The sequence below is a fragment of the Pseudovibrio axinellae genome, from assembly GCF_900110875.1.
GTDB lineage: Bacteria > Pseudomonadota > Alphaproteobacteria > Rhizobiales > Stappiaceae > Pseudovibrio > Pseudovibrio axinellae.
In genome coordinates this window covers 1-57,671 of sequence record NZ_FOFM01000015.1, presented here as the reverse complement: position 1 = coordinate 57,671, position 57,671 = coordinate 1, and the positions used below count along the sequence as shown (strand labels likewise).

At 48.7% G+C, this 57,671-nt stretch carries 44 protein-coding genes and 1 pseudogene (1 of these 45 running past the window's edge); 29 read left to right on the top strand and 16 right to left on the bottom strand.

The features are described from left to right. The 6 genes in view from BMZ51_RS20670 to BMZ51_RS20645 are tightly spaced (at most 54 nt apart) and all read left to right on the top strand, a layout consistent with a single transcriptional unit that may run on beyond the window. Positions 1-1,455, top strand: partial view of a phytoene desaturase family protein gene (locus BMZ51_RS20670; protein ID WP_068011058.1) — the 3' portion only. The gene continues 81 nt to the left of window position 1, outside the view; the window shows 1,455 of its 1,536 coding nt (coding positions 82-1,536); its start codon lies off the left edge, out of view; the stop codon is at positions 1,453-1,455. Between the two features lie 45 nt (positions 1,456-1,500). After that, on the top strand, positions 1,501-3,033 hold the full coding sequence (locus tag BMZ51_RS20665; RefSeq protein ID WP_068011055.1) for an ABC transporter substrate-binding protein: 1,533 nt from the start codon (positions 1,501-1,503) through the stop codon (positions 3,031-3,033). 54 nt (positions 3,034-3,087) lie between these two features. After that, the gene (locus tag BMZ51_RS20660; RefSeq protein WP_068011053.1) at positions 3,088-4,095 is read left to right on the top strand and encodes an ABC transporter permease; all 1,008 of its coding nucleotides are present in this window, start codon (positions 3,088-3,090) and stop codon (positions 4,093-4,095) included. Continuing rightward, on the top strand, positions 4,088-4,957 hold the full coding sequence (locus BMZ51_RS20655) for an ABC transporter permease (RefSeq protein ID WP_068011051.1): 870 nt from the start codon (positions 4,088-4,090) through the stop codon (positions 4,955-4,957). The genes BMZ51_RS20660 and BMZ51_RS20655 overlap by 8 nt, the downstream gene beginning before the upstream one ends. Further along, on the top strand, positions 4,954-5,823 hold the full coding sequence (locus BMZ51_RS20650; protein ID WP_068011049.1) for an ABC transporter ATP-binding protein: 870 nt from the start codon (positions 4,954-4,956) through the stop codon (positions 5,821-5,823). The genes BMZ51_RS20655 and BMZ51_RS20650 overlap by 4 nt, the downstream gene beginning before the upstream one ends. Beyond that, positions 5,820-6,680 (top strand): ABC transporter ATP-binding protein, encoded by an 861-nt coding sequence (locus BMZ51_RS20645; RefSeq protein WP_068011046.1) that lies wholly within the window; start codon positions 5,820-5,822, stop codon positions 6,678-6,680. The genes BMZ51_RS20650 and BMZ51_RS20645 overlap by 4 nt, the downstream gene beginning before the upstream one ends. 85 nt (positions 6,681-6,765) lie before the next feature. Here the strand turns inward: BMZ51_RS20645 and BMZ51_RS20640 are convergent, their stop codons facing one another. Both BMZ51_RS20640 and BMZ51_RS20635 read right to left on the bottom strand, forming a co-directional pair. Further along, positions 6,766-7,224, bottom strand: a complete 459-nt coding sequence (locus tag BMZ51_RS20640) for a MarR family winged helix-turn-helix transcriptional regulator (protein WP_068011044.1) — start codon at positions 7,222-7,224, stop codon at positions 6,766-6,768. 147 nt (positions 7,225-7,371) lie between these two features. Next, positions 7,372-9,321 (bottom strand): NHL repeat-containing protein, encoded by a 1,950-nt coding sequence (locus tag BMZ51_RS20635; RefSeq protein WP_068011042.1) that lies wholly within the window; start codon positions 9,319-9,321, stop codon positions 7,372-7,374. Positions 9,322-9,623: 302 nt separating this feature from the next. Between BMZ51_RS20635 and BMZ51_RS20630 the strand changes: the two genes are divergently transcribed. Further along, positions 9,624-10,241, top strand: coding sequence for a chloramphenicol phosphotransferase CPT family protein (locus tag BMZ51_RS20630; RefSeq protein ID WP_068011040.1), 618 nt, complete (start codon positions 9,624-9,626; stop codon positions 10,239-10,241). Here BMZ51_RS20630 and BMZ51_RS20625 read toward each other — a convergent pair. The 5 genes from BMZ51_RS20625 to tssM all read right to left on the bottom strand — a co-directional run bounded on the left by BMZ51_RS20625 (position 10,238) and on the right by tssM (position 18,672). After that, complete coding sequence (locus BMZ51_RS20625; RefSeq protein ID WP_244271432.1) at positions 10,238-10,852, bottom strand: DapH/DapD/GlmU-related protein; 615 nt, start codon at positions 10,850-10,852, stop codon at positions 10,238-10,240. The two genes, BMZ51_RS20630 and BMZ51_RS20625, sit on opposite strands and share 4 nt — an antisense overlap. Positions 10,853-10,923: 71 nt before the next feature. Further along, a complete protein-coding gene (locus BMZ51_RS20620; RefSeq protein ID WP_068011036.1) occupies positions 10,924-12,324 on the bottom strand; it encodes a DUF1266 domain-containing protein in 1,401 nt (466 codons plus the stop codon). Positions 12,325-12,789: 465 nt separating this feature from the next. Continuing rightward, positions 12,790-13,503 carry a sulfite exporter TauE/SafE family protein gene (locus BMZ51_RS20615; protein WP_161941260.1) on the bottom strand — a complete coding sequence of 238 codons (714 nt, stop codon included), beginning with the start codon at positions 13,501-13,503 and terminating at the stop codon, positions 12,790-12,792. 190 nt (positions 13,504-13,693) lie between these two features. Beyond that, the gene (locus tag BMZ51_RS20610; protein ID WP_068011106.1) at positions 13,694-15,118 is read right to left on the bottom strand and encodes a TssA family type VI secretion system protein; all 1,425 of its coding nucleotides are present in this window, start codon (positions 15,116-15,118) and stop codon (positions 13,694-13,696) included. A 5-nt stretch (positions 15,119-15,123) separates the two neighbouring features. Continuing rightward, positions 15,124-18,672, bottom strand: a complete 3,549-nt coding sequence (tssM, locus tag BMZ51_RS20605; RefSeq protein WP_074882282.1) for a type VI secretion system membrane subunit TssM — start codon at positions 18,670-18,672, stop codon at positions 15,124-15,126. 308 nt (positions 18,673-18,980) lie between these two features. On the opposite strand from tssM, the gene tssB reads away from it, so the two are divergent. From tssB to BMZ51_RS20540, 13 genes are all read left to right on the top strand, one after another. After that, entirely contained in the window at positions 18,981-19,490 is a 510-nt protein-coding gene (tssB, locus tag BMZ51_RS20600; protein ID WP_068011033.1) for a type VI secretion system contractile sheath small subunit, read from the top strand. A 106-nt stretch (positions 19,491-19,596) separates the two neighbouring features. Then, complete coding sequence (gene tssC / locus BMZ51_RS20595) at positions 19,597-21,087, top strand: type VI secretion system contractile sheath large subunit (protein WP_068011031.1); 1,491 nt, start codon at positions 19,597-19,599, stop codon at positions 21,085-21,087. A gap of 3 nt (positions 21,088-21,090) precedes the next feature. After that, complete coding sequence (tssE, locus tag BMZ51_RS20590; RefSeq protein WP_068011029.1) at positions 21,091-21,549, top strand: type VI secretion system baseplate subunit TssE; 459 nt, start codon at positions 21,091-21,093, stop codon at positions 21,547-21,549. A gap of 18 nt (positions 21,550-21,567) precedes the next feature. Further along, positions 21,568-23,355: a type VI secretion system baseplate subunit TssF gene (gene tssF, locus BMZ51_RS20585; RefSeq protein WP_068011025.1), complete on the top strand. Its 1,788-nt coding sequence runs from the start codon at positions 21,568-21,570 to the stop codon at positions 23,353-23,355. Continuing rightward, positions 23,319-24,353: a type VI secretion system baseplate subunit TssG gene (gene tssG / locus BMZ51_RS20580; RefSeq protein WP_208979607.1), complete on the top strand. Its 1,035-nt coding sequence runs from the start codon at positions 23,319-23,321 to the stop codon at positions 24,351-24,353. The genes tssF and tssG overlap by 37 nt, the downstream gene beginning before the upstream one ends. Before the next feature lie 8 nt (positions 24,354-24,361). Next, positions 24,362-25,861, top strand: coding sequence for a type VI secretion system-associated FHA domain protein TagH (gene tagH / locus BMZ51_RS20575; protein WP_068011023.1), 1,500 nt, complete (start codon positions 24,362-24,364; stop codon positions 25,859-25,861). A 91-nt stretch (positions 25,862-25,952) separates the two neighbouring features. Then, complete coding sequence (gene tssJ, locus BMZ51_RS20570; RefSeq protein ID WP_068011020.1) at positions 25,953-26,513, top strand: type VI secretion system lipoprotein TssJ; 561 nt, start codon at positions 25,953-25,955, stop codon at positions 26,511-26,513. A 36-nt stretch (positions 26,514-26,549) separates the two neighbouring features. Beyond that, on the top strand, positions 26,550-27,899 hold the full coding sequence (tssK, locus tag BMZ51_RS20565) for a type VI secretion system baseplate subunit TssK (protein WP_074882280.1): 1,350 nt from the start codon (positions 26,550-26,552) through the stop codon (positions 27,897-27,899). Next, positions 27,899-28,708 (top strand): type IVB secretion system protein IcmH/DotU, encoded by an 810-nt coding sequence (gene icmH, locus BMZ51_RS20560; RefSeq protein ID WP_208979606.1) that lies wholly within the window; start codon positions 27,899-27,901, stop codon positions 28,706-28,708. Before tssK ends, icmH begins: the two co-directional genes overlap by 1 nt. A 16-nt stretch (positions 28,709-28,724) precedes the next feature. Then, positions 28,725-31,418, top strand: coding sequence for a type VI secretion system ATPase TssH (gene tssH, locus BMZ51_RS20555; protein ID WP_068011016.1), 2,694 nt, complete (start codon positions 28,725-28,727; stop codon positions 31,416-31,418). Positions 31,419-31,512: 94 nt separating this feature from the next. Further along, positions 31,513-33,036 (top strand): sigma 54-interacting transcriptional regulator, encoded by a 1,524-nt coding sequence (locus BMZ51_RS20550; protein ID WP_208979605.1) that lies wholly within the window; start codon positions 31,513-31,515, stop codon positions 33,034-33,036. Beyond that, positions 33,026-33,901 carry a type VI secretion system-associated protein TagO gene (locus BMZ51_RS20545; RefSeq protein WP_082825760.1) on the top strand — a complete coding sequence of 292 codons (876 nt, stop codon included), beginning with the start codon at positions 33,026-33,028 and terminating at the stop codon, positions 33,899-33,901. Before BMZ51_RS20550 ends, BMZ51_RS20545 begins: the two co-directional genes overlap by 11 nt. 31 nt (positions 33,902-33,932) lie before the next feature. Then, entirely contained in the window at positions 33,933-34,832 is a 900-nt protein-coding gene (locus tag BMZ51_RS20540) for a pentapeptide repeat-containing protein (RefSeq protein WP_068011013.1), read from the top strand. 149 nt (positions 34,833-34,981) lie between these two features. On the opposite strand, the gene BMZ51_RS20535 is transcribed toward BMZ51_RS20540, so the two are convergent. The 3 genes from BMZ51_RS20535 to BMZ51_RS20525 all read right to left on the bottom strand — a co-directional run bounded on the left by BMZ51_RS20535 (position 34,982) and on the right by BMZ51_RS20525 (position 37,449). Continuing rightward, entirely contained in the window at positions 34,982-36,136 is a 1,155-nt protein-coding gene (locus tag BMZ51_RS20535) for a low temperature requirement protein A (protein WP_068011011.1), read from the bottom strand. Between the two features lie 2 nt (positions 36,137-36,138). Beyond that, positions 36,139-36,471 carry a putative quinol monooxygenase gene (locus tag BMZ51_RS20530; protein WP_161941259.1) on the bottom strand — a complete coding sequence of 111 codons (333 nt, stop codon included), beginning with the start codon at positions 36,469-36,471 and terminating at the stop codon, positions 36,139-36,141. 105 nt (positions 36,472-36,576) lie between these two features. Next, positions 36,577-37,449, bottom strand: a complete 873-nt coding sequence (locus tag BMZ51_RS20525; RefSeq protein ID WP_203416278.1) for a LysR family transcriptional regulator — start codon at positions 37,447-37,449, stop codon at positions 36,577-36,579. 124 nt (positions 37,450-37,573) lie between these two features. Here BMZ51_RS20525 and BMZ51_RS20520 point away from each other — a divergent pair, with 124 nt between their 5' ends. Together BMZ51_RS20520 and BMZ51_RS20515 are read left to right on the top strand one after the other, a co-directional pair. Continuing rightward, the gene (locus BMZ51_RS20520) at positions 37,574-38,275 is read left to right on the top strand and encodes a pirin family protein (protein ID WP_068011005.1); all 702 of its coding nucleotides are present in this window, start codon (positions 37,574-37,576) and stop codon (positions 38,273-38,275) included. A 92-nt stretch (positions 38,276-38,367) separates the two neighbouring features. Beyond that, positions 38,368-39,045 carry a hydrolase gene (locus tag BMZ51_RS20515; RefSeq protein WP_068011003.1) on the top strand — a complete coding sequence of 226 codons (678 nt, stop codon included), beginning with the start codon at positions 38,368-38,370 and terminating at the stop codon, positions 39,043-39,045. A 780-nt stretch (positions 39,046-39,825) separates the two neighbouring features. Here BMZ51_RS20515 and BMZ51_RS20510 read toward each other — a convergent pair. Continuing rightward, positions 39,826-41,319: a BCCT family transporter gene (locus BMZ51_RS20510; RefSeq protein WP_275078230.1), complete on the bottom strand. Its 1,494-nt coding sequence runs from the start codon at positions 41,317-41,319 to the stop codon at positions 39,826-39,828. Between the two features lie 522 nt (positions 41,320-41,841). On the opposite strand from BMZ51_RS20510, the gene BMZ51_RS20505 reads away from it, so the two are divergent. Next, positions 41,842-42,939, top strand: coding sequence for a DUF1217 domain-containing protein (locus tag BMZ51_RS20505; RefSeq protein ID WP_068011095.1), 1,098 nt, complete (start codon positions 41,842-41,844; stop codon positions 42,937-42,939). 109 nt (positions 42,940-43,048) lie between these two features. On the opposite strand, the gene BMZ51_RS20500 is transcribed toward BMZ51_RS20505, so the two are convergent. Next, complete coding sequence (locus BMZ51_RS20500) at positions 43,049-44,185, bottom strand: glycosyltransferase family 2 protein (RefSeq protein WP_208979603.1); 1,137 nt, start codon at positions 44,183-44,185, stop codon at positions 43,049-43,051. Positions 44,186-44,648: 463 nt separating this feature from the next. Between BMZ51_RS20500 and BMZ51_RS20495 the strand changes: the two genes are divergently transcribed. Beyond that, positions 44,649-45,482: a cyclase family protein gene (locus BMZ51_RS20495; RefSeq protein WP_074882278.1), complete on the top strand. Its 834-nt coding sequence runs from the start codon at positions 44,649-44,651 to the stop codon at positions 45,480-45,482. Between the two features lie 105 nt (positions 45,483-45,587). Here the strand turns inward: BMZ51_RS20495 and BMZ51_RS20490 are convergent, their stop codons facing one another. After that, positions 45,588-50,189 (bottom strand): ExeM/NucH family extracellular endonuclease, encoded by a 4,602-nt coding sequence (locus BMZ51_RS20490; RefSeq protein ID WP_068010998.1) that lies wholly within the window; start codon positions 50,187-50,189, stop codon positions 45,588-45,590. Positions 50,190-50,786: 597 nt separating this feature from the next. On the opposite strand from BMZ51_RS20490, the gene BMZ51_RS20485 reads away from it, so the two are divergent. The 3 genes from BMZ51_RS20485 to BMZ51_RS20475 all read left to right on the top strand — a co-directional run bounded on the left by BMZ51_RS20485 (position 50,787) and on the right by BMZ51_RS20475 (position 54,076). After that, complete coding sequence (locus BMZ51_RS20485) at positions 50,787-52,451, top strand: aminotransferase class V-fold PLP-dependent enzyme (protein ID WP_068010996.1); 1,665 nt, start codon at positions 50,787-50,789, stop codon at positions 52,449-52,451. Positions 52,452-52,777: 326 nt separating this feature from the next. Further along, positions 52,778-53,470, top strand: coding sequence for a hypothetical protein (locus BMZ51_RS20480; protein WP_208979602.1), 693 nt, complete (start codon positions 52,778-52,780; stop codon positions 53,468-53,470). Between the two features lie 123 nt (positions 53,471-53,593). Beyond that, the gene (locus BMZ51_RS20475) at positions 53,594-54,076 is read left to right on the top strand and encodes a GNAT family N-acetyltransferase (protein ID WP_068010995.1); all 483 of its coding nucleotides are present in this window, start codon (positions 53,594-53,596) and stop codon (positions 54,074-54,076) included. 154 nt (positions 54,077-54,230) lie between these two features. Here the strand turns inward: BMZ51_RS20475 and BMZ51_RS20470 are convergent, their stop codons facing one another. Further along, entirely contained in the window at positions 54,231-54,656 is a 426-nt protein-coding gene (locus BMZ51_RS20470) for a GNAT family N-acetyltransferase (protein WP_068010992.1), read from the bottom strand. A gap of 378 nt (positions 54,657-55,034) precedes the next feature. On the opposite strand from BMZ51_RS20470, the gene BMZ51_RS20465 reads away from it, so the two are divergent. Both BMZ51_RS20465 and BMZ51_RS20460 read left to right on the top strand, forming a co-directional pair. After that, entirely contained in the window at positions 55,035-55,820 is a 786-nt protein-coding gene (locus tag BMZ51_RS20465) for an enoyl-CoA hydratase-related protein (protein WP_068010990.1), read from the top strand. Positions 55,821-55,876: 56 nt separating this feature from the next. Further along, positions 55,877-56,241, top strand: a pseudogene (locus BMZ51_RS20460) (VOC family protein). A gap of 61 nt (positions 56,242-56,302) precedes the next feature. Here BMZ51_RS20460 and BMZ51_RS20455 read toward each other — a convergent pair. Beyond that, on the bottom strand, positions 56,303-57,208 hold the full coding sequence (locus tag BMZ51_RS20455; protein WP_139201441.1) for a hypothetical protein: 906 nt from the start codon (positions 57,206-57,208) through the stop codon (positions 56,303-56,305). Between the two features lie 10 nt (positions 57,209-57,218). Further along, positions 57,219-57,506, bottom strand: coding sequence for a S41 family peptidase (locus tag BMZ51_RS20450; protein ID WP_139201440.1), 288 nt, complete (start codon positions 57,504-57,506; stop codon positions 57,219-57,221). Positions 57,507-57,671: the final 165 nt, after the last annotated feature.

Here is a 57,671-nt window from a genome sequence, read left to right as displayed (position 1 = left end):
ATTGTGCTGGAGCAACTGGACCGACCCGGCGGCGCAGTGAGAACAGAAGAGCTGACGCTCGCAGGTTTCAAACATGATGTTGCGGCTATGAACCTGTCCCTGTTTGCGGGCTCCGGTTTTATGGCAGCACACGGGGATAAACTTGAGCGGTACGGGTTTGAGCTGGTGCCGGTATCGCACCCATTTACGCAGGCAACTTCACCCCAGGATGGACTGGGGATTTCGACGGACCGCGAGGCGATGCTTGCTCAGTTTAGCGAACATGACCGCAAAGCATGGCAAGCCTTGGAAGTGCAGTTTGGCTCCCACATGGACTTACTCGTCGGCTTGTTGAATGGCCCGATGGGTTTGCGTCCGCTGGCTTCTTGGATGTGGCGTGCCTGGCGATCTCTTGGGACTAATGGTCTGGTTCAACTGATCCGCTTGCTGCTTTCCAGCCCACGTACGTTCTTAAACGAGACGTTTGAAGATGAGAAGTTAAAGACCGCTCTTGCCAGCTGGGGTATGCATCTGGACTTTGCGCCGGATATCGCAGGCGGGGCAATCTTCCCCTATCTGGAAGGCATGGTGGGTTCTGCCCTTGGTATGGTTATTGGCAAGGGAGGTGCCGGTAACCTGACAAAGGCTCTGGTTGGGCTCATTGAAGAGAACGGCGGCCAAATCTTGTGTAACCGACCAGTGAGCGCCATTCGCCATAGCAGTGGACGGGTTACTGGTGTCGTGAGCGGTGAACTAATTGCAACCGACAATGTTCTTGCCGGTCTTGCCCCCAAACATTTGCTCAGGTTGTTAGGCAGTTCGGGGAAAGCAGACTTTGACTCTAAAATGGCCAACTTTGAGCACGCGCCTGGGACAATGATGATCCACCTTGCGCTGGACGGACCAGCGCCGTGGCTGAAAGAGAGCTTCAAGCAATACGCCTACGTTCATATCGGCGAATCCATGGACGACATGGCAATGGTCTATGCGCAAGCAAAAGGGGGATGCTTGCCGTCTCGTCCGGTTTTGGTGGTCGGTCAGCCAACATTGTTCGATCCGTCCCGTGCTCCAGATGGCAAGCACATTTTGTGGGTGCAGGTTCGTATGCTTCCTGCTGAAATTAAGCGTGACGCTGCAAACCAGATCACTGAGCGCGATTGGGGCAGCGTGAAGGATATTTATGCTGAGCGTGTTCTGGACATGTTGGAAGAGTATGCCCCGGGCTTGCGCGAGCTTACGATCGGAAGACATGTGGTCTCGCCGTTAGATTTGGAAGCGGAGAACCCGAACCTGGTGGGTGGGGACCAGATTTGCGGCTCGCATGCACTTTCACAAAACTTCCTATTCAGACCCGCTGGCGGTTATCCAGACGGACGCACGCCAATCGCTGGACTACGATTGATTGGCGCTGCCACATGGCCTGGAGCTGGCACAGGTGCTGCCTCAGGATACAGATCTGCACTTTCATTAAAATAATAAAAACAAACACTTCTAGACAATTCTTGTGAGGGGAAAGAATTAATGAGTATTTCTAGACGTAATTTTCTTGGTGCTTCAGCCGCCTTTGCCAGCTTGGCGACGCTTCCAGGTGGGCACGTGCTTGCACAAGGGGCGAGGGGCATCACAATTGCCTACAATATTCCAGTTCTTTCATGGGATCCAACAACAGGTCCCGCGGCTGTCAATCCTGTGCTTCAGGCGATTTACCTTGCGGTGTTTGACCGGTATGTGGACCAGAAGCCAGACTTGAGTTTTGGGCCCGGTATTTTGACTGATTGGGGGTTCTCAGAGGATAAATCCAAGATCCACATGACAGTGCGTGAAGGCGTAAAATGGCATGATGGTTCAGACCTGACTCCAGAGGATGTGGTTTGGTCACTTGAGCGGGCAGCGAACCCTGAAACGGGTAACCCAATTCAGTTTGTTTGGTCCAAGATCGGGAACATCGTCGTTGCTGGCCAGAATATCACGGCAGATGTATTGGAGTTTGAACCTGCCATTTTCAAATGGATGGCATTCCTTACTGGCTTTGTCATGCCGAAAGCTCACTACGAGAAAGTAGGCGCTGCAGGGTTTGAAAAGGCTCCAGTTGGTTCTGGCCCATATATGATTGACCAGTTCGAGCCAGGTGCATTTGTTCGTTTGAAGGCAAATCCGAACTACTGGGGCCGTGCACCGGAGTTTGAAACGGTTACCATCAAATTTGTTACGGACGCTGCAAGCCGTGTTGCAGAAGTTGTTTCCGGTAGCTCTGATGTCACGCTGAATATCCCTTATGAGGACTATAACCGTCTCATTAAGACCGAACACTTGAGCGGTACTGCGGTGCCAATCAGTGATATTGGTATGATTTTTCTGAACGATATTGACGTGATGAAGGACAAAAATGTTCGTCTTGCCGCGCACCATGCAATCCATAAAGAGTTAATTATTGACCGGCTTTTGAAAGGTTATGGTGTACCTCTTTCAACGCTAGATGCGCCTGGGTATGCAGCCTTTGATCCATCCCTAAAGTTTGAATACGATCCAGAGAAAGCGATGGAGCTGCTTGCTGCTTCCGGGTACTCGCCTAGTAACCCAGCAAAGTTCAAAATCCAGACAACGCGTGGGTTTAAGCCAAAAGATTTTGAGATGATTCAAGCCATCGTTGGCATGTGGCGCAAAGTTGGCATTGAAGCAGAAATCGAAGTCTACGAAATCGCAAAGCACTACGAATTGCGCGCTGCGGATCAGCTGGCCCCTGCCGCTTTCTACAACTGGGGGAACTCTACCGGAGATCCGTCCACGTCGACCGGCTTTGCAATGTTTGGCCCATCTCCTCACTCTGTTTGGGACACGCCTGATCTTATCGAAAAGATTGGTCCGCTGTTTTCCGAGCCCGATGAGGAAAAGCGGATACAGGGTTACAAAGACGTCTCCAAATATATCATGGAGGAAGCCTATGTGATCCCGCTGTTGCAGTATGCAATGCCAGTTGTCTATTCCTCGTCGCTTGAAATTACGCCTTACTCTTCAGGCGATCTCCTGCCACAGGCAATTCGTTCGGCATCATGATTTTGCGGGGAGGCACCTCGCGGTGCCTCATCCGTTCATTGGGAGATCCAATAAATGATAATAAGGTCTTTCCTTGCTCGGTTTTTCTCCACCCTTGTTACGCTGTTTGGTGTTGCCGTGGTTGTTTTTGTGTTGGTGCGAATAGCGCCGGGCAATCCCATTGCAATGATGTTGCCTCCGGGTGCAACTGAGGAAGATGTGGCTCGGCTACGAGCGCTATATGGTTTCGATAAAACTCTGATCGAACAATTCTTTGTCTGGCTGGGGAATGTGATTTACGGAGACTTTGGTACGTCGATCACAATGCGCCTGCCAGTGTCTGAGCTTGTTTTACAACGATTGCCTGCAACTTTGGAGCTCTCCATCATGGCGCTTGTGATTGCGCTGGTGTTGGGCGGCTCTCTAGCGGTTTTCGGAGCGCGCTTCAGGGGCCGTGCGCAAGAGGTTGGCGTGGATATTTCTACGGGAGCAGCGCTGTCCGTGCCGGACTTCTTATGGGGGCTGCTGCTCATTCTCGCCTTCGGTGTTGCATGGCCTGTCCTACATATTTCAGGCCGGGTTGATCCTCACATGGACGTCGACCTGACGACCAACTTTTATTTCTTTGAAGGGCTTTTGCTGGGAGATTTTGCGCTTGTTTCAAGTGTGCTGTCCCACATGCTGATGCCAGCCCTGGCGCTTGGCTTGCCCCTTGCAGCCATGATTGCGCAATTGTTGAAGCAAAGCCTGAAAGAGCAACTGGATCAGGACTATGTGAATCTGGCGCGTGTGCGGGGGCATGGGGAAACCCATGTAATTTTGAGCGAGGCACTGCGCAACGCAGCTCTGCCGACCCTGACGCTGATTGGCGTCCAGTTCGCCTTTCTCATTGGCGGGACTGTGATCGTGGAGCGCCTCTTCGCCTATGAAGGCCTTGGTAACATGGCAATTGATGCAGTGATCAATCGCGACTTACCGCTGATACAAGGCATCGTATTGCTATTTGCGGTTTTGTTTATCGCCATCAACCTGACGGTTGATCTGACCTATAGCCTGTTGAACCCGAAGTTACGCCATGACTGAAACTCAGAATATAATAAGTGCGCCTCGGCAACGACATAGGGCTGTTAACTATCGCCTTTGGCTCCCGCTGACGTGGCTTTCGCTCGTGTTTGGTGCCGCGATTTTTGCACCATGGATTGCGCCGCTAGACCCTTTGGCGCAGGACCTGCTTTATGAACGCCTGCCACCTGCCTGGGAACAAGGGGCTGAACCGGGGTATTGGCTTGGAACTGATGGATTGGGCCGCGATGTCCTTTCTCGCATTATCTACGGTGCCCGCATTGCGATTGTCGTCAGCCTCATTGCGGCGACGGCTGCGGCTATTTTCGGCTCTGTTTTGGGTCTACTCGCAGGATTTATGGGCGGCTGGTGGGATCGGGTGATCTCCCGCATTATTGATATCTGGATGGCCTTTCCTCCGGTTCTGTTTTCGGTGTTGTTAGTCGCGGTGATGGGCACAGGCCTTGCGTCGGTTATCGTTGCCATTGCAGTCATCGACTGGACACGCTTTGCCCGTGTGGTGCGCGCAGAAACGCTTGTTCAATCGCAGATGGATTACGTGGATAGTGCTCTCATCGGCGGGGCAGGGCGCTTTAAAACTCTGCTGCAGGAAGTGTTGCCAAACGTACTTCCCGCAATTGTTGCTCTGTTTGCTCTGGAAATGGGCATTGCGGTGATTGTGGAAGCGATCTTGAGTTTTGTGAACCTTTCCCTTTCGTCAGACGCGCCGACATGGGGCGGAATGATTGCAGAAGGCCGGGCAACTGTTCACTATGCCTGGTGGGTTCTTGTCTTTCCTCTGGCGGTTCTTTTTTTAACTGTGCTTAGCTTTAGCCAGCTGGGTGAGGGGTTGAAACGTCAATTTGATCCGGTGCTGCAATGACCCAGAATGTATTTACCCTTGAAATTAGCGGCCTGAATGTGTCCTCTCATAGTGGTACTCGCGTGCTAGATAACATTTCTTTGCAGGTAGAGCCGGGAGAGGTGAGGGCACTTGTTGGTGAAAGCGGTGCCGGGAAGTCAATGATTGGTCGCGCTGTATTGGGAACATTGCCCCCGATACTCGACAAGTCCAGCGGGCACATTATCCTCAATGGAAAGGATTTATCGCTCCTGTCTGAGCGAAAGCGACGCGAGTGGGTCGCCCATAATGCCGCTCTCATTCCTCAAGACCCACTGTCAGCGCTCAATCCCGTGCGAAGGGTTGGGGCGCAAATCATCACACCCCTGGTGAGGATACACAGTTGGTCTAAGCGAGAAGCGGAGGACCGGTGTCTGAGTTTGTTGGACCAGGTTAAGATACGTGATCCCAAACGCGTCCTTAAAAGCTACCCGCACGAGCTTTCTGGGGGGATGCGCCAGAGAATTCTGATCGCGGCGGCCTTTGCCAATCGTCCACCACTGATTGTTGCAGATGAGCCAACAACAGCGCTTGATGTAACCGTGCAAAAAGAGATCCTTAAGATCGTCCGCCTTTTGCAGGAAGATACAGGAACCGCTGTTCTCTTCGTCACCCATGATATGGGTGTGGTAGCACAGGTTAGCCAAACTCTGACAGTTCTGTTTGGTGGGAGGGTCTTGGAGGATTCCAAAACTCACGATGTATTCACACGCGACGCATCACATCCGTACACACAGGCACTGATCCGTTCCACGCCCGACTATCACAGTGCTGGCGGAAAGTTTGTGCCTGTGCCAGACAATGTCATTGCAACGCTGCATGCCCAAATGAGGGAGAGGCTTTCATGAGTGATTTGACACTAGAGCGTTCTTCCCAAACTGGGGACCTTAGCAATGCAGCTTTGTTTTCCATCAGAAAGCTGAGTGTATCGTATCCAGACTATGCTCATAAACCACTTCTAAGGGTAGCTCCGCGTATCGAGATTTTGAAGGGTGTAAGTTTTGATTTAAAGGCAGGGTGCATAACCGGGCTTGTGGGGGAAAGCGGATCTGGTAAAACGACTCTGGGTCGCGCACTGGTCCGTTTGCTAAAACCCGATTCAGGGGAAATCCTCTATAATAGCGTGAATATTGCGCAGATGGATCAGCGAGATCTGCGCCCTATTCGCCGAGATCTGCAAATGATCTTTCAGGACCCGATGTCATCGTTGAACCCACGTCATCCTGTGTGGAAGATCATAGCACTTCCCATGCGCCGCTATGGATTGGGGGGCACACGTAAAGACGCCTTGGAGGCGCTGGAACATGTGAAGTTGGGCGCCGCCTTTGCTGACCGGTACCCACACGAGCTTTCTGGTGGACAGCGACAACGCGTCGGAATTGCCCGTGCGATCGCAGTAAAGCCCAAGTTCATACTGGCTGACGAAATTGTCTCTGGCCTGGATGTTTCAAGTCAGGCAAAAGTACTCATGCTGTTGCAGGAGCTGAAGCGGGAAATGAACCTGACAGTTGCCTTTATCAGCCATGATCTGAGCGTGATCCGCCATCTTTGTGACGACCTTGTTGTGCTCAATCATGGGGAGATTGTTGATATGGGACCGGTACATAATGTTTTCGACCAACCAAGTTCGCAGGTAACGAAGCGGCTTATCAAAGCCATCCCGCTGCCGAGGATTGATGAAAGCTGGTTTGACGAAATAGTGTAAGGGTCGCAGATCTGTCAGAATGTATTGAGAAACGGCCTGCCTGGCGGCGGGCCGTTTTTATAGTAACGCAAAACTGCTTGAATTATTAACCGCGCGGGGCGTGGCGAATATCCAGCATGATCGAAATCGCGCGTGCAACGTCGGGCTCAGAAACTTCATTGAGCAATTCGTCGACCCAGGCGCGATGCGCGGTGGTTGCTTCTTCCATCAACTTACGCCCCTTATCCGTGGTCTTAACCAGATGGGCGCGACGGTCATTTTCCATGCTTTGACGCTCTACCAGACCGTCTTCAACGAGTTTTTCGACGATGCCTGTGACGTTGCCGCTAGACACCACGAGCTGCTCTGACAATTCAGTCATGCGAAGCCCTTCTGGCACTGCATAAAGCGTCGCCATCACATCAAAGCGCGGGAGTGTCATCTCAAAATGCTTACGCAACCGCTCGCGCAAGGCACTTTCTACAGTGCGGACGGCTTTAAGCATGTGCAACCACAGGCGCACGCGCTGAGTGGCAAGAGTTTGGTTCGTAACTTTATGTGACATAGTTTTCTTAGGAGAAATATTTGTTATCTGTTGCGTTGTTTTAGATCTAAAGCAACTCACTAAGCAACAGTTTATTGACGAGATCGCAACAAAGTTAGGTTGCGATCTGAAAGTTTATCCGATCACTCTGTTTTTTTGCCGCTTTTGTTAGCGCTCAAGCGGGCGTGCTGGCCCTATCTTTGGAGTCGCGACTGGTGAAGCAATGCCGTAAAACACTGTAATGCCTGATCCGCCTCCTTTAGTTGAGTCACGGCGAACAGGGTCACGTTCAACCACGGCGCTTCCTATGTTCCAGTTGTTTGCGACCCATACATTTCCTGCGGAGTCTATCGCTGCATCTGTTACCTTCTGCACGGTGCCAGATTGATAGTTATGGATGAGGTCCCCGCGTGAGTATCCTTCTGGGCACTGGCCCGTGGCGCCGCAAAAATATAGCAAGCTTTCGCCTAGGAAATTACCAACCCAAACATTGTCATTTCCATCAAGCGAGATACCCCAGGGTGCGTTGATTTGATTTTGTGCACCTTTAAAGCTGAACGTGTTGCCCTCAGCTGTGATCAGTGAGATATGGCCGGTTGGAACCAAATTGCTGTTAATGAGAAAATTTGTATAGGCAATCTCAAACTCTTTCATGATTGTGCTTGGGCCCGATGGAAACCTTGGAGGCGGAAAACTAGCGCTCATGTTGGAGGCAACCCATACGTTGCCGCGCGAGTCGATATCCACTCCTCTCAAGCCAGCGCCAAGAATAATCCGTTCAGCTTTTTCTGGCTGCTCAGCTGGAAATTTGGTAACCCATGAACCTTGGGAGTTGGTGACCCAGACAATGTTATCGTTGTCGACTATGACACCGAAGGGCGCTGCGAGCTGGTCGACGTTAACGATACGGCCATCTGCAGGGTCTCCGTGTGGAAACAAAACCAACTGGTCTTTTGTGGCATCAGCAACCCAGACATCCCCGTTGGGTGCAATTGCTATGCCCTGTCCCTCACCAATCGTATTCCCAAGTGTGATGCCTTCTTGAGGCCCTAGCGGAATGCCATCCAGATCAAAAACGCCTATTACGCTATTGAAGGATGAGACCCAGACCTTCTCGTTATCGACCGCAGTTCCCCAGCCCACGCCATCCACTGACATGCCGGTGTATCCGGTAATTGGTGGTGAAATCGCCGCACCATTTGAGCTGAGCTTTGCGAGGCCTCCTCCAATTCCGTTGACGGAGCCTGCCTGAGTTCCCGGCATCCAGTTTTGGCCTGACCACATGTTGCCGGTGGCGTCAAACTGAAGACGGCCAGCACTGAATACACCTCCACCAGAAAAACGGAGAGATAACGAAAAATCATCAGGGGCATACATGAGATATGGAAGATATGTAACACCAGCCCGCCGCGCTTGAGGATTTGTAGATTCTGGCACAGTGAAGGCTTGGGTAAACACTTTAAAAAGTGCCTCTGCTTTCCTCCAGGGCGCCTTCGCGATTGCGGTTATAGCCTCCAGTGTGTTGGCCGTTTCTCCTGCGTATTTGAGAAACTGATCACAATGTTCCTCCTTGCCCGGGATCGCACAAAGCGAAACAAGATTACCCAGCGTGTTTATTCGGCTGAGCGTTTCAGATTCTGTGCTGTTATTTGGGTCTAACAAGACTTCGCCCCACCCACCTGTGCTGAGGTTAACGAAGTTGGGTACATTTCCAGATGCGATTGCAAGCGCCACCGTGGGGCCACTAATCGTCGAGCCTGAGATAAACTGTGCGTGCGTAAAAACAGACGCAATTGTGGTGAGTTCATTCACCCGGTATGACACAGAGAGCGTGTTTCCCAGTGCGGTAAGTAGGCTGAGTTTTCCAGACTGTGCGGTCGCAAAAAAGTAACTGTCCTGCCCAGAGATATCTGCATAAAACTTGCCGTCGCTGTCAGTTGTCCCGCTAGCTGCTTTTTGGGGAGCGCCACCAGCTGATACCCTCCATATGGTGACGGTTGCATCAGCAACTGGCTCGCTTGCGGCTTCGACGGTAAAGTCGATTGTCTTAGCAACAGCGCTGGTTGCGATTAGGAGGCCCAGCAGACTGGCAAGTGATGAATTGAGCAGGACATGCATGATGGCGATCTCAATATTTTGTTGAAATGATCAGCTGCGGCTAGCACAATGTTTGCGACGCAGCGCTTTAACCCGCTGGGAAGTCCGCGCCGAATTCTACATCTTGAAAGGCTAAGGGAGCTTGCTGTCTTTCTAGAACCGCGGTCTTTTTTCTACTGAGCTTAGCGACCAGTTAATGTCAGACAGCACATTCGGCAGCACATCGTGCGTTCAAAACTTTGCACCAGCGAGCCATCGCAGGTCTTTATACAATGTCTATGTGCTGGTTGGCGATGTGTGGAAACCGTGAGAAAGGTTGTTAAATGCAGACTGGCCGAGTGGTCTTGCTCAATGGGGCCCCAAGAGCAGGCAAGAGTAGTGTGGCGTGCGCCCTTCAGGCGCAAGCAGATAGCCCATGGATGAACCTTGGTATCGACGCAATCCTTCGACATGTAACCCCTGCAAAAATGCAGCCCGGTATAGGATTGCGCCCGGGAGGAGAGCGAAAGGACTTGGAAGATTTTGTAGGGCGTTCCTATCTGGCGCTTTACAAGAGCATCGCTGCCCATGCAAACCTTGGTTTTAACGTTATCGCAGACGTTGGGCATCATGACAGCTATGTTAATTTAAACGGCAATTGGGCACTTTGCTTGCGCGAGCTACAAGACATTGAAGTTATGATTGTTGGCGTTTTCTGTCCGCTAGACGATATCTTGGAACGGCGGTTACATAGCGAAGGCCCTTATCTCACTCAATGTGCTGATGGCGAGATACCCAAACCCATTCTTCTTTGGCAGGAAGAGGTTCACAAGCCGGGTATTTATGATTTGGAGATAGATACCGCTCGTAAAAGCCCTGACGAATGCGCAAAATTGATTTTATCAGAGCTTTTAAAAAACAGGAATTTTGGTGCGAGAAAGATGATTATCGCTGCCTACTAGCTTAGGTGATCTACCTGCTGATCTACTGAAGACAGGCGCGGTATGATGGTGCCGGGCGGCAGCAGGGTCCCTGGGGCAAGTACAGAGTTTGCGCCAATTTTACAGTCGTCTCCGATGAGTGCCCCAAACTTGCTCACTCCGGTTGAGATTGCCCGTCCATCTCGTACAAGTTTGATTTCTTTGTCTTTCCATTCGTTGCGATGGTTTGCAACCGCCACGCCAGCTTCCAGATTGATGCCTTCGCCCAAGATCGTATCTCCGATAAAACCCAGGTGAGCTAACTTTGATCCGTTCAACATGAAACTGGATTTAACTTCGCAAAACGGCCCAACTGCGCAACCTTTGCCTAAGAAAACTCCGCCTCGCAAATAACAACGAGAAGAAACGAAGGCATTGGGCCCAATGATGACAGGCCCTTTCAAAACTGCCCCGTCTTCAATCGTTGCGGTTTCATGAATAGCCTGTCCGTTTTCTTTTTTGTACGGACCATCTATACGCTTGATCAAACGATGGACCATCTGCTCAGCGTTGGATGTCAGGACCCACGGAGCAACGTCAAAACTGGCGAACTCCTGTTTATCCCAGTTCGCAATGTACTCATGTACCTGCATCAAGAGCCCCCGGTATGGCGATGGATCTGGCTGAATATTGCCAGATCCACCGTTTCATTGCGATTAGATGTTTAGTGGAGTGTAGCACCTGCACCTGCTGAAATATCAGGTATTGGTTGCTGGGCCAGACTAGGTTCAAGCGTTTCTGGTCGGAAGAACGGATTTGCACCATCTTGCGCGATGAGGCCGTCAATCATGGCGCGGCTCTCTTGTGTCGACTCCGGCCAATCAACCTGATTACTGATTGGGAACTGCTGTTTCAGAGCACCGAGCACGCTTTGCGCAGTCTGCTGGGCTGCATTGGTACTCTCGTCGGCGCTTGAATGACCCGAATACCATGCATAATAACCTAGCACCTCGCTGCAAAAGAAGCTTTCCCAACTGTCGAAAACTTCCGCTGCAATCATCCGGAAGTTATGCAGCTGTTCCCAAGCGTCTTCTTTTGTCAGATACCCGGCCATATAAGCAGAGCGTGTTACGAAGACCCCTCTTGAAATATCGTAGGCCCAACCCAGCGGGATGATGCCATGCCGACCCTGTGGTTTGAAAATGTATTCAATAGCCTCTGCTGGCATATTGTAGATATGCTTGAGGTCGCTTTTGAATATTTCTCTGCCGAGCTGTCGAGCATAGGTCAAGATCTTGGACTTTAAGTCCATTCCCATCACGAGCACAGGTTGCGTATTTCCAAAATCTTGAAGCATTTCTGTGATATACGTTTGCAGTTCCTTTTCGCTGATCTTTAGCGTTGAGAAGACCTTTCTCTCAGCTGCGAGCGATGCAACGCCAAACTCTTGTTCGTCATCAAAGATCACGCGATGCAGTTCAGCTGGGTCCATCTCGCTTTCTTGCGTCATGAACTTGTAAATTCTGTCAAGTCCGTCTTGATCGATATTGTTGATGATAGCAGTGCGATGCTGGCGACCAAGGCACAGCTTTTCCAGCATATCTAAAGTGCTTTTGCGGCCTGAGAGGCCCCAATCGTTTTTGAGCATTTTTGCGCGACTATCGGAAAAGTAGAATTTTAGAAATTTGAACTCAATATCGTTAACTGGATCTTTCGCAAGCTGGGCGTTGTTACAAAACGGTCCAGCCTCAAGGGTGTGGTACCACCCCATGTCTCTGTAAATGAACCGGGCACACAAGTTGACTGCCTGTATTTCTTCCTTTGAAAGCGGCTCATTACCTCTTACCTTGTGATATTTGGCCAGCTCGGTTGCAGGTTCCCTGCGGTGTGCAGCCGTCAGCGCAAGCCATAAAACCAGAGCCATAAACAGTAGGGAACGAAAAAGCAGGCCATCACCTGCCGCCCAAAAGGCCAGACCAGCTGGAGCAAAAATGATCATGTAGATTACCCATTGAGCCGGGTCGCGGAACCTGAACAGATTTTTCCAAAATGGAAGCTTGCGAACGGGAACTTCTCTGGTGTCATCCATGTTTTGGATGATGTCCTCTAAATAAGCTTTGGTCATTAAAGTCGAGCGATCTTTCATACTGCCGGGGGCGCTCAAATGGCTTCCCCGTGTCTTGCCGCTCCCTCCTACAATTAGGTTGTGGAGGGCACGTATTGACACTGTGAGACGGATACATCGTTCAATCGATATCCTGCGTGGCTTTTCTGAAGGTGTTGGAGGTTTACGAGCATTGCAGAAATTCAGTAACTGTATCGCAGCACAGGCAATAGTCGTTTGCCGGCCTCTTGCCAAACCTGCTCACGCCTTGTTTGCAAAAACGAAGCCTAGGCCTTTCAAACGCTCAAAAAGCGCACAATTACACCATTTATTCGATGAAATATGAGATGCTTGCGACCGGGCCTGTTTAAATTAGTTCTAAAAACTACGCGATTTGTCGCAGGTGTCATTCACAAGAATTTTGATCGGGCATATAGCTTGTATTTTCTTGTTTGCTTGTCGCCAGAAGGTTACCCAGCGATTGCTTTAAGAGATCACCATAGAAAGCCCAGATCCAGCCAGCACAAAGTCTATCATGCGGTCGTGGTGCCTGGTGTTCAGCCTGTTCAAAATGAATTTAGCTGCAAAAGTACCCACACTAATAAACGAACCCACGAGTAACCCGCCAAGGAGTGTTTCGTAACTCATAACATTTAGATAGCTAAAGGTTGCCGCTTTGGAGCCAAAGACGAACAAGGAAGCTGCAGCCTCTGTTGCGATCAACGCACTCTTCACTAACCCAAAGGATGAAAAGACCGCTAGGCTGAGTGGGCCGGAGGAGGCGACCAGCCCTGTAATAAAGCCGATGAGGGCACCGCCAGAAAGCAAGTGAATTGGTTTGGAGCCAATGTTCCTAGAACGTAAGACATAGCGTATCGGGATAAGGGCCAGAAAGAAAACACCCAAAATGGTGCTGCTGACAGACTCTGGTATTGCGATGAGTAAGTTCGCGCCCACTGCCGCCATTGGAATGCTTGGTAATGCGTAAAAGAAGACAGCGCGCCAATCGATCTCATTCCACCAGATATATACGCGGCCACAATTGGCTATCAAAGCAGCAATAGCCATTATGGGTATCGCAGCCTTGGTGCCAAATACCATTACGAGGATTGGAAGCAGGATAATCGAAGATCCAGTGCCTACGATGCCTGACAATATTCCGGCAAACATGCTTGAAAAAGCGATGATTAAAATGCTCAAGAAGCCTCTCTGACCTGAAAAAGCAGAGTTTACGAAAATGTTGTTGCTCTTACAAGTTGAGCACATCCCCTTTTCGCAGTTGTTTGTTAACGCCGATTTTAAAGGCTGAGCAGGACTAACTGGTAGCTTATTGGTTCCCTACCAAGTGTACACAGAGCTGGGTGCCGGTATTGGGAGTCTCATAAAGATGTCAACGCTTACCCCTGCGGGTCAAAGTGTTTGATCGTTTGAAGAATTCTGGATCCCAATCCGTGATGGACATCGATTCAACTGTGCTTTGGAGGCGGATGACCTGATCTGATACGAGGGCGGAGAAGCCTGTGCTCGCTAATTCTTCCAGCATGCCCAATTCCATAAAGGCCTTTTGCCTTGGTGATTTGTAGGACTTGTATTCTCCGTTCCATTTGCTCGCAAGGTTTGGGTTTTCAGCAAAGTCTATGAGCGTTTTACTCTCAGGCTTATCTTGTGTTTGCTGTGGTGTGTTTTGCTCTGCTGGCTTGGAGTTTAGCCATTCAATTGTCGCACCTTCTATAAAGGGTGTCCCATCTTCAAAGCAGAGTTCCCGAAGTTCAGGTATGCGAGTGATAAAGTGCTGAGTGCTCTCCAAAATAGCGTTTGATGCTTGGATATGGTCAGCCTTTAGAGCAAGTTGAGCAGCAAGAAACTGGCCTTCGAGCCAAAACGGCATCGAAAACAAGGTGGTCTCGAGCTGATGAATGATATTGATATCGACTGTTTTGCTTTCAGCTGCTTGGCGATATTTGTCGCAGGTATCCACTGAAACTGCTGGGATTATCGTTCTATCTTCTTTTTTGATTTGTGGAGCTGCATTCAAATCTTGCCAACACGCGTGCCGACGCAACTGATAAATGTAAGGAAGTGAAGGGTCTTGTTGAAAAATAGACGTGCAAATTTCTGCTGTTACACGCTTGAATGAACGTGTATCCATCGACTTCGCATTGCTCAATACTTCCGTCGCGGGGCCCAATCCTGCCCCCAATGATGGGTCTGGTTTTTGATCCTTGGTTTGCTCTTCTAGTTTTTTCTCCAGCTGCGAACGTTCAAGTAGCAGCCGGAAACCTTTGGTTAGACCTTTGTCGATGAGCAACTGGTTCAAGGTCAAGCGCTTTAGGCTTTCCTCTAGCCCATCGGCTTCACTACCTCGTTTCCCTGGCAGCGATTCCATATCAAATATTTTGCACGATCGGCGCAGAATGAGCTCAAAACGGCGGTCTTCTTCAGGGTAGAGGTCGGCCAAAGGGAGCGACAAGTAAGCATCAAACCCGCGAACGCAACTTGCTAGAGCACCGCGAGTTTTACGTGTCATACGCGAAAGGAGGAGCGCCTCAAGAACAGCGCAGCTCTTTTGGGTCTCCTTCAACATCGCAAGTGCGCTGCTCTCTACAAGGTTCCAGTCGATTGAACCATGTGAAAGCGTACCGCGTTTCATTAACTCATCGCTCACCTCATCAAAATCTGGGTGATCTTCGATATCCTCTTGGAAAGGGGCCTCAATCGGCGCGAGGATGGCCTTGGCAAGGTCGTCGTAAGAGGTGACGAAGATTTCAGATATAGGCTGTGTTACTACCTCGTTGAGGCTATCCTTATTCTCCATTTGCATCACATTTTCGCCGGCAGAATAAGATCGGTGAGGGGTTGTTTGCGGGTTAAGGTCGTTTGCCCTTTGTGGAGCAGCGAATAAGTTACCTTTTGACCTGCAAAGCTGAACTCCACGAGCGTTGCATTCCCGTCAAAGCCTTTGATGGTAGCGTGATCGAGTAGACGGAACCCAGACCAAGGCCCTTTAAATGTCACCGTATGCGGCCTGCTCTTCCCTGATGGGAAGACTGTCAGCTCGCTCTCAGCTTCCTTGGTCAGAACATTTGGCCAGATAACGCGGATTGGGCGGCGAGGACCATGGGAGTAAGATATGATTTGCCCTTCAATATTCATCACTGCACGGCGCAACTTGCCAGAAAGAGACACAGGTTGAATATTGTATTCCACACCGATCAGACCATCCGGATTGAAGTATTGTTTCCGTAGGTCAAGGATCGCCTTCAACTTGTCTTGAAACTCTTTTTCTATTGCGAGATGACGCCCATCGATTTGGCGAGGTTCGCCGGTGGCCTCATCAACAAAGACGATTAAGTTCTTCTTGTAAAATGACTCAATCTTCCCGCCTGGGCCAAAGAAGGCTTCAAACTCTTCAAGGGGAATCTCCTGTTCAGCGTGTTTGTTAAAGGGATAAAGCGGCGCATAGTTGAGGTTGTAGTCAGCATAAACCTCTTCATTCCACGAGCGTTGCAGGTCACTTTTTGCTTCCAGGAGCAACACCTTCCAACTCTGATCTGCCAGCTTTGCGAAGAAACGATTTAGAGGAGCAGGGAGGTCCACCCCAAGCCTCTTGATCGTATAGATTGGATCGTCACCTTGTAGATTAATGCGTGCTTTCGCTCGCTCCAATGCCATTTCACCAGAGCGGTCGCCAGCCTGACGAACTTCCTTCAAATATTCATAGAGGTTGACGAGCGCCGTTTCCAAGTCTTCCAGATAGGCCTTTTCGCCCTCTTTAGCTTCTACAAGGCTGTTAAGTTGGGAAAAGGCGCGCCTTACTCGTAAACCTTGCTCTTTATTGAGGTCAAATGGGAGGGCAGCATTAACTGCTTGCTCTGCATTTAACTCGATTAGCTTGCCTTCATAGATCTCGGTCTCTTTCTTAACGCGATTGATGAGGCGTCGGAGAGGTTCATCAGGGCCGGTGAGGATTTCTAAAACATCCACTGCCTGATTCAAATTCCGGAAATCAGTGACTTCTAATTGATTGAGCGCGTTGTTCCATGATGCGATATAATTAGTTGCGTAACGGGCGACGACTTTTCGGCGAAATTCCTCAAGATCTGCATCCGAGTACTCTACTGTTTCGCGTTCATTCGCGACCCAAGCATCCTCAACAGCAACAACAGATAGGCTCTTGCTCATTTTAATGAAGAACGTCAGGAAGGCATCCTTGGTGAAAAATTCTTTTACCGCTATAGGCCCGTCATCTGCCTGGGCGGCTTGCGTGCCATTAAAGACGATATTGTAAGCCGGGCCAATGTCATTACGGAAATTGACAGGAGATACGAGCTGACGGTCACTCACTTGCTCGATATTGCGATAGAGCCGCAGGTCTCGTGGCACTTCACGAAGGTCATGTTGGGAGGCCTTCACCAATTTATCATCTAACTCTGTCTCTAAAAGAGCTGTTTCTATCGCGAAAGTGAGGTGGTTTTCGAGCGCTTGCTGCAATTCGAGATCACCCTCGAATTGTTCCTGCCACTTTTGCTTCATCCAAGAGCGGACGAGTGCCGGGTTTCGCCGTGCGGCATCACCAAGCATGAGGTAAATACGAAGTGCCTCTAATCGCTCGTTATTGTCGCGGCTCTTGTCACTTTTGCCTAATTTGGAAATTTCGGAGCGGATATATCCTGCAACTTCAGGAAGGAAATAGTTGCCCAACATCTCCATATAGGTAGCCTCTATCTCTGGCCCGATCTTTGGGCCTTGATAAAGCAGAAGGTTTGATCCCAGCCAAGAACGATCTCTATAATCGCCAAAAATCGAATTCGCTGATGTCAGCGCAGCCAGTGGTTCGATATAACTTTGCCCGGAAGCATTTAGATTGCTCGAGGGGCCTTCCTGCAAAAGTCCTTCAAATGTCTTTGCAATCTCCAGAACCTCTTGGGATTTGGCTTGATTGTCATCATATGCGAGCCAGTACAGACTCACAAATCCAAGATAGACAAGCGATGCAGCTAGCCCTGAGCCGACCAGGGCAAAGCGCTTTGCACGCTCGATCTTGATGTTATCTCCAGCAAGCCCGGCTTCTTTGAAGATGACCTTCTTGAACAGTTCGGAGGAAAAATACTGCTTTGTAGGGCCGCTATGCAACCTAAGAACAGGAGGTGAGATTTCATATTTCTGCGAGGTTGCCAATAAGACCGGGTTGCACGGTATCGCTTCCTGCCTGCAAGAGGAAAAGAAGACACCGCGAACGTGGGGAGCGGTTGAGAACTTATCCTGATGAAGCGCAGTTTCAAGAAAGTCACTCAGAATCGTGTTCAAGCCAGCGAGTTGCCGCGTAAACAGATACAGGTTTCTGCGTTCTTGAGATGAATGCATTTCTGGTATTCTGTCGACGGTCTGCGCATTCAATTTTTCTAGGAACGCGCTATAGCCTGAATTAAATTCATCCAGCCACTTACTTTGGTCCCAGTCCGTTTGTAAATCAAAAGCAAACCCAAATGGTTTTGCACGTTCTGCTGCGGGAAGGCCCGCGATAAATTCGTGAAATCCGTCGATTAGATCGAGCTTTGTCAGGATAACATGGACCGTATACCGGGTGCCAAGAACCTCGGTCATTTCGCTTAGGCGCGCGTGGATCAGTGATGCCTTTTCCGCACGTTCGTTGCTATCAAGCCCAATCAACTCAGAAACATCCAGACACAACACAACGCCGTTGATCGGTCTCCGTGGCCGAGTTTCGCGCAATAGTTTGAGTAGCTTGGCCCAAAGGTCTTTATGAAGTGTGTCCTTACCATCTGTATTTTTGCCATTTACGTGCTCGATAAACTGGCCAGCAACGTCGAACAAAACGGCTTCATCCGTTACCCAATAATCGACATCTTGCGTTGCCTGTATGCGCTTCGCATTTTCCTGCGCGAAGAGATGAGCGAGCGGAAACTTCAGCTGCGATTCAACAATAAAAGAGGTTTTGCCAGAATTGGGAGAGCCCAGCATCACATACCAGGGCAAAGAGTAGAGGCTATTTTTGCGACGCTTGTTGTCGAGACCGCTCCAGTTCTCGCTAATCGTCTTCATAGCTTGGATAAAACCATGCTCAAAATTATTTAATCTAATCGTATTTGGTTCAATTTTTACTTGTTCTACTTCCTTAAGTTTACTTGTCTTTTTCGATTTCTTATTAAAAAATATGTAAACGAGGTTGTTGATACCCCAAAAAAGCGTGAGAATAATTACGCCAATGAGACGCATGTTTACAGATTCAAATGGCTTATAAGTATAAATTTTTATGTAATTACCATATATCAATATAAGTAATGCAATAACAATGAATATCAAGGAACTCAAAAATAGATAAGATTTTATTGTCTTAATGAATTTCATAAATAAAGATTTTAGCTTAGATATAATTACTGAAATCATTTTCACAATCTTTCGGTGAATGTTTGATTTTTTCGTATAGTTACGATCAAATTTTATTATCTTTTCTTTATCTGTTCTTTAATTTTCAATTAGACTAAAGTATCTGTTTGCCATTTCTTAAAATGGTTGTCGCTGCTATTTAATTCAATTAGGCATAATATAGAATTTGATTCTGATAATATAAAAATATTTGAATTGTTGTATTTAAGTAAAAATGATAACAATTTAAATAAATGCATAATTTCTGCTTGTGTTTATGAGGGATAGTAATGGCTGGAAAAGAAGGCTCTGTTGCACCTAAAGAGCGGATAAATATCCGTTATGTTCCTGCTACCGGAGATCAGCAGGAAGAGGTAGAATTACCTCTCCGCCTTGTTATGCTAGGAGACTATCTTGGTAAAGAAGATGATACTCCTTTAGAAGACCGAGAGTTGCTTTCGGTAGACAAGAACACCTTTGCTTCTGTTATGAGTGAAGCCGGTCTTGAGCGCGATTTAACAGTCCAAAATACTTTGGTCGATGATGAAGATGCGCAACTTGCAGTGAAGTTAAACTTCGGCGGCTTAAAGGATTTTGAACCCGATTCGATTGTTAAACAGGTTCCTGAGCTTAAGAAGCTAATTGACCTGCGAGAAGCTCTGGTCGCTCTAAAGGGTCCTCTCGGAAACATTCCCGCTTTCCGCACGCGTCTAGAGCAGCTTTTGCAGGATGACGCTCAGCGTGAGAAACTTCTTTCGGAGCTGGATGCTGTTGTTTCTGAGAGTGAAGAGCAGAGCTAGTACTCTCTAGTAAAGCCTCAGTAACTTGGTGCGGTTCCTCAGTGCGTTTATTTTACTGTGCAGCCACATCTTTCTGAAAATACATAATATATATGGATTTGATCAAATGGTAGATGTATCAGCATCCGCTCCGCAGACTGATGCGGTCAGTGCCGGTGCCTCGATTTCTCTTCTCGACCAGATTATGGAAGAGACAAGAATTCGACCAGAAGACGAAGAAAGCTATTCAATAGCGCGTCGCGGTGTAGAAGCTTTTATTGCCGACCTCATTTCTAGTAAGCAAATCGATCAGAGAATTAATCGCGTACTCGTTGATCGCATGATTGCAGAGCTCGACATTAAGGTCTCCAAGCAACTTGATGCCATATTGCATGACGAGAAATTCCAAGAGCTAGAGTCTGCTTGGCGTGGCTTGAAGTTGCTCGTTGATCGGACAGATTTCCGCGAAAACATCAAGATTGATATTCTCTCGATCTCAAAAGATAAGCTCCTAGAAGATTTCGAGACCAGCCCTGAAGTGGTGCAGTCCGGTCTCTACAAACATGTCTACTCGTCAGGGTATGGTCAGTTTGGTGGCGAGCCTGTAGGTGCGATGATCGCTAACTATGATTTCGGCCCTAGCTCTCGAGATGTTAAACTATTGCAGTTTGTGGCATCTATTGGGGCGATGGCTCATGCGCCGTTTATCGCCGCTGCTGACCCTAAAATGTTTGATGTCGATGATTATGTTGATCTGCCTGCGCAAAAAGACCTCTTTTCGATTTATGAAGGTCCTCGCTTCCGGAAGTGGATGGGTTTCAGGCAAAGTGAAGATTCACGTTATGTCGGTCTAACTTGCCCACGTTTCTTGCTGCGGATGCCATATGATGCAGAAGAAAATCCCGTAAATTCATTTGTTTACAATGAAAATGTTACTCAGGAACATGAGACATACCTCTGGGGCAACACCTCTTTCCTAATGGCAACGCGTCTTACTGAAAGTTTTGCGAAGTATAGATGGTGCCCGAATATCATCGGTCCACAATCTGGCGGCGCAGTAAATGACTTGCCTGTGCACGTATATGAAGCGTTCGGTCAATTGGAAGAAAAGATTCCGACCGAAATCTTGGTTACAGACCGCCGTGAATATGAGCTTGCAGAAGAAGGTTTTATCTCTCTTACAATGCGTAAGGGCTCAGATAACGCAGCATTCTTCTCTGCTAACTCTGCTCAGAAGCCTAAGATCTTCCAGAACACAAAAGAAGGTAAGGAAGCCGAGACCAACTATAAGCTTGGAACTCAGCTGCCTTACATGATGATTGTGAACCGTTTGGCACACTACATTAAAGTGCTGCAACGTGAGCAAATCGGTGCCTGGAAAGAACGCGAAGACCTAGAGCGCGAGCTTAATACTTGGCTGAAGCAGTATGTCGCTGATCAGGAAAATCCACCGCAAGATGTACGCTCCCGTCGTCCATTGCGCGCGGCAGAAGTTATCGTTTCAAATGTCGAGGGTGATCCAGGCTGGTACCAAGTGTCGTTGAAAGTGCGTCCGCATTTCAAATACATGGGTGCTAACTTTGAGCTGTCCTTGGTTGGCAAGCTCGATAAGGACTAAGACATGCGGAAGAGCGCCGATACTATTGTTTGGGATAGTAAACTACGCACTGCCCGAGGTAGCTTATTTGAGCGCTTAGTTGCAGATGAGGAGGAGCTTGCTCCTCCTCATGGAGCAGACCTGGTCGAATCTAAGGTCAACTCAATCAAAAGACATTTGGTGAAGTTGCTAAACACCCGTGCTGGGGCGTCAGCCGCCACGCCTGACTTGGGATTGGTAGATTTCAACATTTCAAACGTTGAGACAAATGATCTGACGCAACATATCGCTGCATCTATTCGACAATGCATTGAGGAATACGAGCCCAGAGTGCGCGTTAAGGCTGTTCAGTTTATGCCTGAGCCTGATCGGCCATTGAATCTATTATTTAAAATCATTTTGATCATGCCCGCCCGCGATAGAGGCGAACAGGTGCAGATCGACATTCTTATGAAAGACGGGCGCGTTGCCCAAATTGTTTGATCAGCAGGTAGGTAGTACGTGAGAGCTTCATACTTTCAAGACGAGTTGACATATTTGCGCGAGAGCGGTCGGTATTTCGCCGAGCGTAATCCGCGTTTGTCAAAGTATTTGTCTGAGGCGTCTACTGACCCAGATGTAGAGCGGTTGTTGGAAGGCTTTGCATTTCTAACATCAAAAGTCCGAGAAAAACTGGACGATGAACTGCCAGAGCTAACTCACTCTATCGTGAACCTGCTGTTGCCAAACTTTCTGCGCGCTTTTCCCTCAACGACACTGATGCAACTTATTCCGGTCGAAAAAGCGATCACAGAGCGCCAGATTGTTCCCTTGGGGACAGAGGTTTTATCGAAGCCAGTGGATGGTATCGTATGTCCTTTTCGAACCACGTCTGATGTCGCGATTTATCCGCTCGATATTATTGATCAAAATATTCAAAGAAGCCGCGAACACTCTGTCTTAACTCTACGGTTTCAGACCCTCTCAGGCCTACCGCTTTCACGCATGAGCTTTGCAGACCTGCGCATCTGGATGACAGGCGATGAGGTCGCAGCCCAGATGTTATATTTGTGGTTGGGTCGTTATCTGAAAGAGATAAAGGTGCATTTGCATCCTGTCGAGGAGAGTGACGAAGCTGATACTGAGTTCAGCCTCCCAGCTTCCGCATTGCATCCCGGAGCTTTAGGTGGTGACGAAGCGTTGCTACCCAATGAAAATACAGCCTATGAAGGATATCGCTTACTCCAAGAGTTTTTCGTCTTCCCGGAAAAGTTCCTTTGCTACGATATTGACGGATTAGACGTATTTCTTAATAGCCGCGAAGAAACCGAATTTTCTCTAAGCTTCACGTTTGAAAGACCTCTTCCCGCGAATGTAAAAGTGCGCCCAGGGAGTTTCAAGCTTTACTGCACCCCTGTGGTCAATCTGTTTCCTTATGATGCAGAACCAATGAAGATCGATCATAGCCAGGTTCGCTATCCTATCCGCCCATCTTCAAACGGGCGTAAAGCGATCGATATCTTCTCAATTGACCGGATTATGAGTTGGCGTGCAGCAGAAGACCCCACAAGTGGGTCTCACCTGCGCGAGTATCCGTCGTTTGAATCTTTTCACCATGAGGTGGAAAGGGCCGACGGCTTAACGCAAATTTACTATCGCTTGCGGCTGCGTGAAGCGCTGCATAGGCGTGGAATGGAGCATCTGGTTTCATTCGTACGCCATGACAACGAAAGGGCTCTCCCGCAGCACGAGGTCCTTTCTGCAGATTTAAAGTGCTTCCACCCCGAACACGCAAAAGAGCTTGGCGTAGGTGACATAACAGAGCCTACCGGCGAAACACCTTCTTTTGTGCAATTCAAGAATCTGGGCCAGCCAACAGCACCTGTGTATCCACCTTTAGACGGGTCTCTCTATTGGAATATGATCTCCAACTTGTCACTTAACTATGTGTCGCTTCTGGAAAAAGATGCTCTAAAGACAGTGATCTCAACCTACGACTTTCAAGCTCTACGAGATCGGCAGGATGAGCGTGTCAGTAAGCAACGTGTTGACGGCATTTTATCAATTCAAACCAAGCCAATCGATAAGCTCTTTCAAGGGCAAGTGGTTCGAGGACTTAAGTCCACGTTGACGATGTCCGAGAGCGCCTTCCAAAGTGAAGGCGAAATGTACCTATTTTCCAGTATCCTTGCAGAATTTTTCTCACTCTATTCAAGTGTAAATTCGTTCCATGAACTCATCGTTTATGGAGCGCAAAATAATGAAGTTTATAAATGGCCAGCGAAAATTGGACAACAGCCTCTGATCTAGGAGGCGATATTCAGTCTGAGTCTCACAGCTGGTCATTCTTCCAAGCTGTTGAGCAAATTCAGCGCTGTTATGACGGGCGAAAAGAAGTTGGAACGCATCTGCTGCCGAAAGATGAGAAACTCACTTTCAGCGTTATGCATACACTTGGTTTTCCGCTCTCAGACATCTCGGGCATAAAGTTCGAGGGTGATAAGGATGTGATCTCTCAAAACTTTGTGACACGGAGTTTTGATATGGAGGTCACTTTCCTTGGTCTGCATGGGTCAAGCTCGCCGTTGCCCTCCTATTACCAGGAGGTGATCGCGAAGTATGATGCAGAGGGCTCGCTGCTCAAAGGGTTCTTCGATTTCTTTCATAACCGGTTGATCGGCTTGCTGCATCGCTCGATGCGTAAATACCGATATTATGTGCGCTATGAACCCGGTGCGCTGGACCCGTTTTCGCAATGGGTCTTCAGCGTCTTCGGATTGTCAGATCAAGAGCTACGCAATCAATCTCCCATTAACTGGGCTCGGTTGCTTACTTTTGCTGGCGTCTTGGCCTCCAGAAACCGGTCCCCTAAAGCGATTGCTAGCGTTGTATCTCATGCCTTTTTTCACAAGGAGGTTGAAGTCGAAGAATGGGTCCAGAGACGGGTCGACATTCCAGAGGAGCAGCGCTCTCAGCTTGGCTCTGAGAATATGTTGCTAGGCGAGAATACGATCATAGGCGACCGGGTTCCTGATGTGTCTTCCAAGTTTAATATCTTTATCAAGAACCTTAGTTTCGAGCGGTTTCAAGACTTCCTACCTCATGGGCGCGACTATAAGGCACTGAGGGATTTAGTTGAGTTTATGCTGCGTGACCAGCACGCCTACGACATCAAATTGGGACTTGCGGAGCATCAGGCCCGCCCAACTATCCTTTCAGATGAAAATGAAGGGAGATTGGGGTGGTCGACCTTTTTAGATAAGGGCACCGGTTGCAGCCGCGAAGTCCTGATTAGTGCCAGATTGTAGGGGGTTCTATGAAACTGGTTCTTGTCATCAATAATACGTCCAAGCTCGAAAACGGCAGCAAAGCTACCACGACCTTTGAGAATGAGGGCGGTTGCATAGGGTCTGCTGCTCACTGCCATTGGCAACTATTAGACCGGAGCAATTCGGTATCACCCGAGCACGTTCAGGTATTTTTGCAAGAAGGTGGGTTTTGCGCTGAGGCCCGAAGTAGCAAGGGCATTACTGTAAATGGCTCAAATCGGCCTATCAAAGCAGGGCTGCGCTTTCGGATCTCTGATGGTGATATCTGGGAAGTCGGCGACTTTAGTTTGGTCGCGTATGTCCTTGCAGACAATAACGAAGATGAAGAGCATTCAGATCAATGGGCAGGGCGCTTCGCTGCCATCGATACAATTATTTCCGGCAAGCTGAAGGATGATACGGACCCAGCGCGGGTCAATATCGAGTCCATTCTTGCTGATCATTTGGAAAGCGATTTGAGTGGCGAATTTTTCGCTCAAACCGGACGCCGCGGTACAAAAAACGAAGACCCAGTCGAGGTGCTCGATCTACAGGACGCAGACGGTCTCCCCGGTAATCAAGACCCTCTCTTGCAATTAAACAATGACAGCAAAGTTGAGCACGGGGATGCAGATCAAGACCTCCTGAGTACTTTGCAAAAACAGCCTACAAAGAGCGGCATGACATTTGGCGTCGATGATCCGCATGCGCATCACCGCCTCATGATTATGCCCCAAGCACAAGGAAATAAAAGGATGACTGACACAGGCGACAAGGCTGTTGACCCCGAGATGGATAGTTATCTTGAAACGCTCACTAGCTCCGGCGGCAAAAACTCAAGCCTTAGCGAAATTCAGGAAACTGAAGGGTGGCATGGGTCCGTGGCACTGTCAGCAAAGAGCGAAGGCGATATGGTCGACCATGTTGTATTGCGCCCACTGATGAGCGCACTTGGCTTGCCCGTAGGAGATATGAGCGTTCCGGAGGCGAACCGCATTACGAAGGAAGTTGGTGCAGCGCTTAAGACGGCAATTCAGGGCCTTATGGCGATCCACTCCAAACAGTGGACTGATCGCTCTACGCTAAATGATACACATCTGCATCCTGTTGAGGACAACCCCATTCGTTTGGCAGATACGCCACAGCAAGCCATTGAGGATCTGCTGTTGGTACAAAGCCCTGTTCATCTCAATGCACCTTCGGCAATCGAAGAGAGCTTGGCACAGATTGAATTACACGAAAATGCCAGTCGCATTGCTGTCGATGAGGCCTTGGAGACCATCTTAGATGGACTGTCTCCCAAGCACCTTAGCAAGAGATTTGCGCGCTACAAAGGGCACGCTCCTCGTACAGGTGATCTAGATAGCTGGCACTGGCAAATGTACGAGCATTACTACACAGAAATGAAGTCTGACCGCCAACGGGGCCTTGCACGCATGTTCTGGGAAGTTTTCCGCCAAGTTTACGACCGCGAGATGAGAAGCCAGCAACTTCATGCCGCTGAATAAGCAGATACGAACAAACTGCGGGCGAGTGATTGGGAATAAAGGTTTGCGATTAAGAGCCTGTCCCGTTCCGGTACAAGATGGAAACTACCAAATGAATTGGCGTCGAAGTCGTTCTTCCTTTGTCAAACGAGGGCTTCAATTCGCATTTGTCTCTGCGGGATTATTTGCGATGACGGCCTGTGGTGCGCAAAAGATTCCTGAGAAGGTTTTTAAAGTTCTTGCAGACCCAGATATTCCGGTCGGAGAGCCGAAAGACCAGCCTACATTGATAGATGTAACGGTCTTTGCAGAGAACGGTGCGAATAGGAATGACCTAGGGGAATATGTTCCAATCGATGTATGGATTTTTCAGCTTGGTGACGATGGGAAATTGCTGCAGTCCTCCTTTGATGAGGCAACCCAAGATTACGAAACCGCGCTTGGAACTACGTTTATCGATGTCAAAGAAGTCCAGGTGATGCCTGGAGAATCCAAGGTAGTCAGCGAAGTTGAACTAGATGAGGACACAGTCTTCATTGGCTTGGTCGGTGGGTATTCGCAACCGGAAAAAGTAGACTGGCGCGCTGTTGAGCAAGTTAAGCCAAAAGGTGAGGTCTACAAGCTGCTCGCGGTGATGAGCAAAAAGAAAATTATCACAAACCTACATCGGTAGGTTCGTCCAAGTTTTAGTTTAGGGTTTATCTTTATTATGTCACTGCGAAACCATGTAATTTGGCGTGATGGTTTGTTTTTGAAGCCTCACCATTTTCAGCAACAGCAGAGGTATTTTGAGCATCTTCTTAGGTCTCAAAGTGATGCGATCGATCCTTATTTAAAAGGCGTCGGTCGGTTGGAAATCAACAAGGAAAGTTTGCTGCATGGCAAGATCCTTATTGATTATATTCAGGGCATCTTTCCAGATGGAACACTGATCGACGTCCCTGGTGAAACGATACCGCCAGCTCCGCTTGATGTAGGTAATGAGAATGTTGTTGGCCAGAAAGTATATTTAGCAATTCCGCTGCGTTCTAACGGTGTGCCTGAGGTAGAAGACCCCATCCAACCACAGGATGCGACGCGCATGTCTGCGGTCTCCCAAGATGTGCGCAATAATACCAGCGCTGATGTGGAGCCTTTTTTTGTTGAAGTGGCACAGTATCGCTTGCGCTTAATGCTGGAGCGTGAAGACAGATCCGCCTTCTCGTGCCTGCCAATTGCTCGTATTAGCGATACAAGCTCAGATGGCAGCGTTAAGTTAGACACCGAATTCTTGCCTATGGCTTCGTCAATTGATGCGCAGCCACGCCTACGCAAGACGCTTGACGATTTGGTCGGTTTGCTACGCCAGCGTGCTTCACACATCGCATCTCGATTGGGAACGCCGGGTCAGCGTGGTGTCTCCGATGTTTCAGACTTTTTGATGTTGCAGACCATTAACCGGCTGTGGCCAGAGTTTAGGCATATGTCTTCTCTCAAAGGGTCTCATCCTAAAACGCTATACAAGATGTTCTCTAGCGCTGCTGGCGAGCTGGCAACGTTCACCCACGAACAACGTATGCCCTCAGTATGGCCTGCCTACCATCATGAAGAACCTCAGATTTGCTTTGACCCTGTGATCAATTCATTGCGGCAGTCTCTTTCTACTATCTTTGAAGCGAACGCAGTGGCTCTACCACTCAATAAGCAGAAGTACGGCATTATTACTTCCCCACTTTCTGACCGTTCGCTACTTGGGTCTGCAATCTTTGTGATTGCAGTGAAGGCAAGCATGGAGCTTGAGGAGCTGGCAAAGTCATTTCCTGCTCAAACCAAAGTGTCTTCAATTGAGCGCATTCGGGAGCTGATCCACTTACACCTACCAGGGGTGGTTCTGCAAAGGTTACCATCACCACCTCGACAGCTTCCCTATCATGCCGGGTTCTCTTATTTCCAGTTGGATGCCAACTCAGCAGGCTGGCAATACATTGAAAATGCAAGTGGTTTTGCGTTCCATATTGCAGGTGAATTTGCAGATCTGCAGCTACAATTCTGGGCGATACGAAATGAGAGGACCGCGTGATGAGTGAAGTATCCAATCTGTTTGATGCAAGCGAAGCTCTGGATGGTTCCGTTGCCACAAGCGAGACAGTGCCTTCGGATTTAAAGGATGTTTCTCCACCGGTCACCCGGCCCATGAGTTTTCCAATGCGTGGGCATAGTATCAACCGGATTGTTGATGCAAGTCAGTCTTTGCTTGCTCTCATTTCGCGCATCCCCGAAGTTTCAGAAAACAACAACCTTGACTACTTGCATAAAGATGTGCGGGCAGAAATTGAGTCCTTGGAGTTGGAGTTACAGCGCGAAGGCTTTGATAGAGCGACTATTTTGGCACATCGCTATTGCATATGCTCAGCGATTGACGAAGCGGTTATGTGTTCCCCTTGGGGGCAGAATTCAGACTGGTCAGAACGTAGCCTGCTCGCGTTATTTCATAGTGAGACATGGGGCGGAGAAAAGTTCTTTACAGTCCTCAATCGTCTCGTGCGTGACCCGGTGCGCTATGTCGAGTTGATTGAGTTCTTGTACATTCTTCTCGGACTTGGGTTCGAGGGTAAGTACCGCGTGATGCACAACGGCAAACAGCAGTTGGACGAGATCATGCGCGATGTCCATAACGTGATCCGACAGGAACGGGGCGAAGTCACCACTGAGTTGAAAAGCTTAGAGGACAAGGTGATTGAGAGATCTCATGTCATTCGCTGGCACACGCCTATCTCCATTGTTTGGATTAGCCTTTTAGTTTTATGCATGCTGACCTACGCGGTGTTCTACGTCCAAATGGACCAATACACCGACGAAGTTATTACTCAGCTGCGCGATATATTTTAAAAATTGGAGATCGAATATGGCTAGGCTGGAAATTAAGGCTCTTATTGAGCGGCTCAACCCATGTTGTCGTCAAGCGATTGAAGAAGCCGCTAGTCTGTGTGTTTCAAACTCTCATCAAGAAGTTACTGTAGAGCACTTTCTTATCTCTCTGGTATCTCAACCGGCAATTGATATTCGCTTACTTTTGCAGAGTCAAAATGTAGACCCTGACGATCTTAATGAACGATTGCACGCGACGTTTAACCGATATCGAAGGGTTAATTCTGATCGCACGCCAACCTTTTCTCCCATGCTTCAAGACTTACTACAGGATGCATGGTTGGTGGCATCTGTTGAACAGGGTGATAAAACAATTCGTTCAGGGGCTCTTCTTATAGCGCTGCTGAATGAAGCTGGCCGTTATATGCAGATGGACTATTACAGCCTGCTGCAGCAAGTATCGCCAGACCTATTGAGCCGCAATTTCGCAGAGCTAACGGCAGGTTCTTTCGAAAATGACCATAGCGGACAGGATGCTAATTCACCTGCACGTGAGGGGGCTGATGGTTTCTTACAAAAGTATGGAACCAATTTCACGCAGCTTGCCCGGGAGGGGAAAGTTGATCCGATTTTCTGCCGCGATAATGAAATTCGCCAGATCATCGAGATCTTATGTCGTCGTCGTAAGAACAATCCAATTTGTGTAGGTGAAGCTGGGGTTGGCAAAACTGCACTTGCAGAAGGCTTAGCGCTGAGAATTGCAAAAGGCGATGTGCCAGAGCATTTCAAAGATGTTGCACTTTGGGGCCTTGATATTGGGGCATTACAAGCTGGTGCTTCAATGAAGGGAGAATTTGAAAAGCGCCTGAAAGGAGTGATCGACGAAGTTCGCTCCAGTCCAGAGCCGATCATACTCTTCATTGATGAAGCACATACGTTGATTGGTGCTGGAGGCGACCAAGGTGGATCGGATGCCGCAAACCTTCTAAAGCCGGCACTCGCGCGCGGAGAGCTAAAGACGATCGCCGCGACAACTTGGTCTGAGTATAAAAAGTATTTTGAGAAAGACCCTGCATTAACTCGCCGCTTCCAGCTCGTGAAACTAGATGAGCCATCAATTGATGAGGCCATCATTATTATGAGGGGCCTCAAGCAAGCCTACGAAGATGCGCATGATGTTTACATAACTGAAGAGGCAATAAACGCCTCCGTGCGCCTATCAGCACGCTACATCACAGGGCGGCAACTGCCTGATAAGGCGATTGATGTTTTGGATACCGCATGTGCTCGCGTGCGCTCAGGTGCAAATACCTCTCCTGTTGAACTTCAAGATATTGAGCAGCGTATTCAAACGTTGAACTGGGAGCAGGAAGGCTTAAAGCGCGATCAATATACCGGCCCGTTAGAACCTGAGCAACTTGAACAGATAGCATCTATTGCAGATCAACTCGTTGAATTGGAAGAGACCAGGGCAGAGTTGAGCCAAAAGCATACGACGCAAGTTACCCTTGCTGGTGAGTTCATCTCGGTTAGAAACGAGCTCTTTAAGCAGTCACCTGAAACGATAGGTCAAGACGAGTTGCAGGAAGCACAAGCTTGCTTAACACGTCAACGAGCTGCGCTGAGCGAGGAAGCTGGAGACCATCCATTAGTTTCTGTTGAGGTTGGGCCGACGGAAATAGCCGCGATCATTGGCGATTGGACAGGCATTCCGATCAACTCCATGGTTCAGGATGACTATCACCGCTTGCTGACTCTGGCTGATACGATGAAGCAGTCCATTAAAGGACAGGATTTTGCACTGGAGGCCATTGAGTCTCGACTGCGTGCCTCCCGCCTTGATTTACATAAAAAGGGCCAACCTTTAGGCACATTCCTCCTTGCCGGACCTTCTGGTGTAGGCAAGACAGAAACTGCTTTGGAGGTGTCGCGGAGGTTGTTTGGCGGAGAGGAATTTGTAACCACCATCAACATGTCAGAATATCAGGAACGTCACACAGTTTCTCGCTTGATCGGTTCTCCTCCAGGTTATGTTGGGTATGGCGAGGGTGGTATTTTGACCGAAGCCATTCGAAAGAAACCATACTCTGTTGTGTTGCTGGATGAAGTTGAAAAAGCTGATCCAAATGTTTTGAACCTATTCTACCAAGCTTTCGATAAGGGCGAATTGGCTGATGGTGAAGGCCGTCTTATCGACTGCCGCAACATCGTTTTCTTTCTTACAAGTAACCTGGGTTCAGATCAGATTGAAAACTGGGTTGCTACAGCTGAAGAAGGCAAGATACCTAGCCATACTTCGATGCTGAACTCACTGACCCCATTGTTTGCTCAACATTTCAAACCTGCGTTGCTCGCGCGTATGGAACCGCTGGTTTATATGCCTCTTTCCGAGGATGTTCTGGCTCAAATCGTGAAAATGCGTTTGGACGGGTTGGTTTCGTTGCTTCAGGATACACAGAAGGTTGCTTTGACTATTTCTGACGCCGCCTATTCACGCGTTACGCAAATGTGTCGTGTAGCGTCCAATGGGGCACGCCTGGTGGACCAGGTTATACAGCGCCAGCTCCTACCGACCCTTTCTATTGAACTCTTGGAGGCTGGTCATAGCGGCGAACACATAGAGGCGATCACGATTGATTGCCCTGAGGAGGCCGAAGGTTTTTCCTTTGCAGCACTTTACGCAGAGCAAAAGAAGTCAGTCACAGATGAAGTGATGTTGGAGGCGGTTTAGCTTTGTTATGAAGGGGCTCTCCACCATTCACCTGCTGATGTCGCTTATGGCATGTAGATCATTGAAATCTCTGCAAGCAGAGGTGTTAAAATCAATGATGGCTATCACTCATGCCCAAGCTGCCGCTGTGTATTTACCTGACATCACAGGTCGTAAACTCGTCCCTATGGCATGTGATGGTGGAATGCCTTTCGCTAAGCTTCCTGAGTTAAGTACAGAGCTTGAAGGACAACCATACAGCGAGCTAAATGGCCTCAAAGCTGCTTCATTTTTCTATAAAAAGCCACCCACATCATCCAGACCTGAGGACCTGAGCACTGCCTTGTTTGGACGACAAGGGACAATTGCAGGACACTGGTTCTCGATCCAAGGCAGCTCAGAGGAAGATAAACCAAACCAAGTCTTCGTGTTTTTACTTGTTTCTGCACTCGATGAAGACAAAATGAATGATCATCACCAGTCTATACTTTTACTCTGGCGATCATTCTACCTGCTACGCCCGCTTTTGCATTCGTTAAAAGAACATCAGCAAAACGAGAAACTCGTTGTCGCTAATTCTAACATGCGAGAACAGCAGATCGATGCGGTGCTCTCTGAAAAACTAGTTGGATGTTCAACTCAGATTTCCGAGGTTCGTGAACAAGTTGCTCGCTTTGCACAGAATGGATATTCCGTTCTGGTTCTAGGCGAGACAGGCACTGGCAAAGAGGTAGTTGCCGGCGCACTCCACCGGCTATCAACTTGTGCGAAAGGGCCGTATATCGCAGAGAACATCTCAGCACTGCCACCAAATTTGATCGAAAGTGAACTGTTTGGTTACAAAAAAGGTGCGTTTACAGGTGCTGATAGCAATCGTGACGGTTTGATTAAGCGCGCTTCTGGGGGGACACTTTTTCTTGATGAAATAGGGGACCTTTCTTTCGAGTTGCAGGTCAAATTACTTCGGGTCCTCCAGGAAAAAACAGTTCGTCCTCTCGGTGCAGAACACAGTGAGCCTGTAAGCTTTCGTCTTATCACTGCAACGCATGTGGACCTGCGTGATGCGGTTAACCGCGGACATTTCCGTTCAGACCTGTTCTACCGGATTTCTCAATTGGCAATTGCGCTCCCACCTCTACGTGAGCGGGACGGAGATATTCTGCATTTGGCGCGGTTCTTTCTGCAGGAAATAGCGGTTTCTAGCGGAGAAACCACTAAGTCTTTAAGTGACGCAGCGGAAGCTCGGCTTCAATCTGCTGAGTTCAAAGGAAATGTTCGCGAACTACAAAACTGTATGATTAAGGCTGTTTTCCTGTCTGAGGGACAGTTGGTTATTTCAGAAAACGTCATCGACGAAGCGATTCAAGAAGGCAAGGCAGGTTTTGAAGTCTCCGGTGACGCCTATGGCAGCGTCGGGGCAACACCTTCTGATATTAGGCAGGAAGACGGCGTACTACAAGATATTGGATTACGATCAAGCCTCGCCAACTATGAACAGCGTTTGTTGCGTGCTGCATTTGATCGGTTCTCTGGTGATCGTGGAAAGATGGCGGAATTCCTGCGTCTGCCAAGACGAACCCTTGCAAACAAGCTTCTCAATTTTAATAGCCAAACCATGGAATTTGAACATGACACATAACAGAGTAGGGTATTGTGTTCGCTCCCTTCTTGTAACGAGTGCAGTGTGCGCAACTTTAAGCAGTTCTTTTGCAGCTGCCACGAATATTGACTTGCTGACTATCTCCACGCAAACACTGCACCAATGCACCCAGACGGTTGGCCGCGTTGATCGGCTTGCGTGCTTTGATCGGCTATTTGAAACACCCCTTGAGGTACTCACGGCAGAGGAGCCGTTACCTGCGTTTGTCAAGAATGTTGATGCAGAAGATGGTCCGTTGGAGCATCAAGCCAGGTTGATGGAGAAGGGTCGTGAAACCAATGATCGCAATTGGCAGTTCCGATTTGGAAGCCTTGGTCACCCCGCCAGATTCAGGTGGGAAGATATTCAAGATGAGCGATCAAAAAAGAAATCAAAACGAGTTTCATCGACCGTAATTCCAGAAAAAGTAGAAGCTACTTTCCAAGAGAACAGGCCTGAACCAGTAATCGAACCAGGTGCCACAAATGTCTACTTGAGCATGAAAGAGTTTCGTTCAGCTGATACAGCCGCGGGCGAAAAGCCTGCAATCCTGCTTCTTTCTTGTGTTGCCGATATTACAACAGCAGCACTTATCTTGAATGGCCCGCTCCCTGCGCGACGAGTGCCCTTACGGGTTTTGTTGAAAGACCAGCAAATTCAGGATGATATGTGGCAGGCTGCGGAAAGTAAGCGGGTTCTTATAAGTCCGCGAGGGTTGACCAGCATTGCGCATATTAATCGTTGGTCCCAAGTTGAGCGTGTTCAGTTTGAAGTAGATATTGGGGGGCAATCTCGTGCTTACCTTTTTGAAACAGCTAACCTTAAAGACTTACTGAAGCCCATTCGGCGTGCCTGTCATTGGTAGACGAAACAATTAGGATCACGGCATTATTCTCATGAAGTATAGTTTTCGTATTGCAGTCACATTCATCACCTTGGGCTTCCTGGCAATCCCAGTCTATCTTATCTGTGATTACTTGAATCTCATTCCAGACGAATACTCGATGGTGCGAAACCTAGTAGTATTAGCTGCCGGAAAAATTGAAATGTTCCGTAATGGGTTACCGGTACCAAAAGGTATACCCTACACACCTATTGAACAAACCGCAGTCTTCTACAATGTGGCTGCTGGGCTGGGCTCACTCTTCATGGTCCTTGTGGCGGTGCCTGCCTTTTTGTTGTTAGCCTACATAGCCACATCTGCCTTTTCTGCTGTGAAAGAGACACGTCGGAATTATGTGTTAGGCCAGTTTACAAAAGCAGCAGAGCTGTTGGAATCAAGTAACGCTGCGCTCCGCGAAGCAGGAATTGTCATTCTTTCAGAAATTGCGAAATCAAACACGAAAGACCACCACGGAGATGTCTTGCAATTGCTGGCAGCACATATCCGCAGCACAAGCTCAGAGCAGCGCAGAAACCTCATGGCTGGTAAGGAACATGCCCGTTCACGTGGAGAACTTATGACGTCGCTCCATAAGGTCTCCGAGCTTAAACAACGCTTTGGAAAGAAAACCAGTTATATCCAGCTGGACTTATCTGGTGGATACTTTAGAGGATTAACACACACCCTTCTTTCGACGTCAAAGACTCAGAAAACAAACCCGGATCTAAGTTATTGTATACTAAGCGACAGTGTGTTTGACGATGCAGATCTGACAAATGCCAATTTCAACAATGCCGATGTTAGTCGGGCTCGTGTTGAAGACAAGTGGAAAGACCTCTTCTCCGTTGAACAATGGGCTTCAGTTCAAGTGATTAATGATAAGGGTAAAGTAATCCGTCCACCCATCATCTGACGCTGTGCTTCTAGTTGCATCATTCATCAAACTTATTACGCCATAGGCTGCTCATGAAAAGCCTAAACGCTTGCGCTATATGGTAGAACTCTTGTTACTTTGTGTGGGTTAGGGATAATAGGGGAGCGTAAAGATGCTCCCCTATTTCCTCAGAGCTTTTTGTAGTTCCATATTTCGCGCGTCTGCCAGACAAATGAGATTAGAGCGAGGGTGCAGATCGCTCCGATAACCTCTATTGCACTCTGATCCCTTCCATACAGGCCTATTAACGCGAGTATGATCAGCTTGAAAAGATTGCCAATGATCAGTTGCCCGCCCCGTGCGCTTTGGGGCCGTGTGATGAGGGAGAGAAGGGTAATGCCTAACCACCACGAGGCATAACCGCCGAGCAAAATCACAAGGGTAGCAAGCGAAATACTATCATCGTTGCTTTCTATGATGAGCCGCAGTGCGCCAATTCCAACAGCTACAATGCCTAAAAGAATTGGGAAGTGGCTGTAAATGTAGGGCTGCCCTGATCCTAGTCGTAAATTTTCAGAGGCCTGCTCTATACGCTGAAAGTAACTCCACCATATCGCAACAGCTAACACAAACGAAAGCACAGCAACAGTAACACTAGCGGAATTCCAGGAGAGGTCTTTAAGCCCGTTCACCACGGCGAAAATATTTTCCCCAAGAACAATGATTGTAAACAAGCCGAACCGTTCTGGTATATGCTCTGAACTCACTTGCATATCGGCGTCACCCTTACGCCAGATATACCAAGGGACCAGCAATTCAAACCCTATTGCAATTGCCCATATCCAATAGATATGGGGCGCATGGAAGAACAGGGAGCTTGCCCAGATTAGCGTGCCTATACCGAAGCCGACGATATAAACTTTTAGACCTTTGCGAACCTGAGGAACGTGGTAGAACGCTCGCCCTAACAGACAAAGAAGCAATAGTCTTGAGCTAAGATATGCGAGCGCGAAGGTAAAGGCATGTCCATGGGCAACATTGTGAACTTCTACGGCCATTATTATGAGCGTAAACATATTGAAGAAGGTCAGAACCTTGAAGACCGGATCCCCAAAATCAAAACGGGTGGAATAGATGGTATGACCACACCAAACCCAGAACACAAGAAGGAACAAACCAGCGTAAACCGCACCCTCGCTAAGAGTATTTGCCTTTACCAGCAGATGAGCAACTTGTGCAATTGCCGCGACAAGAACAAGGTCGAAAAATAACTCGAGCCATGTTGCATGTCGGTCTTCAGTATGTGCCCGCAACCTGGGGCTCTGCATCAACGACGAAAACATGCTCAAACCTGCTCTGTTCCTTTTACTTCATGAATTTCGATTTGCGCAGACCCAACAATCATTGCAGGAAACTTCTGGCTAAAATCCTTAAAGTAGGGCTGCTCAAAGTGATTGGTAATTGCCTCTCGGGTTTTCCATCTTTCAAAGAAAAGAAACTCTCCAGGATTAAGAGGGGACTCATAAACATTGTAGGAAATACACCCTTCTTCAGCTTGAGAAGGTGTGATGAGTTTTTTTGCCATGGATATCAGGTCCGCCCGACACTCATCTTTTGCTTTAAAGCTGCCACTAATAATATACATTTTGCCTCCAAACTCTAACCTATGTGAATTCATGATAGATTCTAGAGCGGAGCGCAACATATCGATTTGTGCTAGACGCAGCCAAGCAAGAGTGCCTTCCATAAATCAATAGGATTTGGCGGAGCGAGACGAGTGGTTTTATAGCCCATCTCTAAAAGCATCTGTGATCGTATCTATGAGGCTTCGCACCTTAAAGGAAAGGTGTCTTTTATCCTGGTAGATAATGTAGATGCTAAAATCTTGTTCCTCAAACTCATCCAAAACAACCTCTAGTCTCCCCGCTTCAATCTCCTTTCCCACTATGAATGTGGGCAGATATGTTATTCCGCAGCCTGCAACAGCAGCTTCACACAAGAGGTCACCATTATCGGAAGAAAAGCGCCCTGGGGCTGGTTGCATGAATTTCGTGCCATCCACTTGAAATCGCCACGTTTTTCCCTCTGTTCTTTCGTCATATTTCATGCAATTATGCTGAGATAAGTCTGAGGGCGTGAGTGGCCGTCCATACTTGGAAAGATAAGCAGGGCTAGCGCAGACCACCCTTCTACAAGTCAATATTTTCTTGGCAATCAAGGCCGAGTCGGAGAGGTGTCCGATCCGTATGGCTAAGTCATAACCTTCTTCTACCAAATCGACTTTTCGGTCAGAAAGATAAGTGCTTACCTCCACCTGCTGATGCTTTTGAAGGTACCGGGCGATCACCGGACCCAGATATTTCGTTCCAAAGCTCAAAGGAGCAGCAAGTTTGATTTCCCCCGTCGGAGTCTGGTTGCTATACCGGATCGCAGCTTCGGCTTCATCAAGGTTCTCCAGAACCTGAGACACGTCCTTGAGGTATCCATATCCAGCATCACTCAGGCGAACTTTACGTGTTGTTCTTTGAAGCAGCGAGACCCCCAAATAGGCCTCAAGGTCTTTGATGCGTTTACTTACAACAGATGTCGCGACATTCAATTTCTTGGCAGTATCTGCAAAGCTTCCACTTTGTGCCACCAGTATAAAAGTTTTCATATTCGCAAGTTTATCCATTCCGCTATTATATAGAATATTGAATGCGAATTGTCTTCAATTATCATATTGATTCAACTGCCCTATCTTCCTGTCATAGCTCTGAACAACAGGTGGAACAAGTAACATGCAGACGAAACGATATAGGGATGACAGAGGCCCAACAGACGCTGGCTGGCTGAAGAGCATGCACACGTTTTCATTTGGCCAATACTATGACCCAGATCACATGGGCTTTGGGGTTTTAAGGGTTATTAACGATGACAGAGTCATTCCAGGAGCTGGCTTCGGCAAACACCCACATAAGAATATGGAAATTATTTCCTATGTAATCGAGGGGGCTTTGGCCCACAAGGATAGCATGGGAAATGCCTCCACGATCACCCCTGGTGAAGTTCAGGTAATGAGCGCAGGAAGTGGCGTAACTCATAGCGAATATAATGGGCTCGATGACAAGCAGGTTCATTTCCTACAAATCTGGATCGAGCCAAATCAACACGACACAGCACCCGGCTATCAGCAAAAGCGGTTTGATCCTGCGCTAACCACGAACAGGTTCGGCGTAGTTGTGTCGAACGACGGACGCGGTGACTCACTTTTCATTAAACAGGACGCACAAGTGTTTGTCGGCAAATTTGACGAAGCGCATCGGACAGAGTTTGTAACGCAAGCGGGCAGGAAGTACTGGGTCCAAATCGCCGACGGCCATGCTCGTATCAACGGTGAGAGTGCCAAAAATGGAGATGGTTTTGCGATCGAAAACGAAAGCTCAATCATCCTGGAGGCAGAAACTCAAGTGAACGTGCTGCTGTTCGATGTGCCGCAGTGAAGATCAATCATTCTAATCATCATTTATGACACCAAAAATGAGAAAACCCACCTCAAAAGGGTGGGGTTTGTCAACGACCTAAAGGTGACGCTATGACTTCAAAACTTGATTTATTGACGCCAGAAAACTGTCAGTTTATTTTTATTGACCACCAACCTCAAATGGCCTTTGGTGTCACTTCAGTCGATCGACAGACCTTAAAAAATAACGTGGTCGCCCTTGCCAAAGCGGCGCGGGTGTTTAACATTCCAACGACTATTACGACCGTGGAAACTCTTTCATTTTCTGGGTATACATACCCAGAACTCTTAGGCGTGTTGCCGCAGCATGAAATTCTCGAACGGACCTCGATGAACTCGTGGGACGACGAGAAAGTACGCGAGGCGTTGAGGCAAAACGGACGTCGTAAAGTGGTTGTGTCAGGTCTATGGACTGAGGTTTGCAACACCATGTTTGCCTGCTCTGCTATGGCTGAAGGCCACTATGAGATCTACATGGTTGCAGATGCTTCAGGCGGCACTTCAACTGAGGCGCACGATTACTCCATGCAGCGAATGATCCAAGCAGGTGTTGTCCCGGTAACATGGCAGCAGGTTCTGTTGGAGTTGCAAAGGGATTGGGCCCACCGGGAAACCTACGAAGCTGTAATGGACATTGTCAGGGAACATTCGGGAGCATATGGCATGGGGGTCGATTATGCCTACACGATGGTTCACAAAGCTGATGAACGTATAAAGCACGGGCCTCGGCGGGACACTGTTTTCAGCTAGCTCTGCTTTCCGAAAACAGTAAAATCTAAGATCTCTAAATACTGCATTTACAGTCAGATGCTTGCTAGAAGAGACCGCCATGGAAATTTGAACTGTCTTCAGATTTACATTAATGGCGCCTCTTCTGGTGGTTTCACCAAGCACAACGGGGGGCATCTCCAGGACTGTTCCGTTCGCTGAAAAGAAAGGAGATTTTTCGAACATAGCTAGTATCGTGACTGCTTTTTAAATCCAAACGGCCTTGTCTTGGGACCGCGATCAATCTGGCCCAGTCAGCGAAGGCATGTCTCCTAATTAAAATACTTGGCGCAATCTATCTTGGATGATTAGGCATCAAGGCTGTGGCAATTGCAATCGTTTAGCTGGATAAGCCTCGGGGATGGCGCCCTTTGCGAAATCATTTTGAAGCCGCATTAAAGCATTTTTACAAAGCGTCATTACGAATGACCTAAATCCTACGATAACGATTTTTTATCTTACAGCATTTCCGCAATTCATGCCGTCCTAACAAGAGATGATCATATCATCCTTTGGCTCGGTTACTTAGTACCTTCGCTGCTAGCTATATCTAATTGGTTTTTTGGCAACCTCAGCGAGGGGGGAGCGAGAGCTTTGAAAGATCAACAATCATTTACTCTGATAATGAAGCAATGGGCCAGCCTATTAATACACTTGTCGATTCCGGGCCTTTAACGCTGTAGGAAAAACGCTGTCCTGAAAAAGCGGCACGTTACGCTGTTTGAAACACAACCGGTGGCGGAACAGACAATGTAGGCGGGCCTATGACTGTGTCCTGCCCTTCATAAGGGTGATCCTGAGTGCGTCCCAGATGGAAGGCACTAGGAGAATTGAGACGGGGACTGCAGTGATCACGATGAAACTTTGTAGTTTGGAAATTCCGCCGGTCCCAACGGAGATCAGAATAATAGCCATCAGGCCCATTGCTATTCCCCAAAAGACGCGAATGGGCGTGGCTGGAGCACCCTCTCTGCTCATGGTTGATGAGATGACATAGGTCATCGAGTCACCGGTGGTAGCAACAAAAACTGTGGTTAGGATTAGAAATAGTATCGAAATTACAAGACCAAAGGGTAACTGGCTGCTGATTGCGAGCAGCGCCGCAGGCAAGTTGAAGCCCTCAAACGGGGCTGAAATGGAGCCAACTTGTTGGAGCTCAAAGGCAAGGCCAGCGCCCCCTATGATCGCGAACCAGACATTTGTCAGCACTGGAGCGACGACGGATAGGAGCAGTATTATCGAGCGTATGGATCGACCACGAGAGATACGTGCAATAAATACGGCCATCATTGGCCCATAGCCCAAAAACCAAGCCCAGAAAAAGACGGTCCACCACCCCAGCCACCCTGGGGGGCCAAATATGCCTGCTTCGCCGCGATAAAGTGCCATATCGAAAAAATTCTTCAAATAAAACCAATAGCCGGAGAAAAAGCTTTTTAAGATGAATGCGCCAGGGCCTGCAATGAGAATGTAAAGCAACAGGCAAGTAATTAATATAACGTTCATGCGGCTAAGGAGCTGAATTCCTCTAGTGAGCCCGCTAATAGCTGAAATGGTATAGATGATAACCAGCACCACGATCAGTACGGACTGCGTCGTCAGCGTGTCAGGTATATTAAAAAGGTCGTGTAATCCATAACTTAACTGGAGGCCGAGAAAGCCAATGGGGCCAACAGTTCCTGCGACCACTGCAATAACGCAAAGGGCGTCCGCGAGAAGGCCAATAGTCCCATGAATGGCGCGCTCACCCAGCACCGGATAAAGGAGGGTTCGCGGTGCAAGCGGTAAGCCCTTATCATAATGGTAGTGCATCAGCATGATGGCGCTTAGGGAACCCAAAATTGCCCAGGCCAGAAACCCCCAATGCAGGAAACTTTGGGCAAGCGCAGCATTCAGTGCTTCTACTGTGTCGGGCTCAACGTTAAAAATAGGTGGGGGGGAAAGCAGATGGGCAATTGGCTCGCCTGCCGCCCAGAATACGCCTCCCCCAGCCAGCAACGTGCACATCGTCATGCCCACCCACTGAAAAAGCGTAAAATCTGGGGTGGTGGTTCCACCCATGACTGCCCGACTTCCAGGTAAAAGGCAAAGTAAAAGACTGACCAGAAAAGTCAGCAGCAAGAACACTTGCCAAAACAGGCCGAAATACGTTGCTGCAACATCAAAGCTTTGATCCACGATGGTCGAAAGTAATTCAAGGTCAAACAGTGCGACGAGGCAAAACAGCACAATGAAACCGCCCGTTATGGCGAACAAAGGCTTGTTGATCTTATCATCTGGAGCCTTAATGTTGATATCCTCCAGTGCTCAGCTTGGGATACGCCATAAAGCGAATCTGCTGGTATGTAATGTTCGGCTCAACCGCTTGGGTTCAGTCTGTGCGTTTATAGGTTAAAGCAGAAACTTATAAAACGAGTATAAGCGGCCTTAAACAATGCTTGGCGAATAATGCAGAGGCTACACCTGCCGGGTTTAACAGCCAACACTTAGCCTTCGGTTGGTCAATTTGCCTGAGCTGGCATTTCAGAGAATGAAAACTAGAGAGCGGGTTAAGGTGTTGAGAGTTAATATATTAATCTGGCGACTCACTGGTATGACTGACTGTACTGTCAATGGCGAAGAGATGAGAGAGGTGAACGGGCATGTTGGTGCGCCCGCTGAGGTTGCCATGTAGGAGAGCGTCGTCGGTTCAAGTTGAAGCGATCATCTAATCAGTTTCGGGCAAGACATGTGAGCCAGACTTTAAGCAACTATTTTTAGATGAACGGATTCAAGACAATGGATACTAACCTCCGCTTTACTATGCTCAATCGTGACCTCGATGGCGCAATTAGCAGGACGGCCAATGATCCAATACTTGCCCGTGAAACAGAATATTTCGAGCAAAATTTCGGTAATGTTAAAACAGTTGACGACCTCCTCGACGACTATCGCTTATACAATTATGTAATGAAGGCGATGGGCATGGAGGATATGGCCTACGCAAAGGGGATGGTGCGAGACGTTCTTGTTCAAGGAACAACTGATGAAAACGCACTTGCCAACACGCTCGATGACAGCCGTTTTAAAGACCTTGCTGATGTTTTTCAGTTTAATGAGAACGGAACCATCAAAGGAACGTTTGACTGGAATGATCTGCTTCTTGATCAACAAATGGTACGCCATTCAAAAACTCCGGGTGAGGAAATTGATGATGACGTTCGGCTTGGAAACTACTTCATTAAGAAGATGCAAAAGGACGTCGTGTTTAGTGCGCAGCTAATCTCCGACCCAGCACTGTTTCGAGTGATCTCAGTTGCATTTGAAATGCCGCCTGAAGTTATTACTGGTACTGGAGATGAAATCGGAGAATGGGTTGATGAAAACGTCGACATGGATGAGCTCATGAAGCCGAATGTCCTTCAGGACACCGTCGATATATTTCAGGACAAGCTTGTCGAGCAGAAGGACAAACTGATTGATTCGGTTGCTGAGATGTATGTTGAAGTCAACTTTGAGGAAGCAGAAGGTGAACAGAGCGAGGGCGTCAGGCTTGCCCTGATGTTCCAAAGAACTGCAAAGGATGTCACTGACGTATATGAAATCCTCGCATCTCCAGCACTGTTTCAAGTGGTCAGAACTGTCCTCGGCCTGCCTGAAGATATGGTCAACGCAGGCATTGATGCTCAGGCCGAAATGATCAGCGATAAGCTTGATGTTGAAATATTCCAGGACCCAGAAGAAGTTTCCAAGTTTGTGAAGAAGTTTGTAATCTTGCACGATGCAATCAATGGCATCGGGGTCGCGCCAACCGTTCAATTGTTCACGCACGACCCCAATATGGGTATTTCAGCAGACCTTCTGGCAACTGTTAGCTCGTTGAAGTTCGGGGGCTAAAGTAGTTCTATCAGCACAGGTTTTGTAAGCGGCAAGGCACATACCATGCATAGCACCATCAAAGATGTATCGGGTTGCTTCGCACAGTTGCGCTCGGTTTTTGCAGGTATTAAACGGGCTCCGGCCGCCGTCTCAAGGCGTATTTTATGATATTGCTTGGCTTTGCAAGCAGCGACTTGAGGTGACGGCTCTTTGAGATTTCCTGTTGGAGCTTATATAAAGTCTCAGCGCTTTCGGTATCTTCAATACGTATGGCTTGATCGAAGAGCAGCCCAAACGCATGACCCAGTGCTTTTTTATTGAACGTCTCCTTGTTGGTTAACAAGAACGAGTGGATTTGATCAATATCCATTGAGTTGAGTGGCTTGTGATCAACAAAGGCCTTTTTGTTGCAGTAGTAATCTTGGCGCGCGGCCATGAGCCGTTCGCGCACAAGCGTGTCGTGAACGCTTTCTAAATCGCACTCATCGGCCATTTGATCTACTGGATCATGCCGTCCTGCTCGACGTTGCTGCATGCTGGTGTCGGCTAGTTTTGCGATATAAAAATGCTTCCAGAACCGGTCGTTCAGATCGCGTTTGTCAGGGTATCCGCGATAGGCGATGAGGTGCTCGGGTAAATTCGCGAAGGAGTACCTATCCTGAGCGCGAAGCCAAAGATCGTAATCCTGACAGATGCTAAAAATCTCCCGGTACCCGCGAAGGTCCACAAGGGCGCGGCGGCGGATCATCATTGAAGGATGGACAAAGGTATTCATTCCTCGGTCCAGTTGACTTTTGATCTCAAAGTCATCCTCTGGAAACTCAAAGGAACCGGTCACTTTGCTATGCTGATCTATATGCTGAGCAAAGGTTCCAAGGAACGAAATGTCAGGATTGTCCTTCAGAAACTGAACTTGTTTTGAAAACCGCTCCGGCAGGCATAAATCGTCGCCATCCATTCGGGCGATATAGGTTCCGCGAGCTTGTAAAATCCCGAAATTGAGCGCAGCTGCCATTCCAGGGTGAGGCGATTCCAGCAAACGAAAACGATCATCGACGTTGGCAATCTTTGCGCAAACCTCCTCAGAACCGTCATCGGAACGGTCATTTACGAGCAGTACTTCAAAATGGGGATAGCTTTGGTACTTGATGCTTTGCAAAGCGGGCAGAAGAAATTTGCCACAGTTGTGAACTGGAAGAACGACACTGATCTCCACAAGACCGACCTCGCCGACTGCATTGGGATTTGCGAATGTAAATGGCAACCAAACCTAGCAGGTTGCGGCTTAGGTTTATTCTGCGAGATCTGCTTGGTTATTGAGCGAGGTATGATTTGTTTGGCGATGCCCTGAGGCCCAGGTTACTACCACGCTTGTGAGGCTTCTTAGTTTGTACTCGACCTGCATGCGGCTACCGTTCCCAGCATACGAGCAGCAACTTCCTCCAAACCGGGAACGCAGCACTCTTTCCTACTTTATTACGACACTACGAGATCAAATCGCACGTGCGTTGAAAGCGAAGTAGAAACCATTCCAGCAACCCAAAGCAGAAAGATGACTACGAAAACTCCGTCGTCATTTCCGCTCTGCTGGCTTACGGTTTTGAAAAAAAACGTTGTTTCCCGCTCATTAAATTATGCATAAAGCACAAGTCAATCAGACAAACGCTCTTTAATGCTTGTTATATAGTTTCGCCGCTTGAGCGCAGTTTAGCGTGAAAGGAAATATAATGTGCGATGTCTGTGTTATGGCCGCTGTAAAATCCAAACTGCAAGCCAACAACTTGTCATTTTCTGGTGCGGGGAATATTCCCAAAAGTGAAATCTTGGCTGCATCATTACTCTCGGCACCAATTTGCACACTTGCGCAAGATATCTCCTTTTCAAGCATTGTAGACCTGACGCACACCCTTACGCCGGATTTCCCTACTTTCTATGGTGATCCTGCATTTACAGAAACCGACGATTTTACTTTCGCTCGCGATAATATGAACGGCAAAACAGTAAGCTACTACGAACACGTAGGAACACATTTCGACGCGCCGTTACATTTCAGCCCAAACGGGCAATCCATCGACGAGCTTCCGCTCGACAAATTGGTCTGTCCTTTGGCTGTCATTGATGTACGCGTCCAAGCTGAGCACGATCCAGACTACCGAATACTGCCGGAAGATATTCTTAGATATGAGAAAATGCATGGGCTCATTCCAGAAAGGGCCTGTGTTTCTGCCCTTTCTGGGTGGTCAAGATATGTCTATACTGAAAGGTTTCGCGGAGAAGACAGCTATGGCGTACACCACTTTCCCGGTTTCCACGAATCAACTGCACGCTTCCTCATCAGTGAGCGCCAAGTCTATGGAATTGGGATAGATACCATGTCTCTGGACTATGGGCCGACAAAAGACTTCTCAATTCACCGCACGTGGTTAGGGTCAGGCCGCTATGGGATTGAAAGCCTAACCAACCTCGAACATGTCCCGCCCGCAGGGGCAACGCTTATTGGCGGTGCTCCGAAGTTTCAAGGTGGTACCGGCGGGCCTGGCCGCGTGATCGCGGTTTATTGACCTTTGAAAGCCAGCAGGGCATTTGGTTTGATTGTGGAATGCAGCACAAGTGCGTTAGCACACCTAAAGTAAAGGCTCTCGCACTACTGCGAGAGCCTTCTTGTTTTAAACGAGCATGTCGTTGTTTGAGCCTAGGTCCAGACCGATGATCAATGGATCGTGGTCTGACGCGGCGTATGCATCGTCTGTGTAGTAGCCTTCGTCAGTAAACTCACTGTCGTAGCTGAGAAGATCTGGCTCATCAGCGTTGATGTGCCACTCAGTCAGTCCAGTCACCTGCTCAGCAAGGCTGTCTGTTGCCAAAGCGTGGTCCAAAGAACCGCGCTGACCATCATACACGTAGCTGTAGGCTTCTTCGCCAAGATACTCACTCAGAAGGTCGGTCATGTCGCCGCCTTCAACGAACTCTTGTACAGAATCGCCTTGTGCATAGGTATTCAGGTCACCGATGACGAGGATGTCTGGGTCAAGACCTGCGCCGGCATAGTCTGTTTCCAGCCATGAATGCAGCTCAGCTGCTGCATCTTCTCGTACCTGAGCCCAGAAGCCCTGGCCATCACCCTGATCGTAGTTTGGATCAGCAAGCAGAGCATCAAGATCTGCCTGTACCTGAGCAACGTCATCTGCCGGAATAGTACCGGCATCCAACTTCGCCTGAATGTCTTCCGCAAGATCGCTCAGTCCGCTAGGACCTTTGGATTTCAAGTGGCTGACAGCAAGGGTGAAGAGCTCACCATTTTCGTCTTCGAAGGTGGTGGCAACGGATGGACGGTTGCGCTGGTAGTCACCTACATAGTCCCGATCCGCATACTCTTGCAGGCGCTCTGCAATCGCATAGGTCTCAGCAGCACTTGCTTCGTCAAAGACGTAGGTCTCTGTCTCAACGATGGTCAACTTGCTTGGACGGTAGATCATTCCAGTGGTGATGGAATCTGTACCAATCAATTCCCCATCAGTTGGGTTCACGAATGTGTACAGCTCATCAGCACGGTCCTGAGCAATCAGCTCCGCGTTCAATGCGTCAACAAGTGCCTGAATAGCGGATGCATCATCAAAGCCATTGTTCTCCAGCTCTTGGAGACCAAAGACATCTGCATCGATTTCAAGCATTGCCTCGACAATCTTAGCGGTCTGGCGGGCGAGGTCTTCTTCCGAGCTGGCACCACGATCACCAAGAGTGGTGAAGTAGTTGAGCACGTTGAAGCTGGACACGGTCAGGTTACCACCAACATCAGCCGGTGTTTCAGGACGCGCATCCGTGTTGGTGCTTTGGTCAATGGAGATCTGACCGTCAACAACCAGCGTATGGCCGTCATAACCATCAGTCAGAACACCTTCGATCGGAGCATCGATCTCTGCACCAAGACGCAAGGTTGCACCTTCAGAGAAGTCATCACCGCTGTCCAGGTAACCGTTGCCGTTGTCGCCATTTTCCTCGGTGACTGGAACGTAGGTGAACTCATCAGGGTTCTCAACGCTTGAACCATCGTCAATGAGAATGCGGTTATTCTGGTTCATTTCCGCATGTTCAATGACCTGGTCAAGCTCATCCTGAGGATCATACAGGTGTGTTGCCTGGTACTGGTTACCTGCAGACACTGTAATCTGGCCATGGCGATCGAAGTTGAAGTTTTCGATCACAGTCAGAGCTTCATCATTCCCGGAGGACACGCTGATGCGCATACCTTCAAGACTTTCCAGAACCTCCTGGCTCGCCAGTGGCAACGTAACCTGAGTGTATTCAGGCAGTTCGTTGCCGGAAGACAGAACAACCAGATCAGAGACATTTGTCAGCTCTGTCAGCCCCCCATATTCCGTAACAGTTGCGCCAAGGGAGACTTCATCCCCAACAGCAACAGTTGGTGCAGAACCGGTGTAGACGAACACACCTTCAGAGGTGGCTGAATTGCCGTCTGAGTCGGAAGCTTCTTCCTGAAGATAGAAGCCGGAGCTGGTCACTTTGGTTACGAGTGCGCTCACGTAAACAAAGTCGCCAACCATATCAGACTCACTGCCTTCACCTTGAATGGTGGAGATCAGCGTGACGTTAATGTCGTCGTTGATCACAGTGCTGGTTGCATTGCCGGTTGTAATGCGTCCGCCTGTAGCGTTGCTCAACGTTACAGTCAAAGCTTCGCTTAGTTCGGTTGTGACATCACCGGTAATGTTGACAGTAATTGTCTTGGCAACTTCGCCGGCAGCAAACTCGATGCTACCTGCTGGAAGAGTACCACCAAAGTCCGCAGCATCTACATCACCGCCAACTGTGTAATCAACAGTGCCAGCTTCTGACAGATCGCCATCACGGGTCACGGTGAATTCGAAGGTTGTTGTACCGCTGTCGCCTTCTGCCTGTGCATCAGTTTCTGCTGCAATGGCATAGGTTGTGCTGGTACCGCCACCACCAGTGGTGTCGCCTTCCAACTGCATGTTTTGAAGCACGAATGCTTCATCGCTTCCGTTTGCAGTGCCTTCAACGATAATCGTCAGTTCAGAACCGGTTCCTTCCAGGTTTGCTACAAGTGTTTGCAGCTCGTTGGAAAGGACAAGGCCAGAGCTGGTCTCAACCATTGGGTCATCAATATCAACAGTCTTACCGCTGGCAAGAGTGTAGGTCTTTGATGCATCATCATCGCTGGTGAATGAGTAAAGAACTTGCTCTTCGCCACCATCGATAGAATAGCGGATGGACACAATATCATCGGATTCAAAATCGCCCATTGCACCAACATCAAGCGACAAGCTGATATTGCTGTAATCGGAGATATCAAAACGCCAGCTAGCAACAAGCGGATCGACATTGTCGCCATTGACGGTATCAGCCATACCGAAGAACTCATCGGTATTGGTTGAGCTGTCGATTACACCAACGTTGTCATCCGGGTAGGTTGTCGTGTCGTCCAACAATGCAAATGGCGCCGTGCCACCAACCGCAAACTTGCCAAAGCCGTCAGCAGGGCTGCTGAAGTCTGGGGCAGAGTTAGTGAACTCTAGCAGACGCTCACTCTGCGAGCCGACCATGTCAAACGCGAAGGTTTCGCGCACAATTGCCGGGTTACCCAGAATCTTGAGGTTTTGCATTGCGAAGGCTTCTGAACCACCGTCTGCAACACCTTCAACCGTGATGGTCAGCTCAGAACCTGTGCCTTCCAGTTCGGAAACAAGCGTTTGCAGCTCGTTGGTCAGAACAACACCAGAGCTGGTCTCAACAAGCGGGTCATCCAGATCTACAGTGCTGCCGTTGGCAAGAGTGTAAGTCTGTGAGGCATCATCATCACTGGTGAAAGAGTAAAGAACCTGCTCTTCGCCGCCATCAATTGAATAACGGATAACAAAGGTATCAGTGCTTTCAAAATCACCCATGGCGCCAAGGTCGAGCGACAGGCCCAGGTCATTGTAACCAGCGATGTCGAAGGTCCAGGACGCGGTCAACGCCTCGGTGTTGTCGGCGTTAATGCTGTCGGTCACACCGAAGAACTCACCGGTATTGGTGGTTTCGTCAATGATACCCAGCGTATCGCCTTCATAACTTCCAGCTGTAGAGTCCACGATTGAGTATGGCGCACTGTCTGCTGTGTATTTGCCAAAACCATCACCGGCACTGCTGAAATCAGGAGCAGTATTGGTGAAGTTCACAAGGCCCATATTCTGAGAATCGACCATATCAAACGCGATTACATCACGCTGACTTTCGTTCTCATCAGTAACCGTAACAGCAACATTTTGTGTGTCAGTGCCGCCGTCAGCATCAGTCACAGTCACTTCAACCTGATAGACATTGTCGCCGTCAGCATCTGCCGGGGCTTCAAAATCAGGTGCTGTCTTAAAGCTCAGTTGGCCAGTTTCGCTGTCGATTTCAAACAGGTCTGAGTCTGTACCAGAAACGGAGTAAGACAGGTCTGTATTATCAACATCACTTGCAGTTGCTGTTGCAACGTCAGTGGTGTTTTCCGCAACGGTTACATCAGAAGCAACTGACAATACCGGTGCCTGATTGGTGCCTGTCACAGTCACAGTTACGGTCACCTCTTTGGTGCTGCCGTTACCGTCTGTCACAGTGTAAGTAAAGGTGTCTTGCGCTGTTTCGCCTTCACGCAGGCTATCAAACACATTACCTGGATTATACGATACCTGGCCATTTTCAAAACCAACGGTTGCGCCCGCTTCACTGGTTGCAGAAACCTCGGAAATTGTCAGCGTGTCGCCGTCATAATCCTTGTCGTTTTCAAGCAAGGTCGCGGCATCAACAACTAAACCGTCATCGCCAGATGCAATCGCATCTTCGCCGGCGCGGATCTCGTTATTGCGACCATCCAGGTAGTAGGTGTAATCATCTGCTTCAAAGTACACCGCTTCCACACCGGAAAGAGCGTCTTTTTCAGAGCCATCATTAGCAGAGATTTTTGTAGCACGGCCCCACAAACCACTGTCTGTCTCAATGGTGTAGTCATCAATGGATCCGCTGTAGAGCGCCGTGTCAAAGCCAAGGCCTCCGCTGATAAAATCATTACCAGCACCAGCGTCGATGACATCATCACCTACACTCGCGAAGATGTAATCGCTCGCTCCTCCTGTCGTGATTACGTCATCGCCGAAGCCACCCCAGACCAGGTCTTGGCCATCGGTGCCGGAGAGGACGTCATCCCACCACGTGCCGAAGATTACGTTGATCGAGTAGAAGTTTGATCGAGGAAAGAAATTGAACATGTATCAACCCCGTTACAGTTCATCTTATCCAAGTTCGCCTTTACCCTCCCGGTGTGCCCAAGAAGGCAACGCGAACCTATAATTTTTCTAAATGCAGGAATGAATTTTCGCAGCATTCTCGCCTAGTTTTCTCGAAGATGAGGGAGAGGTAAAGTAGCGAATGATCATTTTTTCGCGTTTTGCATATTTTTTTAAATATTATTTTTATTTCCGAAATTTTTTTCAACTTCGCGTTGCGTATTTTAGTATTGCCTATAGAATTTCACCGCAGGCTGTGAACAATTTCTGAGATTTACAATATTCGTTTGACTACTGCACGACTCACATCAATTGAAAATTCACGTGTAAACACTTAGATTTAATTAAAATTTATTTATCAATGTTTCCTTTCTATTGTTCAACAGCATTTCATCACGGCACGATTGAGAAAATTTTGGTCCATTCTATTAATACGCTCATTTAAGGTATGAGTTTCTAACTTGACTACCATTTGTAGAATGTTGTTTTATGTATCTATCCTTTTAAGCAAATCCATTGGATAAGAGGGGCACTCAAAAGAGCCGCCCCGTAAAAAGACAACAACGCGGCGGGGCAGGCATGAGTGGGTTAATCGAGCAAATCAGAAAGTCAGTCATCGGCGAAGATGCCGCCATCGCGACTGCATTCGGCAACAAGCCTCTGGTCTATGCAGATTACACGGCATCCGGACGCTCTCTAGGTATGATAGAAGACTATATCCGCGCTCAGGTCTTGCCGTACTACGCCAACACTCACACAGAAACATCATATACCGGCGCACAGACAACCGCACTGCGCGAACAGGCACGACAGATTATCCGCTCTAGCGTGAACGCGAACGGCGAGCACTCTGTTATATTTTCCGGCTCTGGGGCCACCTCCGCCATCCATAAGCTGATTGATATTCTCAACCTGAAACTTCCTGCTGATTTGAGTGAGCGCTACAAGTTTGAGCAACAAATACCAGCAGCCGAACGCCCTGTCGTTTTCATCGGCCCCTACGAGCATCATTCCAACGAATTGCCATGGCGTGAAAGCATCGCTGATGTTGTTTCCATTCCGCTGTGCGAGCGCGGGCAGGTGTGTCTTGATGCGCTCGAAGAGCAATTAAGCAAGTATTCTGATCGACCTTTGAAAATCGGCAGTTTCTCAGCAGCTTCCAACGTGACAGGCGTGAAAACCGATGTGGAGGCTGTTGCTCGGCTCCTTCACAAACACAACGCTCTTTCATTTTGGGATTATGCAGCGGCAGGTCCGTATGTGGGCATCGATATGGCGGGCCATCAAGACGATGGTGGCGACAGCTCAAAAGATGCTATCTTCTTGTCCCCGCATAAGTTTGTTGGAGGCCCCGGCACCCCTGGGGTGCTGATCGTCAAGGATGAGATCTTAAAAAACCGGGTCCCCGCGATGCCAGGTGGCGGCACTGTTATGTATGTGACGCCTCAAGATCACCGCTATGTAGCGGACGCAGAGCGTCGGGAGGAAGGTGGCACGCCCGCAATCGTTGAATCTGTGCGTGCCGGGCTGGTGTTCAAGCTTCAACAAGCCGTCGGCACCGACGAAATTGAGCGCCGGGAAGAAGACTTCGTCTCTCGTGCACTGACGCGTTGGTCCAAGTGTCAAAACATCGAAGTCCTTGGTAATTCGGATGCCCCTCGACTTTCCATCACTTCGCTGAAAATCACCCATGATGGCAAGGACTTGCACTATAGTTTCGTGGTTGCATTGCTCAATGATCTGTTTGGTATTCAAGCCCGAGGCGGGTGTTCTTGTGCCGGACCATACGGACATACTCTACTTGGTATGGATATGCCCTACAGCAAGGCATTAGAAGAACAACTCGTAGAAGGCCACATGATCCTACGTCCGGGCTGGATCCGTCTCAACTTCAATTACTTTATTGATGACGAGACCTTTGAGTATTTGGTACGGGCAATTGAGCTTGTGGCTGAACATGGCTGGAAGCTGCTGCCATTTTATCGGTTTGATACAAATGGCTCCGTCTGGCGCTACCAAAACCACAAGACAGAGCTCGCAGCTTCGCTAAACACGCTGGACTTTTCTGCAAAATCTGCAGCATTCGTACAGCCCGAGCGCCCGACACTGGGTGAAACATTGAAGGCCGCAGAGGCTGAGTTGCTTCGTACACATCGCACAGAGCAGCGTTACGATGTCATTCAACCAGAAAAAGTTGAGGAATTGCGATGGTTCGTACGCCCTCAAGATGTTGCGGTCGCATAGCGAGGCTTCCTTCGCGCGGCATCTCATCTTCAGACAACTCACATTGAAACAGAGAGTTTTGACTAACTGCGCTTTTACCCAGTTCCGAAGCAGAGATTTCCAGTCTTCAGCTTCCAAAGTAATTTGAGGGGAAACCAGACAACTCCTAGTGCTGCTTCTTAAGAGTAGTAAAGAGACTATTTTTTGAATAAGGCAGGTTTGTCTCATTCAAAAAACTGGCCTTTGGGGCAGATTTGTTGCTTGCGCTGAACGCGGTGCCATTGACCTGCAACGAAGGCTGACAGAATGAGGAAGTACTCGGGGTAATTAGAGATGTGAAATGAGGATTGGAACACCCAGAGATCGCGGAGCAAGGCCCTTGGTCAGTCTGCAAAAGTGGTGTGGCCACGTCGTCCCAAGCAACAAGCGGTAGCCAGCGAATGCGCAGCTTTTCATTAAGCCACTTTCTGCTCTCCAGCCCCCTCGGTTATGGGATCCTCCTTCTCCTTCAACTTTTCATCGTCACGCAAACCACACAGACGGATATGCTTCATGTTGCCGAAATCGGTTTCATTCTCACGCTGCTATACACGGGCTCACTGAGCTTGCAGAGATATTTGATCCCCAAGGACCTATTCAGCTATTTCTGGTGTGCCTTTATCTACTGTGGACTAGGTATGATTGCGGGACATGCAATTGACTTGGCAATAGACCCTGGGCTGGTCATACAGCAAATGAAAAGTCTCTCACCCGTTGCAGTATTCCTAAACAACACGACCCTCATGATGGTCATCGCCATCATTCTAACCAGTCTTTTCTTGGAGCACAGCAAAGACTATCCAGGGTCAATAACTTTCAGAATTCTGGCATATGTCGTCGCGATCATCATGATGTTGTTTGGGTTATACCTCGGGCATGCACTCAACCTCATACTCCATAACAACACCTTCGATCGGTTCTATCTACAACTTCTGATTATTAGCATTCTCTTCTCTGTCAGCCTCTATTGCGCAGAACTGCACACCAGAAGAAGAACTTAATACCGAGCAAGTGCCCCACACATAAACTGCTCATATCATTCCCAAAGCGACCCTCAGATTGAGCCACTATGGACATTTAACAATGATCCTCATAATAAACGGAGCACTTGAGGATACAATTTCATGGCAACTGTAAGCATTCGACCTCTATCCGCAGAGGACGGTGAAACCGCGGCTCACATTTTTTTTGATGCTGTGCATCAAGGAGCTGCAGAGTTTTATTCCATTGAGCAAAGAATAGCATGGGCCGGAAGCGCGCCTAACCCCTCTGGCTGGCAAATTAGGTTGTGCGGAGTTTCGGGTTTTGCTGCAGATATTGATGGTGAAATGGTCGGATTCATGACCCTAGATTCAGATGGATACATCGACCTTGCATTCGTCAGAACTGATGCCTCTGGAAAAGGCATAGGCCAAAGGCTTTACAAGATGATCGAAGCGCAGGCCATACAGAACAAAACGCCGAAACTAACCACCCACGCGAGCAAAAAGGCGAAGCCCTTCTTTGAGCGCATGGGCTGGTGCGTTGACCAGGAACAGGTCGTGACCAGGAAAGGCGTTTCCTTGACAAACTTCAAAATGTTCAAGCTACTTGACCCGAATTCCTAAGGCCAGCTTTACCCGCTCCCCGAGGTCGCAATTCTCCTGACTTTGTCCCCGCTAAAGTCAAAAAAGAGGGCACAATAGCGCCCTCTTCTAGTTCAAATATAAAGCCCTTCGCAACAAAACAACCCGGCTTCAATGCGGATAAGAACCTTGAGCTCTAAGCAGAGTAGCGAAGCCGAAGAACAAATTGTTCCGACATGTCATTATAACCCTCTGAGATTTTTTCAAATCCATAGCGGGCATAAAACTTACGGCCAATCTTGTTGTGTTTGAAGACTTCAAGTTCGATAAGCCCATGTAGGGAGACCGCTTGGTCTACGAGTGCCTTACCAAGCTTACGACCGTGAAAGTGCGGATCAACAAACAACCCGCCAACTTCATTGCCGAGAAGAGCGATGAAGCCCACAACGCTACCATCTACATCTGCGACCCACGTCTCTGCATTGGGCAGATAAAGGTTGCGAACGTTATCGGTTTCTTTCTTGAGAAAGCTATCACTTAAGAAAGGATGCGCGAGTTTGCTGGCGCTCAGCCAAACGTCTACAATTGACTCGGTGTCGCGAGTTTCAAATTTACGGATCATTGGAATGTCCTAAAGAGTGCCGAAATCGGCATATGATATCTGGGATTGTAGGCACGCTCCGCCTGCCGGACAAATTGCTCGGTCTTAAAGCGCTAAACATGCAAAGGGGGTATGTTTCATCCCCTTAGATCCGGGACATCAAATCTCCTCTGAACCAATAAGTAATAGGTAAAAGATAAAGGACACGCCTTGTTTGTGTCAAGGGCTACAACCAAATGGTTGCGAGGCCAAATGCCGCTGACAACGCCCTGTGCAACGATAACCGGCGCATGAGTGAGGATACAAAGGGGGCAGATAAGGCCAAATTGCTTATGGGCGCAAGCAAGCCAATTCGCTAGTATCCCCGCGGACTTCGACGATTGCATTGGATAGGACGAGATGGCGCAGGAAACCCTTTTACAAGAACAGTTGGGCGGCGTTTTGAGGCTCACTCTTAACCGCCCGGACAAGCTGAATTCGCTGACCCCTGATATGCGTGAGGCATTACTGTCTGCGTTGCGAGCCGCTGGTGAAAATCCTGAGGTCCGTTCAGTTATACTCACCGGCTCCGGGCGGGCCTTCTGTACAGGACAAGACCTTAACGACATCATGCCCGACAGCTCTGGCAAAAAACCTGACCTTGGTGATGTCTTGACCCAGCATTACAGCCCGATCATTCAGGCCATCCGGCAACTGGAAAAGCCTGTTCTATGTGCGGTCAACGGTATCGCGACAGGCGCCGGCGCTGGTCTGGCTTTTGCCTGTGATTTGGTCTTTGCAGCAAGAAGCGCAAAATTCATCCACGCCTTCAGCCGATTAGGCCTTGTCCCTGGCGCTGGTGCCTCTTTCCACCTCCCCCGCTTGGTTGGCGAAGTGCGTGCTAAGGGGCTGCTGTTGACAGGTATGCCTGTTTCCGCAGAACAGGCTGCAGACTGGGGGTTGATCTGGCAAATGTTAGAAGACAATCAACTTCAAGACGAAGTTCTATCAATTGCAACTGAACATGCGAAAGGCCCAACATCGGCGTATGCAATGACCAAACACCTGATACATGCATCTGCGGTCAGTACGCTGGAAGACCAGCTTATACAAGAAGCAGAGATGCAACGCATAGCTGGATATTCGCAAAATCATGCCGAAGGTCTCAACGCCTTTTTGGAAAAGCGTTCACCAGCTTTCAAATAGCGCCGCTTCCTCACAGTTGGTGGCGGCGTGGTCGAACCATATTGAGGAGATTGTCTATGGGTATCATCGCTCTTGATCACGTTCAAATGACCATGCCTGCGGGCCAGGAAGACATTGCGCGAGATTTTTTTATTGGACTGCTTGGATTTACGGAACTGGAAAAACCACAAGCACTTCAGGGCCGTGGCGGAGCCTGGTTCAACTCTGGTGCAGTCTACCTGCATTTAGGCGTGCAAGACCCGTTTACGCAAGCAAAAAAGGTCATCCGGCATTCCTGCTCGATGACCTACAGGAAACAGTAGACCGCCTTGCGGCAGCAGGCGCTGTTTTAAAGGATGATGAACCACTGCCCGGCTACATAAGAATGTTTACTGAAGACCCATTCGGTAATCGTATAGAGCTCATGCAAAAGGTGACCTGACACATCCTGCTACGGCAAAACACCAGCAAACGGCTGACAACACAAGAGTGAACGGCTTCCCTCACACGGTGGGGTATGCACTCTGCGCGGTTTTGGTTTGCTGCCACTCTCCAAGTAAGCCATATGCACTCAAGATTTTGAGATTGCGCAGCGTGACAAGGCCTCGGCCCTCAAGGCCAACGCCCTTTGACAAGGGTGGCCAGTTGATTGGCCATCCCCCATCCTCTTGTTGTTGTTCCAACAAATAATTCAGGTGAGGCTCGATTTCAGCGGCGGAGAAAAATCCAGCTGCCACACTCCTTGGATCTGGTGCAAAAATGAGTGGCGAAAAGACGTAGCCGTTTGCATTTGGATCGAAGCAAGTCGCCTCTCTCACAAGCTCACGCATCTTGGGAAGGTAGGTACGAGCTAGCGCTTGGTTTGGGTGGGCGGATAGGAAAGAAAGCGCGTTGAGGATTGAGTGAGAGCTTATGGCCGACAGTTCATCCAACGCTCGCCAGCAAAACTCCTCTGCACGTACCATCCAAGAGTGTTCAACCTTACTCTTTAACAGGATGGCCACGATTGAACCCGTCGGGTTAATTGAACTTTCCTGCGCGTTCTCACAGGCCCACCATGGCGAATGCTGCGCAGCGCCTACAGTTGGGCAAGAAAATGGCAGCGCACCATCCTCATTCGTCAGCAAGGGCAGCCCTTCACAAATCGAAAGGAAATGTTGCTTATCTGCTTGCACAGCATCAAGTGTCTGTAACGCAATTTCCTGATCAACCGGCTGCGGCGCAGAAGTGCGTTTATCAGGCTCCAAACCAAAGCCGTAGAGCCCATTGTCATGACGATACCCGCTCAACGCTCGAAGAACACTTGCAGCAGACCCCGTTTCGAAATGAAAGGAGTAAAGATGCCGCTCAATGAGCCTTGCGTTACAATACATGAAGTCCCGAGCGCGTTCGAAGTCTAATCTATGCACCTGTTGCTCCTTATGATTGGAATAGCACAGTCATCCATTTTGCCCGCATGCTCATCATAACGCCTATTTCTTTCTCCCCTGCAGCTGCTGCTTGTTTCAAAAAAACAACGCTCGTGATCCCTGCTGAGAAAGTCGCGTTCGAAGTCAGAATATAGATAGGAGTGCCTTTAGGAAGAGCGCCCGGCAGACCCCGCATACCACGATAGCTGGTTGTATAATCACCGCCACCGTTAAACTGAAGGTCGACGATAACATATGGAGGCGGGTCAATCTGAGCAGATTTCAGTACGCTTTGCAAAAAGCTATCGAGAGATTGGGTCGGCGTATCACTGTTCTGCTTAAACTGTATATAGAGTGCGCCATCTCTTGGTAATCCCCCCATTTATGGAGGAGTTTGGTAATAGAGCTATGCCGCCATTTTTAGTTTTGTTGCGGGCGTAATGCCACCGATGGCCATGTTGGG

Excerpts from the sequence above, each read along its gene's own strand:
- BMZ51_RS20665 (WP_068011055.1), top strand. The coding sequence starts at position 1,501 with ATGAGTATTTCTAGACGTAATTTTCTTGGTGCTTCAGCCGCCTTTGCC.
- BMZ51_RS20660 (WP_068011053.1), top strand. The coding sequence starts at position 3,088 with ATGATAATAAGGTCTTTCCTTGCTCGGTTTTTCTCCACCCTTGTTACG.
- BMZ51_RS20655 (WP_068011051.1), top strand. The coding sequence starts at position 4,088 with ATGACTGAAACTCAGAATATAATAAGTGCGCCTCGGCAACGACATAGG.
- BMZ51_RS20650 (WP_068011049.1), top strand. The coding sequence starts at position 4,954 with ATGACCCAGAATGTATTTACCCTTGAAATTAGCGGCCTGAATGTGTCC.
- BMZ51_RS20645 (WP_068011046.1), top strand. The coding sequence starts at position 5,820 with ATGAGTGATTTGACACTAGAGCGTTCTTCCCAAACTGGGGACCTTAGC.
- BMZ51_RS20640 (WP_068011044.1), bottom strand. The coding sequence starts at position 7,224 with ATGTCACATAAAGTTACGAACCAAACTCTTGCCACTCAGCGCGTGCGC.
- BMZ51_RS20635 (WP_068011042.1), bottom strand. The coding sequence starts at position 9,321 with ATGCATGTCCTGCTCAATTCATCACTTGCCAGTCTGCTGGGCCTCCTA.
- BMZ51_RS20630 (WP_068011040.1), top strand. The coding sequence starts at position 9,624 with ATGCAGACTGGCCGAGTGGTCTTGCTCAATGGGGCCCCAAGAGCAGGC.
- BMZ51_RS20625 (WP_244271432.1), bottom strand. The coding sequence starts at position 10,852 with ATGCAGGTACATGAGTACATTGCGAACTGGGATAAACAGGAGTTCGCC.
- BMZ51_RS20620 (WP_068011036.1), bottom strand. The coding sequence starts at position 12,324 with ATGACCAAAGCTTATTTAGAGGACATCATCCAAAACATGGATGACACC.
- BMZ51_RS20610 (WP_068011106.1), bottom strand. The coding sequence starts at position 15,118 with ATGGAGAATAAGGATAGCCTCAACGAGGTAGTAACACAGCCTATATCT.
- tssM (WP_074882282.1), bottom strand. The coding sequence starts at position 18,672 with ATGAAATTCATTAAGACAATAAAATCTTATCTATTTTTGAGTTCCTTG.
- tssB (WP_068011033.1), top strand. The coding sequence starts at position 18,981 with ATGGCTGGAAAAGAAGGCTCTGTTGCACCTAAAGAGCGGATAAATATC.
- tssC (WP_068011031.1), top strand. The coding sequence starts at position 19,597 with ATGGTAGATGTATCAGCATCCGCTCCGCAGACTGATGCGGTCAGTGCC.
- tssE (WP_068011029.1), top strand. The coding sequence starts at position 21,091 with ATGCGGAAGAGCGCCGATACTATTGTTTGGGATAGTAAACTACGCACT.
- tssG (WP_208979607.1), top strand. The coding sequence starts at position 23,319 with ATGGCCAGCGAAAATTGGACAACAGCCTCTGATCTAGGAGGCGATATT.
- tagH (WP_068011023.1), top strand. The coding sequence starts at position 24,362 with ATGAAACTGGTTCTTGTCATCAATAATACGTCCAAGCTCGAAAACGGC.
- tssJ (WP_068011020.1), top strand. The coding sequence starts at position 25,953 with ATGAATTGGCGTCGAAGTCGTTCTTCCTTTGTCAAACGAGGGCTTCAA.
- tssK (WP_074882280.1), top strand. The coding sequence starts at position 26,550 with ATGTCACTGCGAAACCATGTAATTTGGCGTGATGGTTTGTTTTTGAAG.
- icmH (WP_208979606.1), top strand. The coding sequence starts at position 27,899 with ATGAGTGAAGTATCCAATCTGTTTGATGCAAGCGAAGCTCTGGATGGT.
- tssH (WP_068011016.1), top strand. The coding sequence starts at position 28,725 with ATGGCTAGGCTGGAAATTAAGGCTCTTATTGAGCGGCTCAACCCATGT.
- BMZ51_RS20550 (WP_208979605.1), top strand. The coding sequence starts at position 31,513 with ATGATGGCTATCACTCATGCCCAAGCTGCCGCTGTGTATTTACCTGAC.
- BMZ51_RS20545 (WP_082825760.1), top strand. The coding sequence starts at position 33,026 with ATGACACATAACAGAGTAGGGTATTGTGTTCGCTCCCTTCTTGTAACG.
- BMZ51_RS20540 (WP_068011013.1), top strand. The coding sequence starts at position 33,933 with ATGAAGTATAGTTTTCGTATTGCAGTCACATTCATCACCTTGGGCTTC.
- BMZ51_RS20535 (WP_068011011.1), bottom strand. The coding sequence starts at position 36,136 with ATGTTTTCGTCGTTGATGCAGAGCCCCAGGTTGCGGGCACATACTGAA.
- BMZ51_RS20530 (WP_161941259.1), bottom strand. The coding sequence starts at position 36,471 with ATGAATTCACATAGGTTAGAGTTTGGAGGCAAAATGTATATTATTAGT.
- BMZ51_RS20525 (WP_203416278.1), bottom strand. The coding sequence starts at position 37,449 with ATGAAAACTTTTATACTGGTGGCACAAAGTGGAAGCTTTGCAGATACT.
- BMZ51_RS20520 (WP_068011005.1), top strand. The coding sequence starts at position 37,574 with ATGCAGACGAAACGATATAGGGATGACAGAGGCCCAACAGACGCTGGC.
- BMZ51_RS20515 (WP_068011003.1), top strand. The coding sequence starts at position 38,368 with ATGACTTCAAAACTTGATTTATTGACGCCAGAAAACTGTCAGTTTATT.
- BMZ51_RS20505 (WP_068011095.1), top strand. The coding sequence starts at position 41,842 with ATGGATACTAACCTCCGCTTTACTATGCTCAATCGTGACCTCGATGGC.
- BMZ51_RS20495 (WP_074882278.1), top strand. The coding sequence starts at position 44,649 with ATGTGCGATGTCTGTGTTATGGCCGCTGTAAAATCCAAACTGCAAGCC.
- BMZ51_RS20490 (WP_068010998.1), bottom strand. The coding sequence starts at position 50,189 with ATGTTCAATTTCTTTCCTCGATCAAACTTCTACTCGATCAACGTAATC.
- BMZ51_RS20485 (WP_068010996.1), top strand. The coding sequence starts at position 50,787 with ATGAGTGGGTTAATCGAGCAAATCAGAAAGTCAGTCATCGGCGAAGAT.
- BMZ51_RS20475 (WP_068010995.1), top strand. The coding sequence starts at position 53,594 with ATGGCAACTGTAAGCATTCGACCTCTATCCGCAGAGGACGGTGAAACC.
- BMZ51_RS20470 (WP_068010992.1), bottom strand. The coding sequence starts at position 54,656 with ATGATCCGTAAATTTGAAACTCGCGACACCGAGTCAATTGTAGACGTT.
- BMZ51_RS20465 (WP_068010990.1), top strand. The coding sequence starts at position 55,035 with ATGGCGCAGGAAACCCTTTTACAAGAACAGTTGGGCGGCGTTTTGAGG.